At 61.5% G+C, this 57,671-nt stretch carries 42 protein-coding genes and 1 pseudogene (1 of these 43 cut by a window edge); 32 read left to right on the forward strand and 11 right to left on the reverse strand.

The genetic code is table 11. The annotated features are described in order from the left end of the window. Together ACVWNW_RS05625 and ACVWNW_RS05630 are read left to right on the forward strand one after the other, a co-directional pair. Positions 1-171, forward strand: the 3' portion of a protein-coding gene (locus ACVWNW_RS05625; protein ID WP_110424761.1) for a TetR/AcrR family transcriptional regulator. Its footprint begins 651 nt before the window's first position; the window shows 171 of its 822 coding nt (coding positions 652-822); its start codon lies beyond the left edge, outside the window; the stop codon is at positions 169-171. A gap of 114 nt (positions 172-285) precedes the next feature. Further along, complete coding sequence (locus tag ACVWNW_RS05630) at positions 286-1,752, forward strand: glycoside hydrolase family 1 protein (RefSeq protein ID WP_454481589.1); 1,467 nt, start codon at positions 286-288, stop codon at positions 1,750-1,752. 65 nt (positions 1,753-1,817) lie between these two features. Here the strand turns inward: ACVWNW_RS05630 and ACVWNW_RS05635 are convergent, their stop codons facing one another. Continuing rightward, positions 1,818-3,374, reverse strand: coding sequence for a dolichyl-phosphate-mannose--protein mannosyltransferase (locus ACVWNW_RS05635; RefSeq protein WP_454483399.1), 1,557 nt, complete (start codon positions 3,372-3,374; stop codon positions 1,818-1,820). 250 nt (positions 3,375-3,624) lie between these two features. Here ACVWNW_RS05635 and rsmI point away from each other — a divergent pair, with 250 nt between their 5' ends. Next, positions 3,625-4,554: a 16S rRNA (cytidine(1402)-2'-O)-methyltransferase gene (gene rsmI / locus ACVWNW_RS05640; protein WP_454483401.1), complete on the forward strand. Its 930-nt coding sequence runs from the start codon at positions 3,625-3,627 to the stop codon at positions 4,552-4,554. Here the strand turns inward: rsmI and ACVWNW_RS05645 are convergent. Together ACVWNW_RS05645 and ACVWNW_RS05650 are read right to left on the reverse strand one after the other, a co-directional pair. Further along, positions 4,518-4,979 carry a variant leucine-rich repeat-containing protein gene (locus ACVWNW_RS05645; protein ID WP_454481591.1) on the reverse strand — a complete coding sequence of 154 codons (462 nt, stop codon included), beginning with the start codon at positions 4,977-4,979 and terminating at the stop codon, positions 4,518-4,520. The two genes, rsmI and ACVWNW_RS05645, sit on opposite strands and share 37 nt — an antisense overlap. Then, entirely contained in the window at positions 4,976-5,452 is a 477-nt protein-coding gene (locus ACVWNW_RS05650; protein ID WP_052733234.1) for a hypothetical protein, read from the reverse strand. The genes ACVWNW_RS05645 and ACVWNW_RS05650 overlap by 4 nt, the downstream gene beginning before the upstream one ends. 429 nt (positions 5,453-5,881) lie before the next feature. On the opposite strand from ACVWNW_RS05650, the gene metG reads away from it, so the two are divergent. The 5 genes from metG to ACVWNW_RS05675 all read left to right on the forward strand — a co-directional run bounded on the left by metG (position 5,882) and on the right by ACVWNW_RS05675 (position 14,844). Further along, positions 5,882-7,768 (forward strand): methionine--tRNA ligase, encoded by a 1,887-nt coding sequence (metG, locus tag ACVWNW_RS05655; RefSeq protein ID WP_198191587.1) that lies wholly within the window; start codon positions 5,882-5,884, stop codon positions 7,766-7,768. Between the two features lie 540 nt (positions 7,769-8,308). Next, positions 8,309-9,691, forward strand: a complete 1,383-nt coding sequence (locus ACVWNW_RS05660) for an ABC transporter substrate-binding protein (RefSeq protein ID WP_454481594.1) — start codon at positions 8,309-8,311, stop codon at positions 9,689-9,691. A gap of 148 nt (positions 9,692-9,839) precedes the next feature. After that, positions 9,840-10,826 (forward strand): carbohydrate ABC transporter permease, encoded by a 987-nt coding sequence (locus ACVWNW_RS05665; RefSeq protein ID WP_110424766.1) that lies wholly within the window; start codon positions 9,840-9,842, stop codon positions 10,824-10,826. Next, the gene (locus ACVWNW_RS05670) at positions 10,823-11,716 is read left to right on the forward strand and encodes a carbohydrate ABC transporter permease (protein ID WP_046322293.1); all 894 of its coding nucleotides are present in this window, start codon (positions 10,823-10,825) and stop codon (positions 11,714-11,716) included. The genes ACVWNW_RS05665 and ACVWNW_RS05670 overlap by 4 nt, the downstream gene beginning before the upstream one ends. 65 nt (positions 11,717-11,781) lie before the next feature. Continuing rightward, positions 11,782-14,844 carry an HAD-IA family hydrolase gene (locus tag ACVWNW_RS05675; RefSeq protein WP_454481597.1) on the forward strand — a complete coding sequence of 1,021 codons (3,063 nt, stop codon included), beginning with the start codon at positions 11,782-11,784 and terminating at the stop codon, positions 14,842-14,844. 41 nt (positions 14,845-14,885) lie between these two features. Here the strand turns inward: ACVWNW_RS05675 and ACVWNW_RS05680 are convergent, their stop codons facing one another. Then, positions 14,886-15,908: a LacI family DNA-binding transcriptional regulator gene (locus ACVWNW_RS05680; protein ID WP_454481599.1), complete on the reverse strand. Its 1,023-nt coding sequence runs from the start codon at positions 15,906-15,908 to the stop codon at positions 14,886-14,888. A 306-nt stretch (positions 15,909-16,214) separates the two neighbouring features. On the opposite strand from ACVWNW_RS05680, the gene ACVWNW_RS05685 reads away from it, so the two are divergent. From ACVWNW_RS05685 to ACVWNW_RS05700, 4 genes are all read left to right on the forward strand, one after another. Then, positions 16,215-18,053: an ABC transporter ATP-binding protein gene (locus ACVWNW_RS05685; RefSeq protein ID WP_144178224.1), complete on the forward strand. Its 1,839-nt coding sequence runs from the start codon at positions 16,215-16,217 to the stop codon at positions 18,051-18,053. Positions 18,054-18,082: 29 nt separating this feature from the next. Beyond that, entirely contained in the window at positions 18,083-19,990 is a 1,908-nt protein-coding gene (locus tag ACVWNW_RS05690) for an ABC transporter ATP-binding protein (RefSeq protein ID WP_454481601.1), read from the forward strand. Positions 19,991-20,105: 115 nt separating this feature from the next. Next, the gene (locus tag ACVWNW_RS05695; protein WP_454481603.1) at positions 20,106-21,164 is read left to right on the forward strand and encodes a glycoside hydrolase family 43 protein; all 1,059 of its coding nucleotides are present in this window, start codon (positions 20,106-20,108) and stop codon (positions 21,162-21,164) included. A 61-nt stretch (positions 21,165-21,225) separates the two neighbouring features. Continuing rightward, positions 21,226-22,584 (forward strand): glycoside hydrolase family 27 protein, encoded by a 1,359-nt coding sequence (locus ACVWNW_RS05700; RefSeq protein WP_454483403.1) that lies wholly within the window; start codon positions 21,226-21,228, stop codon positions 22,582-22,584. A 6-nt stretch (positions 22,585-22,590) separates the two neighbouring features. On the opposite strand, the gene ACVWNW_RS05705 is transcribed toward ACVWNW_RS05700, so the two are convergent. Continuing rightward, positions 22,591-24,174 carry a glycoside hydrolase family 43 protein gene (locus ACVWNW_RS05705; RefSeq protein ID WP_454481605.1) on the reverse strand — a complete coding sequence of 528 codons (1,584 nt, stop codon included), beginning with the start codon at positions 24,172-24,174 and terminating at the stop codon, positions 22,591-22,593. Positions 24,175-24,385: 211 nt separating this feature from the next. Between ACVWNW_RS05705 and ACVWNW_RS05710 the strand changes: the two genes are divergently transcribed. From ACVWNW_RS05710 to ACVWNW_RS05745, 8 genes are all read left to right on the forward strand, one after another. Then, positions 24,386-26,557, forward strand: a complete 2,172-nt coding sequence (locus ACVWNW_RS05710) for a family 43 glycosylhydrolase (RefSeq protein WP_454481607.1) — start codon at positions 24,386-24,388, stop codon at positions 26,555-26,557. Beyond that, positions 26,554-27,636, forward strand: coding sequence for a LacI family DNA-binding transcriptional regulator (locus ACVWNW_RS05715; RefSeq protein ID WP_046322303.1), 1,083 nt, complete (start codon positions 26,554-26,556; stop codon positions 27,634-27,636). The genes ACVWNW_RS05710 and ACVWNW_RS05715 overlap by 4 nt, the downstream gene beginning before the upstream one ends. A 162-nt stretch (positions 27,637-27,798) precedes the next feature. Then, positions 27,799-30,633 (forward strand): family 43 glycosylhydrolase, encoded by a 2,835-nt coding sequence (locus ACVWNW_RS05720; protein WP_454481610.1) that lies wholly within the window; start codon positions 27,799-27,801, stop codon positions 30,631-30,633. 138 nt (positions 30,634-30,771) lie between these two features. Continuing rightward, positions 30,772-31,764 (forward strand): glycoside hydrolase family 43 protein, encoded by a 993-nt coding sequence (locus tag ACVWNW_RS05725; protein WP_454483405.1) that lies wholly within the window; start codon positions 30,772-30,774, stop codon positions 31,762-31,764. A 229-nt stretch (positions 31,765-31,993) separates the two neighbouring features. Continuing rightward, complete coding sequence (locus ACVWNW_RS05730) at positions 31,994-33,313, forward strand: ABC transporter substrate-binding protein (RefSeq protein ID WP_046322308.1); 1,320 nt, start codon at positions 31,994-31,996, stop codon at positions 33,311-33,313. A gap of 115 nt (positions 33,314-33,428) precedes the next feature. Further along, entirely contained in the window at positions 33,429-34,379 is a 951-nt protein-coding gene (locus ACVWNW_RS05735; RefSeq protein WP_198191578.1) for a carbohydrate ABC transporter permease, read from the forward strand. Then, positions 34,376-35,257, forward strand: a complete 882-nt coding sequence (locus ACVWNW_RS05740; protein WP_454481613.1) for a carbohydrate ABC transporter permease — start codon at positions 34,376-34,378, stop codon at positions 35,255-35,257. The genes ACVWNW_RS05735 and ACVWNW_RS05740 overlap by 4 nt, the downstream gene beginning before the upstream one ends. Positions 35,258-35,420: 163 nt before the next feature. Then, a complete protein-coding gene (locus tag ACVWNW_RS05745; protein WP_046322312.1) occupies positions 35,421-36,152 on the forward strand; it encodes a hypothetical protein in 732 nt (243 codons plus the stop codon). Here the strand turns inward: ACVWNW_RS05745 and ACVWNW_RS05750 are convergent. Continuing rightward, positions 36,134-37,228, reverse strand: a complete 1,095-nt coding sequence (locus ACVWNW_RS05750; protein WP_454481615.1) for a LacI family DNA-binding transcriptional regulator — start codon at positions 37,226-37,228, stop codon at positions 36,134-36,136. The genes ACVWNW_RS05745 and ACVWNW_RS05750 overlap by 19 nt on opposite strands. A 289-nt stretch (positions 37,229-37,517) precedes the next feature. On the opposite strand from ACVWNW_RS05750, the gene ACVWNW_RS05755 reads away from it, so the two are divergent. From ACVWNW_RS05755 to ACVWNW_RS05775, 5 genes are all read left to right on the forward strand, one after another. Further along, positions 37,518-39,161, forward strand: a complete 1,644-nt coding sequence (locus tag ACVWNW_RS05755) for a type 2 periplasmic-binding domain-containing protein (RefSeq protein WP_454481617.1) — start codon at positions 37,518-37,520, stop codon at positions 39,159-39,161. 127 nt (positions 39,162-39,288) lie between these two features. Further along, complete coding sequence (locus tag ACVWNW_RS05760; protein WP_255297782.1) at positions 39,289-40,218, forward strand: ABC transporter permease; 930 nt, start codon at positions 39,289-39,291, stop codon at positions 40,216-40,218. A 24-nt stretch (positions 40,219-40,242) separates the two neighbouring features. Then, complete coding sequence (locus tag ACVWNW_RS05765; RefSeq protein WP_144178213.1) at positions 40,243-41,202, forward strand: carbohydrate ABC transporter permease; 960 nt, start codon at positions 40,243-40,245, stop codon at positions 41,200-41,202. Between the two features lie 4 nt (positions 41,203-41,206). Then, the gene (locus ACVWNW_RS05770) at positions 41,207-42,121 is read left to right on the forward strand and encodes a family 43 glycosylhydrolase (protein WP_454481620.1); all 915 of its coding nucleotides are present in this window, start codon (positions 41,207-41,209) and stop codon (positions 42,119-42,121) included. Continuing rightward, positions 42,118-42,819, forward strand: a complete 702-nt coding sequence (locus tag ACVWNW_RS05775; protein ID WP_454481622.1) for a YesL family protein — start codon at positions 42,118-42,120, stop codon at positions 42,817-42,819. The genes ACVWNW_RS05770 and ACVWNW_RS05775 overlap by 4 nt, the downstream gene beginning before the upstream one ends. Here the strand turns inward: ACVWNW_RS05775 and ACVWNW_RS05780 are convergent. Next, on the reverse strand, positions 42,773-43,837 hold the full coding sequence (locus ACVWNW_RS05780; RefSeq protein ID WP_454481624.1) for an alpha-arabinofuranosidase: 1,065 nt from the start codon (positions 43,835-43,837) through the stop codon (positions 42,773-42,775). The genes ACVWNW_RS05775 and ACVWNW_RS05780 overlap by 47 nt on opposite strands. 198 nt (positions 43,838-44,035) lie before the next feature. Between ACVWNW_RS05780 and ACVWNW_RS05785 the strand changes: the two genes are divergently transcribed. The 3 genes from ACVWNW_RS05785 to gndA all read left to right on the forward strand — a co-directional run bounded on the left by ACVWNW_RS05785 (position 44,036) and on the right by gndA (position 49,068). Next, positions 44,036-44,992, forward strand: a complete 957-nt coding sequence (locus ACVWNW_RS05785; RefSeq protein WP_454481626.1) for a TatD family hydrolase — start codon at positions 44,036-44,038, stop codon at positions 44,990-44,992. A 175-nt stretch (positions 44,993-45,167) separates the two neighbouring features. Then, entirely contained in the window at positions 45,168-47,489 is a 2,322-nt protein-coding gene (locus ACVWNW_RS05790) for a KUP/HAK/KT family potassium transporter (protein ID WP_454481628.1), read from the forward strand. Between the two features lie 112 nt (positions 47,490-47,601). After that, a complete protein-coding gene (gndA, locus tag ACVWNW_RS05795) occupies positions 47,602-49,068 on the forward strand; it encodes an NADP-dependent phosphogluconate dehydrogenase (RefSeq protein ID WP_198191572.1) in 1,467 nt (488 codons plus the stop codon). A 67-nt stretch (positions 49,069-49,135) separates the two neighbouring features. On the opposite strand, the gene ACVWNW_RS05800 is transcribed toward gndA, so the two are convergent. Beyond that, positions 49,136-50,170, reverse strand: coding sequence for a LacI family DNA-binding transcriptional regulator (locus ACVWNW_RS05800; protein ID WP_198191571.1), 1,035 nt, complete (start codon positions 50,168-50,170; stop codon positions 49,136-49,138). Between the two features lie 185 nt (positions 50,171-50,355). Here ACVWNW_RS05800 and ACVWNW_RS05805 point away from each other — a divergent pair, with 185 nt between their 5' ends. The 4 genes from ACVWNW_RS05805 to ACVWNW_RS05820 are packed head-to-tail and all read left to right on the forward strand — an operon-like array spanning position 50,356 to position 54,418. Next, positions 50,356-51,609 (forward strand): ABC transporter substrate-binding protein, encoded by a 1,254-nt coding sequence (locus ACVWNW_RS05805; RefSeq protein WP_198191570.1) that lies wholly within the window; start codon positions 50,356-50,358, stop codon positions 51,607-51,609. A 12-nt stretch (positions 51,610-51,621) separates the two neighbouring features. Then, positions 51,622-52,551 carry a carbohydrate ABC transporter permease gene (locus tag ACVWNW_RS05810; protein WP_198191569.1) on the forward strand — a complete coding sequence of 310 codons (930 nt, stop codon included), beginning with the start codon at positions 51,622-51,624 and terminating at the stop codon, positions 52,549-52,551. Further along, positions 52,548-53,405: a carbohydrate ABC transporter permease gene (locus ACVWNW_RS05815; RefSeq protein ID WP_198191568.1), complete on the forward strand. Its 858-nt coding sequence runs from the start codon at positions 52,548-52,550 to the stop codon at positions 53,403-53,405. Before ACVWNW_RS05810 ends, ACVWNW_RS05815 begins: the two co-directional genes overlap by 4 nt. A 26-nt stretch (positions 53,406-53,431) precedes the next feature. Next, the gene (locus tag ACVWNW_RS05820; protein ID WP_461196339.1) at positions 53,432-54,418 is read left to right on the forward strand and encodes a family 43 glycosylhydrolase; all 987 of its coding nucleotides are present in this window, start codon (positions 53,432-53,434) and stop codon (positions 54,416-54,418) included. On the opposite strand, the pseudogene gnd reads toward ACVWNW_RS05820, so the two are convergent. From gnd to ACVWNW_RS05835, 3 genes and pseudogenes are all read right to left on the reverse strand, one after another. After that, a pseudogene (gene gnd / locus ACVWNW_RS05825) lies at positions 54,408-55,319 on the reverse strand (phosphogluconate dehydrogenase (NAD(+)-dependent, decarboxylating)); the annotation flags it as partial. The gene ACVWNW_RS05820 and the pseudogene gnd sit on opposite strands and share 11 nt — an antisense overlap. Before the next feature lie 54 nt (positions 55,320-55,373). Then, positions 55,374-56,051 (reverse strand): gluconokinase, encoded by a 678-nt coding sequence (locus ACVWNW_RS05830; RefSeq protein WP_454481635.1) that lies wholly within the window; start codon positions 56,049-56,051, stop codon positions 55,374-55,376. A gap of 36 nt (positions 56,052-56,087) precedes the next feature. Beyond that, the gene (locus ACVWNW_RS05835; RefSeq protein ID WP_144178202.1) at positions 56,088-57,533 is read right to left on the reverse strand and encodes a GntP family permease; all 1,446 of its coding nucleotides are present in this window, start codon (positions 57,531-57,533) and stop codon (positions 56,088-56,090) included. Positions 57,534-57,671: the final 138 nt, after the last annotated feature.

Consider the following 57,671-nt stretch of genomic DNA (forward strand, 5'->3'; position numbering starts at 1 on the left):
TGGCTGGCGGACGGGTCAGCCGACCTGGTGGCCGAGTGGCTCGCCTTCTCCGACGAGCTCTTCCCCCAGGAGAAATGGCATGGGTTCATGGACCCCAGTGACATCGACCCGGATTCTGAAGAATGCCTGGCTTCCTACGGCCTTATCACGGGTGGGGGGCAGACGGCTTAGGAACGGCAGCTTCGTTCAGACGGCGTCTGCGGTGGGACGGCGGCCGCCGGCCGCCAAGGGTATCCGCCGGCCGAAGGACAGCAAATTATCGCAAGCGGGTAAAGCGCTATGGATATGAAAGAAACGAAAGAGAGGATTGACATGGGCCAGGAGAGCAAGTTCATTTTCCCATCCGATTTCACTTGGGGAACGGCCACGGCTGCCTTCCAGGTGGAAGGGGCGGCACATGAGGACGGCAGGACGGATTCCATCTGGGACACATATTGCGCCCGACCGGGCGTAGTCGTCGACGGATCCAACGGTGATGTGGCCTGCGATCAGTATCACCGCTACCCGGAAGACATAGCCCTGATGAAGCAGATGGGTGTCGGCGCCTACCGCATGTCCATATCCTGGTCCCGTATTTTTCCTACAGCCGGTGGTCCGGTGAACCAAGCCGGGCTGGACCACTACCTGAAGGTCCTTGATATGCTGCGTGACAATGGAATCAGGCCCGTCGTCACCCTATACCACTGGGACCTTCCCCAGTACCTACAGGATGCCGGAGGTTGGCCCAGCAGGGACACAGCTCTCCGTTTTGGCGACTACGCCTCCGCCCTGGCCGCTTCCTTCGGCGATCGGGTGGACACCTGGACCACCCTGAACGAGCCTTGGTGCGCGGCTTACCTGGGTTATGGGAACGGGGCCCATGCCCCCGGGATCAAGGACTACGACCAGGCCTTGGCCGCCGTCCACCATTTGAACCTGGCCCATGGACTGGCCTGCCAGGCCATCAGGGCCCAGGTTGGGCAGGATGCCCGACTCTCGGTCACCCTCAACCTTCAGGTGACCCGGGCGGCCTCGGACAGCCCGGAGGACCTCGCCGCCAAGAAGAGGGCCGACCTCTTCGCCAACGAGGTCTTCCTGGCCCCCATGCTGGAGGGTGCCTATCCGGAAGGTGTCAGTCAGGCGGCGAGGGGGGACACCGACTGGCGCTTCGTGCAGGACGGTGACCTGGAAACCATCCACCAGCCCCTTGACGTTCTAGGACTGAACTACTATGCCACCACATATGTAAAGGCCAGGAAGGCTGATGGTGAATCCGCCGATGCCTCGGTCGGTCCCGAGGGCAAGCTGGTCGATCGCCATGCCAACGCCATGCCGGCCCAGGATAGCGTGGAGGGGCAGGCCCCGCAGGGAGAGCTGACGGGAATGGGCTGGAATCAGGAACCCCAGGGTCTGACCGATGTGCTGGTGGAGATGGGCCGACGTTTCCCCGACATGGAACTCATGGTGACCGAGAACGGCTCCGCCTGGGATGACCAGGTCAGTCAGGATCCGAACGCACCCGGCGGGAAGATCGTCCACGACCCCAAGCGGGTGGCCTATCTGGAAGAGCATGTCAAGGCTGTGGCCAAGGCCATTCAGGCCGGGTGTCGGGTGACCGGCTACTTTGCCTGGTCCCTGCTGGACAACTTTGAGTGGGCCCTGGGCTACACCAAGCGCTTTGGGCTGATCAGAGTCGACTATGACACCCAGGAGCGGATCTGGAAGGATTCCGGTCTGCGTTACGCGCAAATCATCCGTGATCGCGCAGTCTGAGCAAGACGGCATACAAAGGTTACTGCAAGGCGGTTGGGCATCGCTGTCCGACCGCCTTCTTTGTCTTAGATCCAGCTGGACAGCCACATGTGCATGCGCCAGAAGTCATAGGGGATGGGCATGGCGGTCCACAGCGGGTAGAAGAAGACTGAGGTCAGGCCCAGCAGGGTCAGGCCCATGATCATGGTCTGCCGGTAGAGGACGATGTCCGAGTTCTGCCGCAGCCAGTTGACCACGTAGCAGATGGCCAGGATCATCCAGGGCAGGATGACGATGGAATAGAAAGTGAAGGTGGTCCGGTTCATGTATTGGATCCAGGGTAGCCAGCCGGCCAGCATGCCTGCCAGGACCCCCCAGATCCGCCAATCTCCGTGCTTGATCACGACGGCGATGACGATGGCTAGGATCATGCAGATGCTGCCCAGCCACCAGGTCAGAGGATTGCCCAAGGATGTGACTGCGGCTACGCAGGGAGAGTCCTTGGCCAGTCCGCACAGGCCGGGGAAGCCCGTGAGCTTCTGCCAGTAGAAACTGGTGGGCCTGATCTGCAAGGGCCAAGTCAGGGGGTTGGCCATGTATGGGTGGCGGGTATGCAGGGTGGTGTGGAAGCGCCACATCTGCCGGTGGTATTCAGCCAGGGACCGCAGCCCTTCCGGCAGCCAGGTCAGGCCTTGGCCAGGGTGCTGGGCCGCCCAATTGTGCATGAAGGAATCGTCGTGCAGGAACCATCCCGTCCAGGAGGCCAAATAGGTGCCCGCCCAGATGGGGATCATAAGCAAGGCCGCTGGCAGCCCATCCCTGAAAACGGCGCTCTGCAGCCAGGATCCATACCCTGCTTGATGACGCTCCCAGCCATCCCAGAGCACCGAGATCAGGGCGAAGACGGCGAAGAAGTAGGCGCCCGACCACTTGGTACCGGTGGCTAGGCCCAGCAGCAGGGCGGCTCCGGTCCGCCACCAAGACCAGGCGATGAAAGGGCCGGTGGTGGCCACGGGCAGCTCGACACGGCTTTTCTGCCCTTGCTGTCCCTGTGACTGAATGACCTTAACCCGGTAGTGTAGGCGGAAATCAGCCTGGTCCTTGGCCCAGGATTGTCGTAGCCTGGCCCTGGCCCAGTCCCGATGGCCCATCAGACACAGCCAGGCTCCCAGAACGAAGATCATGACGAAGTTGTCCAGCAGGCCGGTACGGCTCATGACGATGCCCAGACCGTCAATGGCCATGAGGAAGCCGGCCGTCAGGGCGATGGGCAGGTTGTGGAAGAGGCGCAAAGCTACACGGCAGAGCAGCAGGATGGCGACGGTGCCGGCCAGAGCGGTGGCCACTCGCCAGGCGAAGGGATTGCCTGCTCCGCCGAACAGTTTGAGACCCAGGGCGATGCACCACTTGCCTACCGGCGGGTGAACCACGTATTCGGCCTGGGGCAACCAGTCGCTTGTCTGCCCCTGGGCGAAGATCTGGTCGATGGGTAGGTTCAGCGGGCCGGCTTTTTTGGGCCAGTTGCGTGGCTCGCCGGTCATCAGCATGGTCCAGGCGTCTTTGACGTAATATGTCTCGTCGAAGACGATGGCCCGGGGGCTGCCCAGCCGCACAAACCGCAAGAGCCCGCCTAAAAGAGCCATGAGTATGCAGGCCAACCAGCCGCTCTGCCGATGGGAGGGCCTGTGGATCCGGTTGACCCGACCCTTGGTGTGCTGACCCATGGGCGTGCTGAAGATAGATAGCATGACAGGGCGACCGGACCGGTGGGCGGCGTGCCTGCCGTGTCTGGAGGAGCGATGCTGCGAAGAAAGCCCTGCCAAAGATGTCATCACCCCTAGATTAGGCCATACTAAAGGCATGAGCAGCACGAATGGCCGGAGCGATGGACATATGCAGGGCAGAGAAAGTCATGAGAAGCCGATTCCACCTAGTGTTTCACGTGGAACGGTAGTGCTGGCGGCCACGCCTATTGGCAATGTCGCCGATGCCTCGAAACGTTTGGTGGAGCTCCTGCAGTCTGCGGACCTGGTTGCTGCGGAAGACACGCGGCGGCTCTACGACTTAGCCAACCGATTGGGCGTGCGTGTAAGCGGCAGGGTTATGGCCTATCACGATCATAATGAGCGACGGATGGCCGATCCCATTTTGGATCAGGTTCGTGACGGAGCCTGCGTGCTGGTGGTCTCGGATGCGGGTATGCCCACCATCAACGATCCGGGCATGGCCATCGTAAGGCGGGCCATCGAACGAGGCATACCGGTCACCTGCGCTCCCGGCCCCAGCGCTGTGCTGGACGCTCTGGCTCTCTCCGGTCTGCCGACTGACCGCTTCTGTTACGAAGGGTTTCTTCCCCGCCGACATCAGGAGCGGTTGCGGCATCTGCGCACTCTGCGCAGCGAGGAGCGGACCATGGTCTTCTACGAGACACCCCACCGCATTGATCAGGCTATGCAGGACCTTCAGGAGGTCTTCGGCTCCGACCGGCTCATGGCCCTCTGCAGGGAGCTGACCAAGGATCATGAGCAGATCCGGCGAGGTACCGTCGGCGACATTGTGCACTCCCTCCAGGAGGATCCCCCCAGGGGGGAGATGGTCCTGGTCGTGGCTGGTGCTTCTGCTTTGGAGGCCAGGCGCAACGACCCTGAGGCCATGGATGATCGGCAGTTGGCAGACCTAGCACGCGAACTGGCCAGATCCGAGGATCTGCGGCTCAAGGAGGCTATCGCCCGGGTGGCTGCCGAGCATCCCTTGGCCGATGGCAGCCTGCCTAATCGCAAGCGGATCTATGCCTTGGCCGTTGAAGAGGATAAGGAGGACTGATTCCCGTCCCCTTCATCCAGCAGCACCTCGAGTGCTCTGCGCACACCGGGCCCACCCAGCTGCGAGACAGTCTCCAGCAGTGCCGGCGAAGCGGCGGGATTGGCCACCAGCCACCGGCGCAGCCGGGGCTCTTCTCGGGCGATGGTCCAGAGGATGCTCGGGTCGGTCTCGGGGTCTGTGGCCATCAGTGCCGTTGGCACCAAGGGAGGCTCTGGAGGTGGGGCCCGCCCCTCGGCCATTGGTTCGAGGCTATTGGGTTCGTCTTGACTCCAATCGTCTTCCGTTGAGGGGTGCGACCGGCTGCTGGTGACAGTCATGAGCCGGGTCATGCGTTCAGTAGCGGAGGATTCACGACGGTGTCTGATCCTATCCTGGTGCCGATGATGGCCATGACTACGTCGGCCGTCCCTCATCGACTTATTCATAGGATCGCCTTGAGCCGTCTTATGGTATCCAGTCCTTGAGCGTGGCCAGGCCATCGGGGGTTGGAGGACAGAAGCGCCTCGCAGGATCCACAGCTGACATGATACCGCTCCATGAGCTCATGGAGAACCGCCATGATGTCCTCACCGTTGCATTGGCCCGTGGGCTCGCAGGCCAAATCACAGGCCGTCCAGAGCGGCGAAGTCACCCAGAGCCGCCCAAGCTTCATCAGATAACGGGCATCCAGCTGTCGCTGATGGGGGCGAAGGGGCCTGCCGTAAACCGGCGTGCGGAAGTGGGAGTTGGAGATGATGTCCAGAGCATCGGGGAAATGGCCGTTGATCCATACCCAGAGCGCCAGTCCGCCGCATGCTGCTGCACCGTAAGGGACCATGGACATGACGATCGAGGCGCGACCGTAGAGTCCCTCCGCCTGTTCGTTCAGGTAGCAACAGGATCGGTCCAAGCAGGTCACGACTCCCTCGTTCACCAGCAGGCTGAGGCTGAGCGGACCTGGCAGATCTCCGATCTGAATCAGACTGGGCAGCGGTTTGGGCTCAGGAACCGGGGTTCCGAATTCGGTCGTAGGCGGACGGCCACGGGTGCGCGTTGGGCCTGTTCCGTATCGTGGCCCGAAACACTGCTGAGCGGTGTCGACGAGCGGTGCCCGGCCTGGCGGCTTGGTTGTAGCTCTAAGGGTGCGGCTGGCGCCAAGGGTAGTGGCAGGCGCCCACGTCGCTCCCCCGAGGACGTGTTCTCGATTCATGGTTCGACTGTAAAGGGCCGTATCCGGGCTTGCCTGAAGGAGGGCTAAATTTGTGAACTTGTGGATAATCTGCTTGACAGCCGGCAGTCTTGTGGATGAGGCGGGGGATTGTAGGCCTAAGCCGATAATCTTGCTGGTATGAGTCATATCCTTGTTTCCGTCGCCTGGCCCTATGCAAATGGGCCCCGTCACATCGGCCACGTCGCTGGGTTCGGCGTCCCTTCGGATGTCTATGCACGCTACGAACGCATGAAGGGCAATGATGTCCTTATGGTTTCGGGGACCGACGAGCACGGCACTCCCATCCTGGTAGAGGCTGATGCCGAAGGAGTAGGTCCCCAAGAGATTGCCGACCGCTACAACCGGGTCATCGTCAAGGACCTGTGCGATCTGGGACTCAGCTATGACCTCTTCACCAGGACCACGACCGGCAATCACGAGAAGGTGGTGCAGGAGCTTTTCCGCCAGTGCCGGGCCAATGGCTACATCTATGAGGGTCAACAGAAGGTGGCTATCTCGCCTTCCACCGGACGAACCCTGCCGGACCGCTATATTGAGGGGACCTGCCCCATCTGCGGTGCCGATGGCGCTCGCGGTGACCAGTGCGACAACTGCGGCAACGAGCTGGATCCGGACGAGCTGATCAACCCTGTGTCCAAGATCAATGGGGAGACGCCCCGGTTTGAGGAGTCCAAGCACTTCTTCTTGGATCTTCCCGCCCTGGCCGAGGCCAATCTGGCCTGGTTGAAGACCCGCAAGGGCTGGCGCAGCAACGTACTCAACTTCTCCCTGGGGCTCTTCAAGGAGGTCAAGCCACGGGCCATCACCCGCGACATCGACTGGGGCATTCCCGTGCCTGTGGACGGGTGGGTCGACGACCCCAACAAGAAACTCTACGTCTGGTTCGACGCCGTCATCGGCTACCTGTCGGCATCCATCGAATGGGCCCGCCGTCAGGGCGACCCCGAGGCATGGCGCAAGTGGTGGAATGATCCCAAGGCCCTGGGCTACTACTTCATGGGCAAGGACAACATCACCTTCCACTCGCAGATCTGGCCCTCGGAGATTCTGGCTTACAACGGCAAGGGATCCAAGGGAGGAGAGCCGGGGCCCTACGGCGAGCTCAACCTGCCTGAGCAGGTGGTGGCCAGCGAGTTCATGACCATGGAGGGCAAGAAGTTCAGCTCCTCCCGAGGCATCGTCATCTACGTCAAGGACATCCTGGCACGTTACCCGGTCGATGCAGTTCGCTACTACATTTCCATTGCCGGGCCGGAGACTTCGGACTCGGACTTCACCTGGGCGGAGTTCGTCCGGCACAACAACGAGGAGCTGGCCGCCTCCTGGGGCAACCTGGTCAATCGCGTTGCCAACTTGCTCAACAAGGATTTCGGTCAGATCCCTCACATTGAAGAAGGCTGGCTGACTGAAGAGGACCGGACTCTCCTGGAGGAGTCCCGGTCGGCCTTCGACACTGTGGGATCCCTGATCGAGCGCCAGCGCCAGAAGGCCGCTCTGGGTGAGGCTATGGCCCTGGTCAGCGATATCAACAAGTACCTATCGGCACAGGAACCATGGAAAATCAAGGAGGACCAGGATCGCCTGGCCACCGTCCTCCACACCGCTGCCCAGGCTGTCTGCGACGCCAACACCCTTCTGGCCCCCTTCCTGCCACACTCGGCCCAGAAGGTCTACGAAACCATGGGAGGTGAGGGGACCTTCTCCCCTTTGCCCCATCTGGAGGAGGTCCAGGACCTGGACAAGCCCGGCTTCTCTTACCCAATCATCACTGGCACCTACCAGCTGGGCGTCAATGTGCACCCCTGGAGGAGCGAACCTGTAAAGGAGGGGGCCCTGATCGCCAGACCCGCCCCCATCTTCGCCAAAATCCCCAAGGAGGCCGTGCAGGAGGAGCTGGATCGGTTCCAGGCCCAATCGGACGAGCGCAAGGCTAAGGAGAAGGCACGCTTCGAGGCCGAGCAGACCAAATTGAAGACTGCGGAAAACGGATCTGAGGAAGGCTGACCCCCCCCCCTCCACTGTGTCTTTCCGGATTCCTGGTCGCCTTTCCCGGGCCCTGACCGGACCTACGGGAGGAAGACCAGGTGCATACAGGGGCACAGGATTCACAGGGAACTTTGAGCTTATCCTACCCGGACTTACAGAAAGCCATGGTTGTATAAATCGTGCCGGTTGAAGTGATGACCGGCGGGGCTCCTCCCTGGGCCTCATAACTGAATCCCTTCTTCTCTCTCAACCCGACGGTTCCTTGCCGTCGGGTTTCTCTTTATCCTGACCTTGCCATTGCGCTCATGGTTGCGAGGTTCCCGGCTGTTCCCGCCCTACCGTAATCCGGTGCGTTTCCAATGAACAGAACAGAGTAAGCGCTTGCAATGACCTATATTTGTACTTATACTGAGAGATGCGCATGGAAGCGTCCGCCGGGGTCGCGAACCCGTACGGAAATAATGTGCAAAGACGCTGAAGGAACTGTCATACGGATGGTGGGTCCTGAATATAGGAGCTGTCTGTATACGGTCACGAACACAACGTAGTGGGAGAAGTATGAGAAGGACAACGTTAATGAAGGGGCTGGCCCTGGTGGTTAGTTCAGCTACCTTATTCGGCATGGCCGGCTGCGGCTCAGGCAACAGCTCCGGCGATGGTTCGAAGAAGGCCGATTCGGCCAGTTGCACTGCCTACAAGAAGTATGGTGACCTGAGCGGCAAGAAGATCTCCACCTACACCCCCTGGATCGACCAGGAGGGGGATGCTACGGTCAAGGCTTTCAACGAATTCGCCAACTGTACCGGAGCTAAGGTGGAGCACGAAGGTTCGCGTGACATGGCCGCACAGCTCCCAGTCCGCGTCAAGGCTGGTTCCGCGCCGGATGTGGCCATCATGCCACAGCTGGGAATGATCAAGAACATGGTGGCCACGGGCAAGGTCAAGGATGTCCCCGCCAAGGCTGCTGCGAATGTGAAGAAGTACTACTCCAAGGATTGGCAGGATTACTCCACCCTGAATGGCAAGCTGGTCTCCATCCCGGTGGATGCCAATGCCAAGTCCTTCATCTGGTACTCGCCCAAGGCCTTCAAGGAAAAGGGCTACAAGGTCCCGACCACCTGGGACGAGATGATGGACCTGACCAAGAAGATCGCCGATGACAACAAGGGGGATACATCGGTCAAGCCCTGGTCCGTGGGTCTGGAGGGCGGAGCCGACTCCGGTTGGCCCGGCACCGATTGGCTGGAGGATGCCGTTTTGCGGTTTACCGATGCCGACACCTACAACAAGTGGGTCGACCACACAATCCCCTTCAACGATCCCAAGATTCTGGCCGCTTTCAAGGAGATCGGCAAGATCCTGAAGGATCCGGCCTACGTCAACGGTGGTTTCGGCGACATCCAGTCCATAGCCTCTACCGCGTGGCAGGATGCCGGCACCCCCTTGGTGGATGGCAAGGGCTACCTCATGCACATGGCTCTTTTCTATCAGAGCAATTACCAGACAGCCAACCCCGATATCAAGATCGCCAAGGACGGGGATGTCTGGGCCTTCCCCATGCCCAGCAAGGATGCCCAGCATAAGAGCATGATTGGCGGGGGTGACTTCGCCATCGCCTTCTCCGACAAGCCCGAGGTGCAGAAGTTCGAAGAGTTCCTCTCATCGCCCGAATACGCCAACGCACGCGCCAAGGCCATGACGGGCTGGATTACGGCCAACACCGGACTGGACGAGAAGAATCTCAAGCCCATCGACAAGCTGGCTTATGAGTCTCTGACTGCCGAGGGGACCACCTTCCGTTTCGACGCCTCAGACATGATGCCTGCCGAGGTGGGTACGGGCTCCTTCTGGAAGCAGATGATAGCCTACTTCGCCCAGAACAAGTCCGAGCAGCAGGTGCTCGACGCAGTCGAGGAATCCTGGCCCAGCGACGTCAAGTGAGTTCGTGTTCCCCCGGGGCGCCCCAAGGCCCACAGCTCCATAAGTCATAGTCAGGCCCTGTGCCACCCCGACGCACGGTAAAGAGTGCACACCCCCTCCGCCAGCCCCGGCTGTGGAGGGGGTGGCCTGAGAAAGGCATCTTACAACCATGGATTTCATTCTGCATCCGGATAGCAACCTGTCCAAACTCCTGGCCATGCTTCTGGCCATCCTCATCTTCGTCGGCGTCATGGCGTTGATCCTCTTCCTGACCAACCTGCCCAAGCGGATGCCTTCCTGGGGGGTGGCGGTCATGTTCCTCCTGCCCTCGGTGGCCCTGGTCTGTTTCGGCCTGCTCTACCCTACAATCGTCACCTTCCGTGACTCCTTCTACGGGCGTGACGGCAACGAGGCGGTGGGGTTCGCCAATTACGTGAAGATATTCTCCGAGCCTCAGTTCGTCCAGGTTCTGATCAACACGATCCTGTGGACTGTTCTGGTTCCCTTGTGCTCTACGGCCATCGGCCTGCTCTACGCTGTCCTGGTGGACAGGACCCGGTTCGAGAAGCTGGCCAAGTCCCTAATCTTCCTGCCCATGGCCATATCCATGGTAGGGGCCTCCATCATCTGGAAGTTCGTCTATGACCAGCGCGTGGGACTCCTGTCCGCCGTCTATACCGGTCTGGCCCACCTATTCGGCAACAAGACGGCCTCGGCCCCGCAGTGGCTGATGTCCTCACCGCTGAACACCTTCCTCCTCATATTCGTCATGATCTGGATTGAGGCCGGGTATGCCATGACCGTCCTGTCGGCGGCCATCAAGGCCATTCCTGACGACTTGACCGAGGCAGCCCGTCTGGACGGGGTCGATGCCCGTCAGCAGTTCTTCTATGTGACCGTCCCCATGATCAGGCCCTCCATAGTGGTCGTTCTGACCACCGTGGCCATGGCCGGGCTCAAGGCCTTCGACGTGGTCAGGACCATGACGGCCGGCAACTACGGGACCTCGGTGATAGCCAACGAGTTCTACACACAGTCCTTCCAGTACCAGAACACAGGTCTGGGGGCCGCCCTGGCGGTGATCATGTTCATCGTCGTCATCCCCCTGATAGTGTTCAACGTCCACCAAATGAGAAAGTCGCAGGATGTGAGATGAGCAGGAAACTGACCCGCCATGAAAAGGCGCTGATCCGCACCAGGAACAAGCTGTCCTCTCCCTGGAGCTCGGCCATCTCCATTATCATCGCCGTCTTGTGGACCATCCCCACCGTCGGCCTTCTGGTGACCAGTTTCCGTGACAACAGGATGGCCATATCCACCTCCGGCTGGTGGACCAGCCTGAGCCCCTCCCACTGGAAGGATTTCGGCCTGGGCAACTACAAGTCGGTGCTGGGTGGTGGCTACAACCTGGGCGCCTACTTCGTCAACTCCTTCGTCATCACCATCCCCGGTGTCCTCATCCCCATCACCCTGGCACTCCTGGCGGCCTATGCCTTCGCATGGTGCGAGTTCCCCGGCAAAAACATCCTCTTCGTTGCCGTCTTCGCCCTCCAGGTGGTCCCCATCCAGGTGACCATGATTCCCCTGCTCTCCCAGTATGTGAAATGGGGACTCAACAACACCTTCTGGGTCCTATGGCTGTCGCACACCATGTTCGGACTTCCGCTGGCCATCTTCCTCCTGCACAACTTCATGCTGGATATACCCAAGGAGCTGATCGAGGCGGCCAAGGTCGACGGAGCCAGCCATGTGCAGATCTTCCTCAAGGTGGTTCTGCCCCTCATGGTCCCTGCCATAGCATCCTTCGCTATTTTCCAGTTCCTCTGGGTCTGGAACGACCTGCTGGTGGCGCTGGCCTTCGCTGGAAACACCCCGGCGACAGCCCCGCTGACCTCCCGCCTGTCCGACATGGTCGGTTCCCGCGGGTCGGCCTGGTACCTTCTGGCACCCGGTGCCTTCATAGCCATGGTCGTCCCGGTGGCCGTCTTCCTATTCCTGCAACGCTATTTCGTCCGAGGTATGCTGGCTGGGGCGGTCAAGGGCTGAAAAACCTGTTCGGAGTCCGGCAGATTCATCTGATCCGCAAGAACAAGTGAGTAGGATACGCAACCATGAAAATTGTCCAAAGTCTGGCTGTCCTCTTCGATTTGGACGGGGTCCTGGTTCCCACGGTTCGCCTGCACAAGGCCGCCTGGAAAGAGCTGTTCGACCAGGTCCTGCCGGAGGACGTCAGCCCCTATGGGGACCAGGACTATTTTGATTATGTCGATGGCAAGCCCCGCTATGACGGGGTTTCCGCGGTCCTGGCCAGCAGGGGGGTGGACCTGCCGCAAGGGAACCCTGCTGACGGACCTACGGTCCGCAGCATCTGCGGGCTGGGCAACCGCAAGAACACCATATTCGAGCGTCTTCTGAATGAGGAGGGGATCGAGCCCTACCCCGACACTGTGGATGTCCTGCGTCACCTGATGGGGACAGGCAAGCGCCTGGCGGTGGTATCCAGCTCCCGCAATGCCAATACCGTGCTCAGTGCGGCCGGCATCAGGAACTTCTTCGACATCATCGTGGACGGGAACGTAAGGGCCAGGGAGGGGCTCAAGGGGAAGCCGGCCCCCGACACCTATGCCTTTGCTGCACACCTCTTGGGGGTTCGGCCGGAGGAGGCCGTGGTGGTCGAGGATGCCCTTTCCGGGGTGACGGCCGGCCGGGCTGGGGGATTCGGCATGGTTGTCGGTGTGGATCGGGGGGCCGGTCGGCAGGCCCTCTTGGACTCCGGTGCCGACCATGTGGTCGACCAGCTGATCGAGATGATTCAGGACGGATCCGCCCGCGCCGATCTGGCAAGGCCGGCCGACCTGGATCCGACCACCTACCCTGTGGACCCCTGGGCATTGATTGAGAACAAGGAGGGGGATTCCAACAGTGCGACCCTCTTTTCCGTGTCGAACGGGAACATCGGGGTTAGAGGGGCCGGGGACCCCAGTCGGGACCTGGGCAGCGGGACCTTCATGAGCGGTTTCCATGACACCTTCACCATCAAGCACCCTGAGACCGCTTATGGGTTCGCCCGTGTCGGCCAGGTGATCCAGGGGGTACCCGATGCCTCCGATTTCTCCCTGAGCCTGGAGGGCTACCCCCTGGGCAGCCCGGTCTCTGCCAGCCAAAAGGTCGATTTCAGACGGGGGATATCATCCTACGTCCGGCGTTACCGTACCGACGATGGGGCCGACCTGTTCGTGACGGTGGAGCGTATGGTCTGCCTCTTCGACCCCCATCTGGCCCTCTATACTCTGATTATCGAATCACCTGACAGGACAATGACGGTGGATGTGGATGCCAGGATCAACGGCAACGCACCCCGTCGACAGGTTTCTAACGATCCACGGAAGTCCAACCTGGTCGACGGCTGCGGCATACACGAGGTCCTGGAAGACGCAGACGGGGACCAGGAGGGCCCCGTCTGCCATGTCTACCGTTGCAACAACTCGCAGATGACCGCAGTCCTGGCCGTCCGCCAGTATGCCGAAAGTACAGACGGCGATCCAGGTGCGAGGTCCATGGTGACCTCCGCCCTCCCGGAGGATGTCTGGCACCTACGTGTGCCTGCAGGCGGAAGGATCTCAGTCCGTCGCTACGCCGCCTACCGGAGCCCATCTATCCTCCCGGTCGGGGTTGATTGCGGCTTGGTCGTGCGCACACGGGAGGGGTCGGATGCCAGGAGCATGGTCCTGGCTTGCCTGGAGGATCTCGACAGCGCCTGTCATAGGGGGGCAGGCGGTCTTGAGGGGGCGCAACGTTCCTGGCTGGAGGACTTCTGGCGAAGGGGGGACGTGCAGGTGGCTGCCGGGGACGGTGGCCGTATCCAGCAGGTGAGCCGGTGGGAGATTTTCCAGCTGGCCCAGGCCACGGCCCAGGTCAGGAACGGAGTGGGGGCCAAGGGATTGAGTGGTTCGGGATATGATGGTCACTACTTCTGGGACACAGAGATTTACATCCTTCCCTTTCTGACCTACACCGACCCCGCACGAGCCAGGGCCATCCTCCACTATCGGCATGAGATGCTCCCGGCTGCGCGCAGGCGCGCTGCCATCATGAATCTGGACGGGGCCCTTTTCCCCTGGAGGACCATCAACGGCGAAGAGGGGTCGGCCTACTTCCCCACCGGCACCGCCCAATACCACATCGACGCCGACATAGCCTATGCCCTCATGCAATACGTCCTAGTCAGCGGGGATGATGATTACCTGGGCCGGGAGGGGATTGACATACTGGTCGAGACCGCACGTATGTGGGCATCCCTGGGCAGCTACCAGTCGGACGGACGCTTTCATATACACAGCGTGACCGGGCCGGACGAGTACACGGCTTTGGTGGATGACAATCTCTATACCAACCAGATGGCCCGGTTCAACCTCATGGCCGTCATACAGGCCGTCCACAGGCTTGATGAGGCCGACGAGACAGGGGAGATCCTGGCCCAGGCCCGTCAACGCCTGGGATTCGGTGATGAGGACCTGAAGATCTGGAAGGGGATGGCCGAGGCTATGTTCATGCCTTACGCCAATCAGGAGGGGGTTCATGCCCAGGACGCCCAATTCATGAACAGGCCCAAGTGGGACTTCGAACACTGTCCGGCCCGCCCCCTGCTCCTCTACTACCACCCCCTGGCCATCTATGGTCACAAGGTCCTTAAGCAGACGGACGTGGTTCTGGCCCTCTTCCTGCTTAGCTCCTGGTTTACCCCCGAGCAGAAGTTGGCCGACTTCGATTATTACGACCCGCTGACCACTGGAGATTCCACTCTTTCGGCCGCCTCCCAGTCGATTCTCGCTGCCGAGGTGGGGCGTAAGGAGCTGGCCATGGACTACTTCAGGCAGTCCCTCTTCGCCGATGTGTTCAATCTTCATGACAATACCGAGGATGGCATCCACCTGGCGGCCGCTGGTGGGGTCTGGTCGACCTTGGTCTGCGGCTTCGGTGGAATGAGGGATACGGGGGGAACGGCCATAGGGATCGATCCCCGTCTGCCGGACGGGTGGACCTCTTTGGAATACACCCTTCTGATCAGGGGGACGTCGATCAGGGTGACGGTGACGCCGGAAGGTGTGGGATTGCAGCGCATGTCAGGACCGGCTATGGTCCTCAACGTCAATGGTCATCCCCGTCAGGTGTGAACGAGGGCCTCTGGATACAGCTCTCCATGGAGGTTCACCGGTCAGCGGATCCTACCGGCGGGCGGGGGGCCGACGGTGGCCCGCTCTATCAGTGTGGTGGGGAAGATGATCGTCTTCAGTGCCAGGTCGCCCTCGATGGCCTTCAGCGCGACCTCGGCCGCTGTCACCCCCTGCTTGCGTACCGGTTGGGCCACCGTAGTCAGTCCGAATGGTCGGCCCAGGTCGTGCCCGTCGATGCCGATGACCGAGATGTCTCGACCCACTGCCAGGCCGCGCTCGCGGATGGCTTGGATGGCCCCCATGGCCATCTCATCCGAGGACGCCATGATGGCAGTGATATCGGGACGCCTGTCCAGGAGGCGTTTGGTGGCCAGGTAGCCGTTGGAGGCCGTCATGATGGTCACGGCTTCGTCCAAGCTGTCGGAGCACTCGAGGTTGAAGCGCGTCAGGGTCTGCTTCCAGCCATCCCGTCTGCGCTGGGAGGGAGCGAAGGGGCAGAGGTCATTGGTTTGACCTGACAGGTGGCCTATGGTCTTGTGGCCCAGCGTAATCAAGTGACGGCAGGCCTGTGCCGCAGCTTGCCCGTCGTTGATTCCTACATGACTGTAGCCCTTCTGGCGAACGGAAACGAAGACGGCCGGCACACCCAAGGATCGCAGTTCGGCCTCCTCCTGCTTGTCGAAGAAGAGTGAGAGGACCAGGACCGCGTCCACCTTTCCCACCAGGTCCCGTGCCTTGAACCGTTGACGTTTGGGACCAAGGTAGTCGGGCAGGGAGTAGACAAGGGCGTCATAGCCCGCCTTGCGGAAGGTCTGTTCGGCGCATTCGAGGATAGTGCTGAAGAACCACCGCGACATGTCCGGCTGGATCAATCCGATGGAATGGGTCCGCCCGCTCGCCAGAGAGGAGGCGGTGGGGGAGGGGGTGTATCCCAGGGTCTTGGCGGCCTGGAGGACTAGTTCCCGGGTTCGCCCGCCCACCCCGGGCAGTCCCCGTAGGGCCCGTGAGACCGTGGCCGTTGAGACGCCGGACAAGCGGGCCACGTCTTCGATTCTTACGGTCATACCGTCATTATGCCAGCGTGAAGTCACAAGGGAATCCGCGATCCTCGAGGTGGCTGGATGCCTTTGTACTGCTGGTCAGGTGACTCTTAACTAATGCAGACACGCCCGGATTATCGGGGTTGCATCTGGGTCAGGCTCCAATAAAATAGGCAACGCTTGACGAATCCAGGGCGGACACGCGCGGCGTTGCAGAGGCGAGGAACATAGCCGGGCGTCACCATCGGTCAGTCACTCTCCCGGACGGTCACGGCAATGAGAAGAGACCAGATTAGAGAAGTTCAACAGGGAACGTGAGGGTGTCCTCCAATGTACGTCGATTCTGCGAAGAATCAGCACAGCAGCAACCTTCGATGGATTCTCCCCTACTGCAGGCCGGACGCCGGTAGAATCGCCGCCGCCCTCCTGCTCTTTGCGGCGGATAAGGTCCTGGTCATGCTTATGCCCATTTTAGCGGGCATGATCGTGGACCAGGTCATTGGCCAGGGGCATGAGGACCGGCTGCCCAAGCTTTGTTTCGCCATGATAGCCGTCACCCTTGGGCGCAGCGTCTGCCGCTATGGCTACCAGATGTTCATGGAGCGATTCGGCCAGAACACCATCTATCGGCTGGTCAGCGACGAGTATGAGAAGCTCCACGACATGGACTTCACCTACTTCAACCACACCCGCAACGGCGACATCATGAGCCGGATGACCTCGGACACCGATGCCATCCGCCATTTCGTCTCCTGGGTCTCCTACAACATCCTGGAGGCTGTCTGTCTCTTCGTCGGGTCGCTGGCCGTCATGTTCACCATCGAATGGCGACTGGCCCTGGCCTTGCTGGCCGTAACGCCATTCCTCTTCTACTTCACCTGGCAGCTTTCCAAGCACGCCCACCCGCTCTTCTACGCCATCCGCAACTCGCTGGCATCCCTCAATTCCATGGTCGAGGAGAACATCGAGGGCAACCGGGTGGTCAAGGCCTTCGTCCGCGAGCCCTATGAGACCGAGAAGTTCGATCGGCACAATGATGACTACATGGAACGCAACATGGACTCCGCCCGCAACAGCCGCACCTATATGCCCTGGCTGGACGGCTGCTCCTACATGCTCCAGCTGATCACTTTGATTCTGGGCGGTTGGCTGGTCATCCGCCAGCAGATGACCCTGGGCGCCCTGGTCTCCTTCAACAGTTTCCTGTGGATGATCGACGGCCCGGTGCGCCAGTCCGGCTGGCTGATCAACGATGTGGAGCGATTCAACGCCTCCTGCGTCAAGATCCGTCGGCTGCTGACGGCCGAGCCCAGGATCGTCGAGCGCAAGAACGCCCAGGCCGGCGTGGTCCAGGCGGCCACGGTCCGCGCCAAGGTCAACGGCGAGCAGACCGAGGACCCGGTCAGAATCCGTGGGGACATCCGCTTCGACCACGTCAGTTTCGCCTTCCCTGACGATCCGGAGACCCCCATTCTCAAGGACATCGACTTCCACGTGGCGGCCGGCACCCGGCTGGGCATATTGGGGGAGACAGGATCGGGCAAGTCCACCCTGGTCAGCCTGGTGGCCCGCTTCTACGACCCCACCGTGGGCCATGTGCTCATCGACGGGATTGACGCCAGGCAGTGGCCTCTGGACCTGCTGCGGCGGCAGGTCAACATCGTGGCACAGGACACCTTCCTCTTCTCGGACACCATCGGCGACAACATCGCCTTCGGAGCCCACCGCGACGACGAGCAGTACGTCAGGACCATGGCCTCCATGGCTGGCGCCGACTCCTTCATCAACCGGATGCCTGAGGGCTATGACACCGTGGTGGGCGAGCGCGGCGTGGGCCTGTCAGGCGGCCAGAAGCAACGGCTCAGCCTGGCGCGGGCCCTGGCCGACGACCCGGCCATCCTGATCATGGACGACACCACATCGGCTGTCGACATGGAGACCGAGGCCACTATCCAGCGGCATCTGCAGGAGATGGAGGGCACCAGGACCATGGTGACCATCGCCCACAGGATCTCCTCCATCAAGGATTCCGACCTGATCCTGGTCCTGGACCACGGCAGGATCGTAGAACGCGGGTCCCATGAGGATCTGGTCCACGCCCACGGCCGCTACTACCGGATCTACCGCAAGCAGCTGGGGCTGCAATCCGGGCAGTCGGCAGGGTTCTGACACATCAGCATGCATGGCAAGGTGAGACGATGAAGCAGCAAAAGCAACGTTCGGCGGGCACCGCGCGCAGGAACACCTTCCGGGAGGACGAGGACCTGGAGGAGCAGATCGACTTCGGTGACATCAAGCGCATAGGGGCCTATCTGAAGCCCTACCTGCGCCAGGGGGCGATCATCCTTGCGGCGGTCCTATCCATGAGCGCCATCGCCGTGGCCATTCCCTACATGACCAAGACCATGATCGACACGGTCATCCCCTCCAAGGATCCGGTCCGGCTCTTCGCCCTGGGTGCGGTCTTTCTGCTGGCCATCGTGGTCTACGAGCTCCTTCTACGGTACCGGACCGTGGCCATCACCCAGGTGGGCCAGCTCATGCTCAAGGACATGCGTCGGGACCTCTTCACACACATCCAGACCCTGCCCTTCTCCTACTTCGACTCCCGGCCTCACGGCAAGATCCTGATCAGGGTGGTCAACTACGTCAACACCCTCTCGGACACCCTGAGCTCGGGTCTGATCAATGTGATCGCGGACATCTTCACCTTCCTGCTGACCCTGGTGGTCATGTTCGTCATCGACTGGAGGCTGACCCTCTGGTCCCTGGTTCTCATGCCCCTGCTGGTGCTCTATGTGTTGGTCCTCCAGCGCTTCCAGCGGCGGGCCTACCAGCGTCTGTCCAACAAGCAGAGCAATCTGAACGCCTACATCCATGAGTCCATCGCAGGGGTCAAGACCACGCAGACCTTCGTCAGGGAGCGCGAGCAGTTCCGTACTTTCCAGGAGCAGCAGGGCCAGGTCCGCAGCTCCTGGATGCGGGCCGTGCACATCCAGTACCTTATGTGGCCAGGAGTGCAGAACATCTCCACCATCACCATCGCACTGATCTACTATCTGGGGATCACCGGCCTGGGCGGCGTGCAGGTGACCACGGGTATGCTGATCGCCTTCGTCGGCTATGCCAATAACTTCTGGAACCCCATCATCAACATCGGCAACTTCTACAACCAGCTGATCACCTGCTCGGCCTACCTGGAGCGCATCTTCGAGACCCTGGATGTCCACCCGGAGATCGAGGACCGCCCGGGGGCCATAGAGCTGCCTCCGGTCAAGGGCAGGGTGGACTTCAACGACGTGGTATTCAAGTACGAGCCCGGAGGCCGCAACATCCTCAACCTGGTGGACTTCCATGTGCCGGCAGGCAGCACGGTCGCCCTGGTGGGGCCCACGGGTGCCGGCAAGACCACCATCGTCAACCTTCTTTCGCGTTTCTACGACGTGACCGAGGGCAGCGTTTGCGTGGATGGGCATGACGTGCGCGACGTGACCCTGGCCTCCCTGCGCCGGCAGATGGGGGTCATGCTTCAGGACACCTTCATCTTCACCGGCAACGTGCGCGAGAACATCCGCTACGGACGCCTGGATGCCACCGACCAGCAGATCGAGGAGGCCGCCAAGGCCGTCCATGCCCACGAGTTCATCATGGAGCTGCCCGACGGCTACGATACCAAGGTCGAGGAGCGCGGATCCACCCTCTCCGCAGGTCAGCGGCAGCTGATCGCCTTTGCCAGGGTTCTGCTGGCCGACCCCCGCATCCTGATCCTGGACGAGGCGACCAGCAGCATCGACACCCGCACTGAGGAGGCCCTCCAGGCCGGACTGGCCCACCTGCTCAAGGGGCGGACCTCCTTCGTCATCGCCCACCGGCTGTCCACCATCGAAAATGCGGACCAGATCTTCTACATCGATCACGGGCAGATCGTGGAGCATGGCACCCACCAGGAGCTTCTGGCCAAGAGAGGTGCCTACTACCGGCTGCACGAGTCCCAGTACGCCATGATCCGCACGGCCAACGACGACCAGGCGCAATCGACACAGCCGGACGATGATGCTGGACAGGGCAGCCAGGTTCGGCAGGATTCGGTCGTCTCTGCGCAATAGCAGGCTGGCCTATGCATCGCAATTGGTTCTCGACTAGCAGGATTACATCGTTGTAAAATAAGCGACGACAAGTCAACAGCCGACAGGTTCGGCAGTCAGGGCAAAGGAGCAGACGTTGAGCAATACGGTTCACAAGGACGCCGAAGGAGCCGACCCCTACGGGTATCTGATGGTGCACTTCATTGAAGACCCCCAGGGGTACGCCGAACGCCTCTACTTTGACCTGTCCCGGGGCGACGACCCTCTGAGCTGGGATCCGCTGTACGGGGGCAGGCCGCTGCTGACCTCGCACCTGGGCACCACCGGTCTGCGGGATCCCTACATGGTGCGTGACCCGCGCAACGGACGGGTCTATGTCATGGCCACCGATCTTCGGGTGTTCGGCGGCGATCAGTCACAGGGCAGCGGCTGGGAGCACTGGTCCCATCACGGCAGCACCAAGCTGATGATCTGGTCCACTGACGACCTGATTCATTGGTCTGGCCCCTGGCCGCTGGATGTGTCCTTGCAGCAGGACGGCAGCAGGGTCCAGTTGGGCATGGCCTGGGCTCCGGAGTGCCTGTGGGTGCCCGACTATGAGGGGCCGGAGCAGGGGGCCTTCGTCCTCTACTGGTCATCCAAGCTCTTTGACCAGGATGATCCCGACCATGCCGACCCGTCGGTATATGACCGGGTGCTCTGGGGGTCGACCACCGATTTCACCCAGGAGCACTTCCGTTACGGGGGAGTCCTTATCGATACCGGTCGCAATGCCATCGACACCACCATGGTCCAGCGCCCCCTGCCTGGCGGCGGCCTGCGCACCTACCGGGCCACCAAGGACAACGGCTTTGGTCGGGGCATCTGGCTGGACAGCACCGACGATCCCCGCTGGTGGCTGCCACAGGCCCGGTGGACCACCATCCAGGAGCGCATTGGCGCCGGCTGGTGCGCTGATGGCAACCCCTCGGGCGTGGAGGGTCCGGCTCTCTATGCCGACCATGCCCGTAACCGCTGGTACCTGCTGGTAGACGTGATCCCTTCAGTGGGCTACAGGCCCATGGTCAGCGATGATCCGGACGCTGGGTTCGACTACGCCCGGGAGCAGGATTTCCACCTGCGCCCCCATACCAAGCACGGCGGGGTCCTGTCCCTGACCCGGCAGGAATACGAACGTCTGCGCCCTTTGGCGTAACAGAACTGAAACAAAAGGACCGAGAAAGGAGCAAGACATGGACAAGGCCTGGAGACCGCCTATGGGGTGGAACAGCTGGGACAGCTACGGGACCACCGTCACCGAGCAGGAGGTTCTGGACAACGCGCAGATTATGCGCGACAGGCTGCTCCCGGTGGGCTGGGACACGGTCGTTATAGACATCGCCTGGTACGACCCGACCGCCAGGGCCCATGGCTACAACGCCAAGGCGCCACTGGTCCTGGATGACTATGGTCGGCAGCTGCCCGACCCGGTCCGGTTTCCGTCGGCGGCCGACGGCCAGGGGTTCGCTCCGCTGGCCGCTCGGATCCACAATCTGGGGTTGCGCTTCGGCATCCACGTCATGCGGGGCATCCCCCGGTTGGCGGTTGAGCGGAACCTGCCCGTCCTCGGCACCTCCTACACCGCCGCCCAGGTGGCTGATACCGCCCATGTATGTGCGTGGAATCCCGACAATTACGGTCTGGACCAGTCCCATCCGGGAGCCCAGGCCTGGTATGACGCCCAGGTTGACCAGTTCGCCCGTTGGGGGGTGGATTACCTGAAGGTGGACGATATGCAGGTCCCTTTCATGGATCGTGAGATTGACGCCTACGCCCGGGCCATCCGCAAGGCTGAGCAGGCCCATGGCCATTCCATGACCCTCTCCCTGTCCCCGGGAACCCGGGTGCCGACCACCCATCTCGGCTTCCTGCGGAATCACGCCCAGCTCTGGCGGATTTCGGACGACCTCTGGGATCGTTGGCAGGACCTTTACGCCCAGTTCGCCCGTCTTGCCCGCTGGGCACCTTTGCAGAGCACGGGCCACTGGGCCGATGCGGACATGCTGCCTCTGGGGCATATCGGGCTGCGGGCCGAGCGGGGCGGGGACCGGTCAAGCCTCCTGACAGCCGACGAGCAGCGCGCCATGTTGACTCTTTGGGCCATGGGGCGCTCGCCGCTGATGGTGGGCGGCGACCTTCCCAGCAGCGATGAGGCCACCTTGTCGCTTCTGGAGAACCCGGCCCTGGAGGAGGTCACCGCCGGATCGGCCGACAATGGCGAGATCATCCGGGAGCCGGTCGAGGGCGGGGATGACCAAAGCAAGGAGATCTCAGGCGAGGAAATCGTCTGGAGGGCCCTGGCCAGCGACTGGGCCGACGGAACCCCCTCGGCCCATGCCAGCGGGGTCTATGCGGCCGTCTTCTGGACCGGGGATCGCCCGCGGCAGGTCAGGACGGCCCTGTCCTCACTGGTGGGCCTGGATAGGGCGGACGGGGCCTGGACCCCGGTCGACCTGTGGCGGGGCCGGACCTCGGAGCCCGCCCAGATCAGCCTGGAAGGACACGGTGCCGACCGTGAGCTGGTGACTCTTGTGCCTGCACACGGTGTGGTCTGGGTGGCTCTGGATCCCCACTGAGGCTGATCAGCGCTTGGAGCCCCAGATGCAGAGGTTGTTGCCCAGGGCGCTGAAGGTCATGACCATGCGGTGATCCTTGTCCCTGGGCAGCCGGGCGAAGACTCCCTGGTAGGTTACGGTCCCGTCTTCCTCCTTGAGGTCCATGGATAGCCGTCCCTGGTCGTCGACCTGCCAGTGGCCCTGGCGCGCTCCGGTCACCTGGCCGGCGGGCTCCAGGCGAATGTCCACGGCCTTGACCACGCCCCGGTATCGGGTGCTGTGAGTGTCGGTCACCTTGCGCGGTCCCTTGAAGAAGATGGTCGGATCATGCTCCACCAGCTCATAGGTGCCGGCCTCGTCCTTGGCGCTGTACGGGCCGCCGGCCTTGGTGCCCAGATACTCATAGGGGGCGGCTACCAGCCACCCGTCTGTTGTGGGCATCAACTGCCTGACACGGATTTGATGCTCCTCCTTGCGGTCGGAGAATCTGGTGTGGTAGACCACGTAGTCCCGTCCGTCCTTGTCGTGTAGAGCCGTGTTCCCGCCCTGCGAGACCTCGATGTCGCCCTTCTTGTCCCCGCTCCACTGGTAGGAGCCCATCAGGCGGATGCCTGTCTTGCTGGTCCAGTTGTCGGCCTCGCCGCTGGTGGCAATGGCCGGGTTGCCCTGCTGGTCCAGGTAGGGGCCGGTGATGGAGTCCGAGCGGAACATCCGCATTTGGTAGCCTCCGGTCTGCACCAGCTTGCCGTAGGAGAGGAAGAGGTACCAGTGGCCGTTGGTGTGCAGCAGTGCCGATCCTTCGCCTGAGTTGCCGAATCCTCCGGCGAGTTTGTGCCCGTAGTAGGCGTCGGACTGGTTGGCCTGGGTGGGATAGGTGGTGGAGTAGTCGCGCAGCCCGGTCTTGGGGTCCAGGCGGATCATCCAGATGCCCCCGAACCAGGAGCCGAAGCTCATCCACAGGCCTCCCTGCCCGTCATCCTTGACACAGGCGTCAATCGCATTGATACCCGTATCCGTGTAGGACTGATAGCGGTCCAGCTTCGGGTCCGAGCCCAGCACCTTGGGAACATCGGTGCGCATGTAATTGGCCCGGGTGAAGCCGGAGTAGACCACCGGTCCCACATAAGTCCAGTCGCCGTCCACCCGGTCGGCAGTCAGCAGGACGATGACCGAACGATGTTCGGCCCCGTTCAGGCTAAGGTACATGCACCACTTCTCCATGGTGGCGTTGTAGTAGACGTCTGGCGCCCACATGTTGCCGGTCACGTCCGGATTGGAGGACTGCTTGGGCCAGTCCTTCCAAATCTTGGCAAAGATCTTCTTGTAATCGTGGCTCAGGTTGTTGGTGAAGGGGGTCCAGTTGACCAGATCCGTGCTCCGGGCATAGGCCCGGTGCGAGCCGAAGACGTAGTAGCTCTTGCCGGAGCGAACCACGGAGGGGTCGTGGACCGAGACACGCTTGGGTTCCTGGGTGGTGGCGGTTTTTGTGCCGTTGGCTGACGGCTGCTGGTTCGAGCAGGCGCCCAGTGCCCCTGTCAGCAGCACCGCCAGACCCGCCGTCAGGGCAGTCAGGGCCTTCATGGCCCGTCCGGTGCGTTTGGGTCTTCTCATGGTTCCTCGCTTTCCGTGAAGACAGCCCGATCGACATCGATGACGACCCGCGGCGCATGACTGGCCTTGTGGCTCGGTTCGGATGAGCGAACAGCCCGGCCTCATCCATGCGGGCATCGGGCGTCGGGGACTGATCTCCATGTATAATTTCTATCGTTAGAAACGATAGTCGTCGGCGTTGAAGCCGGCAAGCCGAACGGAAGGAATCGTCATGGGTGAGGATGCTCTGGACGGTAGACGAGAATCTGGGGATGGGGTTGCACTCATGTGCTACACCCGGCATCCCACTGATCGGCAGGAGGCCAACAACGAGGATGTCGCCCTGAGCATGCACCTGGCCCTGCGTTCGCGGGCGACTGGCCATTGGGAGCCCCTGAACGGCGACTACGGCATCTTCTTCGCTGCGGCTGTGCCCACCAAGGCAGTGCCGGATAGTGCCCGCGGGGCCTGCACGGCCGGGGCCGCCCTGCCAGGCGAGGAGGCGCCGCAAGAGGGTGAGCACAACCCTGGACTGGACGCTCACCAGGCATCTCAGGCGGCCCAGGAACTTGCGGTGGTCCCAGGGCAGGATCTGATCCTTAAGAGTCTGATTGACCCCTTCCTGCTGCCGCTGAAGGACGGCACCTTCGTAATTTTGGCCACTAGAGTGGCCAGGGGCGGCCAGCCGGACGGCTCCCAGGCTGACTCCTTCCTAATGGCTCTTTCACCTGATCTGCTGACCTATCGACGGCTGCCGCAGGTCCATATCCTGGGCGCTCATGGTGTCCACCGGCCCAGGGCGCGGCTTCTGGACGATGGCCAGGGCTGCCGGCTCTACTGGGACGACGACCTCGGGCGGCTGTGCACGGCCAGGGTGGACGACCCCATGCGGATGGGCATGGTGGCCGATATGAAGATCCTGGAGGATGGCGATCCCCTGGCCCAGGGTGACCCCCTGCCCCTGGATCGGCGGCGCGCCTTGGAGGAGGACTGCGGCATGAAGGGCATTCTGGCAGGCAATGTGGTGTTTGTCAGCGTCGATTGCGAGCGTGGCCTGCTGGAACGCTTCGGCCGCATCTACAACACCGGCGTGAAGGTGGATCCGATTCACGTGTCCCGAGGTGACGGCCTGGAGTCTGTCCGACAAGCCCAGGCACGGCTCCTCTACAGCGACGGGTCCACCGCCCTGCGCGGGGTGGATTGGGACCAGAGTCAATTAGATCGCCTGGCCAATGATCTGGCCCAGGGTCGTCTTAATTCTGGAGAGACCAGGCTGATCGGCGGACGGGTCCGGCAGACGGCTTATCCGGTCCCCTTCGCCCGGCAGCGGGCCGATCCATCCATTTTCCGCTGGTCCTGGAGGGGTCAGCGCCTGTTCATGTTCATCGCCACCGAGGATGCGGATGGCAACTGCATCGACCCCTTGAACGGGCACACACACATGCCCCTGCGGGTGGCCGACACCATCGAGGGCCTGAGCGATCAGGCCGGCGGTCATGAAAATGAGGTGGATCTGCTGCGCAGGGGTGATCGCAACAGCGAAGGCCGAGTCATGACCGGCTGCTTCTGGGCCCCGGAGATTCACCTGATCGGCGGCAGACTCTCCATCCTCTTCATGCCCTGCTTCGATGGTCCGCAGACCAATCCGGATGGGACCGCCAACGATCGAGCCGGAAAGCCGGACATGTGGACGGGCTGCTGCCATATCATGCAGCTGCGCCGCGACGACCAGGGCCGGGATCTGGACCCTCGCCGACCTGAGAATTGGGACAAGCCCCGACCCATCCTGCGTGCTGAAGGCACCCCTCTCAACCCCATCCAGCGCATCAGCCTTGACATGACGGTCCTGCACGATACCGGCCGCTGGTATTACGCCTGGCAGCAGTTGGGCTCGGTCTGGATCGCCGCCTTCGACCCGGCCCGCCCCGACCGTCTGACCAGCACGCCACGCCAGATCATTGTCCCCGAGTTCGCCTGGGACAACATGATTGCCGAGGGGCCCAACGCCGTGGTCCATGACGGCCGGATCTTTTTGATCTATTCCGGCTCCCTGGTGGGCATCGACTACACCACCGGACTGGTGACTGCACCGGCCGGAGTCGGCGCCGATCTATGCGATCCCGGCGTGTGGAAGAAGCTGGACTACCCATTGCAGAAGTCCGGGAAGTACAATGGCCATTGGCAGCTGGGCACCGGCCACGGCATGTGGTCCCAGGACGAGGACGGCACCATGATCTACGTCTTCCACAATGCCGAGCATGACCAGGACCGCTACCTTGGCCGCGACAGTCAGGTACGGCGGGTACATTGGTCTGCTAAGGGGATGCCCGTATTGGATATGCAAACGGATGAGGAGCTCGACCCCACCCGCGCCACGGTAACCTTGGAGGTCAGGGTCTTATGAGTTTAGCCGCTTCCCCCGGCACAGGACGTGGTTCCACCCCGACTATGAAGGACGTGGCCCAGGCTGCAGGAGTGTCGGTCAAGACGGTCTCCAATGTAGTCAATGACTACGAATTTGTCTCCGAGGCCACCAGAGGCAAGGTCAACAAGGCCATAGAGGAGCTGGGCTACCGGGTCAACGTACCGGCCAGAAATCTGCGGCTGGGCTACACGGGAATGATCTCCCTGGCCATACCTGATTTGACCATGCCCTACTTCGCCCAGCTCTCCTCCCTGGTTATCGAAGAGGCAAAAAAACTTGGTATGCGGGTGTTGGTAGAGCCCACCCTCTACTCGCGTGAGGGTGAAATTGAGGCCCTGCACGGCTCCCAGCGATCCATGATCGACGGCCTCATCTACAGCCCGCTGGAGCTGGGCATGGACGACCTGGACCAGTTGCGGGTGGACTATCCCCTGGTGGTTGTGGGCGAGCGCATCTTCAGCGATCAATTTGATCATGTCGCGACGGAGAACGTTGAGGGTGCCAAGCACGCCACCGCTTATCTGATCAACACCGGCTGCCGTCGGGTGGCGGTCATCGGCACCCACCCCGGCGAGAAGCTGGGTTCGGCTGCCCTTCGCTTGGAGGGGTACAGACAAGGTCTGGAGGAGGCCGGCCTGGACTATGACCCCCGGCTGGTGGCCCCATCGCGCATGTGGCACCGCATCGACGGGGTCAACGCTATGAACTCTCTGTTGGACCAGGGCATCGTCCCCGACGGGGTGGTGGCCTTGAACGACATGCTGGCGGCAGGGGTTCTGCATTCCATACAAATGCACGGCATGTCGGTGCCGGACGACATCTCGGTCATCGGCTTCGACAATTCAGACGATTCCCAGTATCTGTCGCCTTCGTTGACCAGCATCTCGCCCGGGCTCAAGGCCGTGGCCAGGCTCTCGGTCCGTGTTCTCAAGGACAGGATCAACGGGGTGCAGCCGCTGAACACCAAAGAAAGCCAGCACGTCTTCCGCAAGGTGTCCTCCTCGCTTGTAGTCCGCAATTCAACCCGTGCCCTGCCCGGAAACGAAATCGCCGTCTGATTGTTGATGTTCTTTTCTTTTCAGGGTGTCCCGGGTTCCTTGATTTCTAACGTTGTAATATACTGAAGACGTTCTCGAATGATTTGAGGCGGTATCGGCGGACCATGGAGGCCGGCCGGTCGGAGCGCGGTCGCTCCGATGCCGATATGGAAAGGTGTGAACATGCGTCATCAATCGTCATCGGACGCAGGACGACGGAGCCGGGGAGGAGTTGCAGCGGCTGCCCTCGTGGGCATGATACTGGCGGGCGGCACAGTCGCTTCTCCAGCCTGGGCGGATCAGACCCAAGCGGGCGGCAGCGCCTCAACGGGGATGTCAGCCAGTCAGCCGCAGCCCCTGCTCGGTTATGATTTTTCAGCCCTTGCTCCAGGAGCCAAGGAGGCAAAAAATACTGTCTCAGGCTCATCCTTTGGCCCGGCCCGCATCATGGACGCCGATGGCCGGCCGGCCGGGGCGGTCAAGACCGACGATGCGCTCTTGTTCGATGGATCCGCCTATGTCAGGCTTCCCGATGACATACTGAGCGGACACGCCAGCGCCACGGTGTCCATCCGCGTGCGCAACGATCGGTTCAATGCCTCAGGTCCCTGGACCTACCTCTGGTCGCTAGGGGGGACCGGTCAGCAGGCCGTCGGCTCCTGGACAGCCTCCACCCACACATCCCTGTACACCTCCATCACTTCCAAGGCCAATGGCGAGGGCGAGACCTATCTGCCGGCATCCAAGAACCTGCCCGACGACCGCTTCTCCACGCTGACGGCCACCATCGACGGCAAGGACAACATGGTTCGCCTCTATATCAACGGTCTGCAGGTGGCTGAGGGCAAAGCCACGGTCAACCCTGCCGCCTTTGGCGACCACCATCACAACGTAATCGGCCAGTCCCGATATCCCGGCATAGGTGACGCACTCTTCCATGGCGCAGTGCAGTCATTCGCTGTCTATCCGCAGGCCCTGAATGCCGATCAGATCGCTGCCACCCTGCCCTCGGAAGACCTGGTCGATCTGATCGACCAGCAGGCCACATCACTGGCGGTCCCAGCCGCTGTGGAAGGTGATTTCAACCTGCCGGTCTCTACCACTGTCGCCTCAGTGAGCTGGACCTCTTCGGCTCCCGAAACAGTCAGTGTCAATGCAGCCACCGGCAGGGCCCATGTGGTCCCTGGCAAGCGAGATGTCCACGTTACGCTGACGGCCCGGTTGCAAGCGACCAAGGCCTCGAAGTCCTCCCTGGACGCTAAAGCCATCCAGCATGACTACCGTCTTATTGTCAGGGGCACCTCCAAAGACGGTCAGAACGCCTACTCGCGCGTCTCTGTGCATGATCCTTCCGTGGTCAAGGCCGGAGGGCGCTACTACATCTTCGGCTCCCACCGGGCCTGGGCCCGCAGCACCGACCTCAAGCATTGGGAGCCCTTCACCAACAATCTGAGCCGGGATTACCAGCGTATCCTGGATCCCATCTGGAAGGCATGGCCCAAGCAGGCTTCCAATCCTGATGTGACCGGCAACATGTGGGCGCCCGAGGTCTACTACAACGCCACCATGAAGAAGTGGTGCATGTACCTTAGCCTGAACGGGGGAGGGTTCCCCTTCCAGAAGTCGGTCATCGTCCTGCTGACCGCCGACGACATCGAGGGGGACTGGAGCCTGGTGGGCCCGGTGGTCTACTCCGGTTTCCAGAAGTCCAACGTGGCGGCCACCGACGTGCCCAAGGTGCTAGGCCCCAATGCCGATTTGTCACGCTACGCCAGCCTCACGGATACGGGTATCAATGCGATTGATGCTTGTGTCAAGGATGATGGGCAGGGGGGCCTGTGGATGAGTTTCGGCTCCTGGTTCGGGGGCATCTGGATGATCCGCCTGGATCCCAAGACCGGGCTGCGTGACTACTCCACCACCTATCCCACCCAGGCCAACCAGTCCGACGCCTACTACGGGCACAAACTCGCCGGAGGCTTCGGCAACTCAGGCGAAGGCACCGCCTTGGTCCATCAGGGCGACTGGTGGTATCTGATGCTTTCTTACGGCGGACTCGGGCAGACCGGAGGCTACCAGATGCGTGAATTCCGTTCCCGTTCCATCACCGGCCCCTACCTGGATCAGAATGGCAAGCCGGCAGTCTATGGGCGTGCAATGAATGATCTGGATGTCAATCGGGGTCTGCGGATCGACTCCTCCTTCGCCCAGCCTGGACAGGACCAGGTGCTGACCTCCCAGGGAGGCAACGCACTGTTGATTGACGAAGATCGCGTCTTCAACGTCTACCACACTCGCTTCGTGCGCGCTGACGGCAACCTGGAAGAGCATCAGGTCCGGGTCAAGCAGATGGTGCAGACCCCTGACGGCTGGTTGGTCATGACACCCTTCGAATACCGGGATTCGGTAGGTAGGGTCGCCTCCAGCCAAGTGGTCGGGGACTACCAGGTGGTGGTCCATGACCCGGTCCATTACTATGCGGGTTCTGGCTTGTCCAGCCCGGCCATCTATCGGTCGGTGTCAGTGAGCCTGCTGGCCGGCGGTCGGCTGGGCGGCCAGGTGCAGGGTTCCTGGACGGCGACCGGCGGCGACCTGACCATAAAGGTGGACTCGGCGGATCCGGGCACTTTGTTGCACGGCGTCTATCGGGCCAGGCTGGGCCGACAGCTTGATGAGCAAGGTCATCCGGTCGCCTTCTTCTCAGGGCTGGGCGGCGATGTCTTCACCGATGCAGGCGCCGATGTCTCCAAGGCAGCAGGTGCCGCAGCCGTCTGGGGTACGCGTCCCTTGACCGATGCCAAGGTTCATGAGGATGCCGATGGTGGTAACGGTCATGTGACTGTTCCTGCCGCGGACTTCACTCCTGCACCTGAAGGTCGGTCCGACAGGGAAGGCAAGACCGGTCGTCTGCCCTCTACTGGATCGGCCTTGTCGGCTCCCGTCGCAGCTGCGTCTGCGGCTCTTGTCTTGGGTCTGGGCGCACTGGTGTTCACTGCCATTCGCAAGGCCCGAGGCTGAACCCGAACGAATCCGCTACCGAAACCGCCCTCCGACTTTGACTTGATCGCCCAGCGGAGGGCGAGCAGTCCAATAATATTCAACGTTGTATATTGGTCGTACAGACCAGTATCTTCGTCTTCGTGATAGGAACACATGATGAGCGCATACCACAATCCTCTGGTACTCCAGCGGGCCGATCCTTGGGTCATCAGGCACAGGGACCTCTACTATTTCACTGCATCCTACCCGGCCTATGACAGGATCATTCTGCGTGCCGCCGCCAGGCTGAATGACCTGCAGGCCGCACCTGAGCGCACCATCTGGCGCAAGCACGAGTCCGGCCCCATGAGCAGGTACATCTGGGCGCCTGAACTCCACCAGATCAACGGGGCCTGGTACATCTACTTCGCGGCCGCCGAGGAGGACTTCGGTTCTGCCGATCTGCCCACCCACCGCATGTATGTGCTGGAGAATACCAGCGAAGACCCCATGGATGGCGAGTGGACCGATAAGGGGCAGATCCACACCCCGATCGATTCCTTCTCCCTGGATGCCACCACAACGGTGATCGGGGGCAGTCAGTACCTGATCTGGGCCCAGAAGGATCCGGCCATCGCGGGCAATTCCAATCTCTACATCGCCCGCATGGCCAACCCTTGGACGCTGGCCACTGATCCTGTCATGCTCTCCAAGCCCGAATACGACTGGGAATGCATTGATTTCAAGGTCAACGAGGGGCCAGCCGTCCTGCTTCACCAGGGCATGATCTACCTGACCTACTCGGCCTCGGGAACCGGGGTCCCTTACGCAGTGGGCATGTTGACCGCCCGTGAGGATGCCGATCTGCTGGACCCGGCCTCCTGGACCAAGAGCGATCATCCTGTCTTCAAAACGGCAGAGGAGAACCATCAGTATGGCCCCGGCCACAACTGCTTCACGGTCAGCGAGGACGGCAGCCAGGATCTGATTGTCTATCATGCCCGCAACTACACGCATATCGAAGGGGACCCCCTCTTCGATCCCAACCGGCATGCCAGGGTGGGACTGGTCACTTGGACCGACCACGGCCCGGACTTCGGACGGCCTCTGCCGGATGATCGGTGGACCCCGACAAGCCGTCAGATCCTGCCTCCCGACGGCAGTCATTGAGCGGCATTGCCGGGCCATGCCCGACACGCTTGTACATCGTTGGAGAAGCGAGTATTATATAATTTGCAACGTTAGAAAGATGTCGGTTTACAAAGGCGTGGGCTACGTTCACGTATCTGGGAGCGTGACCAAGCGATGCAAGCCATTGGACCAGATGGGCAGGACATGGTTGTTCCGGCCGTCATCGGTTCCTTTGTAACCGTTGCTTGATGTCGAAAGGACAGAGACAATGAAGGCAATCAGAAAGGCTGCGGTAGCCGCGATCGCGCTCGCCACGCTCAGCACCGTGGGGCTCTCGGCCTGCGGTTCTGGCAGTGGAGGCAAGGATGCCAAGGGCAAGGACGGCGTTACCAACATCGTCATGTGGCACGGATTCTCCGAGGCCGATGGCAAGACTTTGAAGAAGATCGTCGAGAACTTCAACAAGTCCCAGAAGAAGTACCACATCGACGCCCAGCTGCAGCCCTGGAGCACCATCGGCGAGACCATGGTCACCAAGGTCACCTCGGGCGATGGCCCCGACTTCGTCACCACCGGCGCCGACAATGGCCAGGGCTGGTCCATTGACGGCACCTTCCAGTGCGTGCAGGACTTCTATGACGATCCCTCCAACGAGACCAAGAACTATCTGCCCAACGTGACCAAGCAGACCGAGTTCACCATTGACGGCAAGAAGCAGCAGTGCGCGGTCCCCATGGGCTACGCGCCCACCACCGTCTGGTACAACACCGATATGTGGAAGGCCGCCGGCCTGACCGATCAGGACTATCCCAAGACCTGGGACCAGCTCCTGGATGTGGCCAAGAAGCTGACCAAGGGTGACGGTTCCCAGTACGGCATGGCCCTGTCCGACTCCGGATGGGCGGCCTTTATGAAGGGCAACGGCACTGGTCTATACGACACCAAGGGCAAGGTCACTATCAACTCCGAGCAGAACAAGGCCTTCCTGCAGAAGATGCGCGAGTTCTACAAGGGTGGTTACTCCAAGACCGGCATGGATGACACCGCTGCACGCGAGTCCTTCGAGTCCGGCCAGTCGGCCATGGTCATCGTCGGCCCCTGGGAGGATCAGGCAGCCACCGACAAGGGCATCAAGCATGATCTGTTCCCCGTGCCCAACGGAGACGGCACCTATGTCTACCCCGACGGCAGGAAGGGCTCCAACACCGGTTCCACCGGCCTGTATTGGTGGGTCACCTCGCAGGTCAAGGACGAAGCCAAGAAGAAGGGCATTTACGCCTTCTTCAAGTACTACAACAACCATGACAATCAGGTCATGTGGTCCCTGGGCTCCGCCTATCCGCCGAACAACAAGACCGTGACCACCGAAGAGCTCTCCAAGCGCCCCCTGATCGCCAAGGTCTCCGAGAATACGGACAACTCCTACATCGGCATTGCCGGCCTCAAGGGCGGCTTCGGTGATATCTCGGCCACCTTGGATTCGGTGACCCAGAACACCGCCCGTACCGACGATGACATTTCCGCCTCGCTGTCCAAAGCCTCCAACAAGATCCAGAAGTATCTGGACGAGTACAAGGCTGAGGACTGATTGACCATTTGCCCCTGAGGAACCGGTCTGGCGGCCAGTTGTAGTACCGCCGACCGGTCCCCTCATGGCTGACCGTTGCCCGGGCCCGGCGTCCGGGCGGCACTTTGGAGTACCTATGTCCACTACCACTGGGATCCCACCCGCGCAGGGCGCCGACGCGGCCATCAAGGATAACAAGAAAACCCTTTCCAGGCGCAATATCCGCATCGGGCTGAGCTTTATAGCCCCGGCCCTGATCGTCCTGTCGGTCTTCGTCTTTTACCCGACCATCAAGACCTTCTTCACCTCGCTGACTACAGACCGCATTAACCGCAAGGGCATTTTTGTCGGTCTGCACAACTACGCCGAGCTTTTCACCAATGCGGACTTCTGGACCGACTTCCGCAACACGGTCATCTATGCGGTCGCCTACGCACCACTGGTGGTCATCGTCGCCCTGGCCTTCGCCCTGTTGCTCAACCGCAAGGACATCAAGGGGGTCGGCTTCTTCCGCACCTGCCTGTTCATGCCCTACATCATTTCGCTGACTGTGGCCTCCATCGCCTGGAGCTTCATCCTCTCGCCCTCCCTGGGTCTTATACCCTACTGGGGCAAGGTGCTCTTCGGCATCCAGCACATGGATCTGCTGGGGACCAAGTCCACGGCCTTGGCTACCATCATCTTCATCACTGTTTGGAAGAACTTCGGCTATTTCATGGTCATCTTCCTGGCCGGCCTGCAGGGGATCAACCCGGACCTGTACGAGGCGGCCTCCCTGGATGGGGCCAACGCCTGGCAGCGTTTCCTGCACATCACCCTGCCCGGGCTGATGCCCACCTTCAACTACGTGGTCATCTTCGGACTGATCGGATCCTTCCAGGTCTTCGATCAGGTCTTCATTCTGACTTCCGGAGGCCCCGACCGCGCCACGGAGACCATCGTCTACCGTATCTATACCGAAGCCTTCGGCAACGGCAAGATGGGCTATGCATCGGCCCTGTCCTATGTCCTGCTGATCATGACGCTGATCATCGGCGTTATCCAGCTGGTCTGGAACAACAAGCATGAGAAGGAGGAAATCGGATGAGCCAGTCGACTCCTACCGTAATCGAGCACGATAAGCTGCTCAAGAGGGCCCATGCGCGACACATGGTGGCCAGGGTCCTGACCTACTTCCTGCTGATCCTGATGACGGTAATCATCATCTTCCCGCTGCTGATTGTGCTGATTACCTCCTTTACGCCCAACAAGCTGACCCAGACCTGGCCGCCCAAGGTGATTCCCTCCTCATTCACGCTGGACAACTACACCTCGCTCTTCCAGCGGATGCCCATCGGCAAGCAGCTGATGAACACAGTAATTTTCGCCGGAGCAGTGACGGTCTTCTCGGTCTTCTTCGACTCCCTGGCCGCCTACGGGCTTTCCAGGATCGACTTCAAGGGGCGTGGCTTCCTGCTGGGAATCCTGATCGCCACCATGATGATCCCCGGTATGGCCCTGCTGATCCCGGTCTACAAGCTGCTGGCAAGCATGGGCCTGGTCAACTCCTACTGGGGCATCATCATCCCCAGGCTGGCTGATGTGGGCGGCATCTTCCTGATGCGTCAGTTCTTCATCTCCTTGCCCAAGGATCTGGACAACGCAGCCCGCATTGACGGTGCCGGCGAGTTCCGCATCTTCTGGCAGATCATCCTGCCCAACGCCAAGTCCTCGGTGCTGGTGGTGACCATGTTCAACTTCATGGGCAACTGGAACGATCTGCTCTGGCCCTTGATTATGACCAGCCGCCCGGAGACCAGGACCATCACCGCCGGTCTGGCTATGCTGACCGGGCACGGCTCCTCGGTCACGCCCTATGGCGTGGTCATGGCGGGCGCCCTGATCTCGGCGCTGCCCCTGCTGATTATCTTCTTCTTCATTCAGAAGAGCTTCGTGCAGGGCATCGCTATGACAGGCATTAAGTGACCGACAAGGCCGACATCATCGGCACCAGGTACAGGGCCCGTTGAGGGGTGGGCCGCTGTGCCTGGTGCCCAAGGGGCCGACGGGGGATGACCACCTCCGTCGGCCCCTTGTTCATTCTGGATTTAGACTGGGCTGGTGAGCGTCGCGGATGGGGAGGTCAGGCATGGATGAGCGTCAGGGCGATCGGTATGGGCTTAGCTCCGACCAAAAGGATGCCCTGGGGGTTCTGGCATCGGCGGATCCCCACGCCGGACAGTCCAAATGGACCATCTTCAGGCAATTGCCGCCGGCCAAGCGCTGGCCCTACTTCGCCCAGCACTTCCTTCCTGGTGTTCTGGCCGCTGGTCTGGTACTGGCCCTGCTGATCGGCTTGGTCGTCACCAGACTGACCAGGCCGCCGGACCCGCTTATTTCAGTTCAGGGCTTCAACATGAGCGCCCATGAGGAGGGATTCGATCGCCTCAAACAGGGATTTATGCGCGACCAGGGAATCAAGGATGGGCGGCTGGTCGATATGGAGGCGACCTTGACGCTGAATGGTCAGGGCTACGACGATTCGGCCAAGGCCCTGACCCGGGTCACTGCGGGCCAGATCAACATGGTGATCGCCCCCGCGGGCCTCTTTCCGACTCTGTGCAAACGCGGGCTGGTGGCTAAGCCCTCGCAGGGGTTGAAGGGCGGCGACCTTCGGCGGTTGGCCAGCCAAGGCGTGCTGGTGGATTCCAAGGGCCGGCAGGTATCGAACCCGTCCCATGCCATGGGTCTGGATCTCTCACGATCATCGCGCTGGAAACAGGTGCCCGGTCTGCCCAAGCATGCCATCCTGGGACTGAGCAATATAGCCGACACCGTATCCTACGTCCGGGCCTTCGTTGACTATATGGATTTCGACTGAGTTTCCGGGTCCCTTTGAACCGTGCTTGCAGCATGGATTCCCAGGGTGGATTCTCGCTCCAGCAGATGGTAGCCCACGATCACTCTGCGAGGGGTTCGGGCTGAATCTTCCTGACCTTCCTGCTGACCAACATGATCCAGCATCATGGAGATGGCCATCCGCGCCATCTCAGTGAAATCCACTGCAACGGTGGTCAGGGTGGGAACAGAGTAGGCGCCCGGTTCAATCCCATCGAAGCCGGTGACCGCGACATCCTCAGGTACCCGCAGTCCGCATTCAGCCAAGCCGCGGATGACGCCAAGGGCTAAGGCGTCATTCATGCAACAGAGGGCATTATAGGGCATGCCTTGGCGAGCCAGGGCATGTGCCGTCCGTCGTCCGGCCGGGGTGGACCAGTCACAGCTGACCAGAGCCTGGGAGGTATCCATGCCCAGGTCCTGCATGGTGTCTAGAGCCTGCCGGTAGCGGTTCCGCCGCAAGGTCACGCTCAGGGCATGGCTGGCGCTCAGGGCTCCCTGATGGCCGCCCACCACGCCGATTCTCCGGCGCCCGCAGGCATGCAGATGGCGTATGGCGGCGGTCATCCCGTCCCTGCTGGGAGTCTCGATGGAGTCGTAGCAGGCCTGGTTCTGCACGCTCATATCGTCGAAGAGCAGGACCGGGAGCCCGTTGGCCACCTGCTGGATTTCCCGGGCGCTGTTGTGAGTGGAGCAGACGAAGAGCCCATCGCACATGGAGGAGCGTAGTTCCTGAATCTGGCGGAGTTCCTTGGCCTTGTCATACTGGCTGACCTGAATGATCAGCTTCAGGTTCCTGGCGAAGAGCCGGTTGGACAGGGAATTGGCCAGCCTGGCGTAGTAGCCGTTTTCCAAGTCCGGCACAATCAAGGTAAAGATGCCTGACCTGCCCGAGCGCAGGGCACGGGCGGATACGTTGGTGGAGTAGTGGAGCCGCTGGGCCTGTCTGATGACCTTGCGGCGTGTAAGCGGTTTGACGATGTCCATGCCGCGCAGGGCCGCCGAGGCTGTCGATGGGGATACGCCTGCGGCATCCGCCACATCCTTGAGTGTTACCACCGCTTCGCCTCCTTGCGAATGACCAGGAACCGACGGGTCAAGTCTGGTCCCATAGGTCGACCCGCATATCGAATCGTTGCAATAATTCTATGTCCATCACCTGCCGAACGCGCCCACAACAGTGATGATTTGACAAGGAGGCAGCGAGAAATGCATAATCAAATCGTTACGATTCCTATGGGATGACGACAGGTTTCACCCTCTGCAAGTATGCAAAGACGTATGCGTAGGCAAAGCAGCCGGGGTCCTGTAGACCCGATCCGCTTGCCAGGCCTTTCAAGGGCCGGGAATGGAGAAGGAGACTGATGATGACAACCAAGGCAACCATGTTGAAGGGCCTGGCCGCTCTGTCGGCACTGGCCATGGCGGGCACTCTCGCCGCCTGTGGCGGGGGGGGGGCTCCTCCACCGATGACAAGGGACGGCCCATAGTCAAGATACTGGTGGTGAAAAACTCCAACGAAACCAAGATGGCCGACATGACCTGGGCCAAGGAGCTGGCCGCCGACTGCGACTGCTCCATCCAGTGGCACGAAGTCAGCGATGACGCCTGGGGGCAGCAGAAGAATGCATCGCTGGCCGCTGGCGAGATCGACGATCTGAACATCAGGGCCTTCAATCCGGACGATGCCGTCCGCAACCCCACGGCCTTCGAGACCTTGGGAGATGACCTGGACAAGCTCCCCAATGTCAAGCGCTTCTTCAAGGAGCAGCCCACAGCCCGGAAGTTCGTCACTGTAGACGGCAAGGTTCGTGTTCTGCCATCCAGCCGCACCAAGGGGTTCCTGGCCTCGGGGCAGCATCTGATGATCAACCGCGCCTGGCTGGAGAAGCTGGGGCTCAAGGCCCCTACCACCTGGGACGAGATGCGTACGGTCATGGAGGCCTTCAAAACCCGCGATCCCAACGGCAACGGCAAGGCAGACGAGATCGCCTTCAACCCGCGGGAACTGGTCACCGGCAAGATCGGGGACTGGTGGAGCCCCTTCCTGATGATGAATTCGACCGGCATCGTCACCCATTTCAACTCCGGACCCTCGCAGCAGGGGATCTATCTGCGCGACGGCAAGGTCGGCAACTGGATGCAGACCGATCAGTTCCGTCAGGTCATCGCCTTCTACCGCGAGATGGTCGAGAAGGGATGGGCCCCCTCTGACTGGGTCACTGCCAAGGACGACAAGTACAACGCCCGCAACCAATCTGACGGGCAGACCGCCAAGGTAGGCATGGTCTTCGGTTGGGACGACTCTGCCTTCGGATCCTACGGGTCGGCCATGGCCCAGCAGTATGAGAGCATCCCCGTGCCTGCGGCCGACGGGGTCTCCGCCGACAAGGTGGTCTGGGACGGTTCACGCGAGGCCAACCGCTTCGAGGACTACCACATGGCCATGTCCGCCAATGCGACCAACAAGGATGCCGCATTGAAGGTCATCAACCTGCTTTATTCCGAAAAGTACTCCGTCCAGCAGCTCTACGGCTCCTTGACAGATAAGTACCTTGAGAAGACCGGCCCGCACGCCTACCGGGTCACCGACAAGTTCCACCAGGCCCAGGACGCGGCCAAGATTCCGGCCCTGGAAGACCGGCTGGCCGGCTGGATTCCTGATGCGGTCACCGTCGAGGGCGACCGGGGCATGGACCATGTGGCTGCCGTGGACAAGGCCTATGAGGAGCAGTATAAGCACTACGACCACGAGCGGGACATGATGCCTATTTATGTGCGTATCAGCGAGGCGGATCAGAACACCGTGGCCAACAACAACACCGCCCTGTTCAACTATGCCGTGCCCGTGGTCTCCAACTGGTTGGCCAAGGGAGGCGTCCAGGATGATGCCGCTTGGAAGGACTTCCAGAGCAATCTGAAGAAGTATCAGATCGAAAAGAACACCGCGATCTGGCAGAAGGCCTACGACAAGGCCTTCAAGGTCAAGTAAGCCGATTGGCGCGGATAGGGGTCCGGCGGTCGGCTCTGTATATCATGGCCGGTCGCCGGCTCCTCTGGCAAGGAGGTTGAAGGTGCGTGCGGACAAGGAAGCGATCGAGCGCGGTAGCAACGCGCAGGTGGTGGATAACGACAAGGTGCGGAAAACCTGGCCTCTGCATAGGCGGCTGGCCTGGCATTTCCGACGATACTGGCAGCTCTGGCTCATGGCTCTGCCGGCCCTGGGCTTCACCCTGCTCTTCGCCTATGTGCCCATGTATGGCATCCAGCTGGCCTTCAGGGACTTTGTTCCCGCCAAGGGGCTGACCGGTGGCCGATGGGTGGGGCTGCAGTACTTCAGGCAGTTCTTCCAGTCGCCCCTCTTTGCCTCCACCATGATCAACACCTTCAAGATCAGCCTGGGAACGCTGGTCCTGGGGTTCATAACCCCTATCATTCTGGCCCTGCTGATCAATCAGATCGGCTCGCAGCGGATCAAGGGATTCGCGCAGACCATCACCTACATGCCCCATTTCATCTCCACCGTGGTCATCGTCGCCATGCTCAACATCTTCCTGACGCCCAATACCGGGCTGATCGGTCGCTTCCTGGGCAAGGACAACGTCCTGGACAGCCCCGGTGCCGTGGCGCCCATCTACTGGATCAGCGAGGTCTGGCAGCACTGCGGATGGAACGCCATCATCTATCTGGCGGCCCTGAGCTCGGTGGACCTGTCCCTTTACGAGGCTGCCAAGATGGACGGGGCAGGCCGGCTGCAGCTGATCAGGTATGTGGACCTGCCCACCATCATGCCCACCTGCGTGGTCCTGCTGATCATGAACATGGGCTCGGTCCTGTCCGTGGGCTTCGAAAAGGTCTGGCTGATGCAGAACGCCATGAATCTGCCGGGTTCCGAGGTCATATCCACCTATACCTTCAAGATCGGCATCCAATCCTTCCAATTCAGCTACGGAACGGCCATAGGCCTGTTCAACACGGTCATCAACTTCATCTTCCTGGTCGCGGCCAACTGGATATCCAAGCGGGTCACCGACACCAGCATCTTCTGATTGTGCAGGATAAGGAGCGTCATCATGACTAGCGGCAACGTCGCGCAACCGGCACCCAAGGCGGACCCTGGGGCCATCCCATGGAACAAGCACACCAGACAGCAGCTGAAGCCGGGGGATATGGCCGTCGATATCGTCATCGCCCTGCTCCTGGCCGTCATTCTTCTGGCGGTCATCTACCCGCTCTGGTTCATCGTGGTCGCATCCCTGTCCGACCAGGGGGCGGTCTCCTCGGGGCGGGTCACGCTCTGGCCCGTGGGCTTCACGCTGGCCGGCTACCAGAGGGTTTTCCAGGATGCCCGCATCTGGACCGGCTATGGAAATACGGTCCTGTACGCCGTCCTGGGCACGGCTCTGAACCTGGTGGTCACCATGCCTGCGGCCTTCGCCCTGTCACGCCTGGAGTTCAAGCCCCGCAGGGTGCTGCTCTTCCTGTTCACCTTCACCATGTACTTCGCCGGCGGGCTCATCCCCAACTACCTGCTCTACAAGCAACTGGGCCTGCTCAACAGCATGTGGGTCTTCATCCTGCCTGGCGCCCTGAGCGTCTGGAACCTGATCATCGCCCGTTCGTTCTTTGAGACCTCCATACCCGAGGACCTGCATGATGCGGCGCGGATCGACGGACTGGGCTACTTCGGCTACTTCATGAAGATCGTCATTCCCCTAAGCTCGGCCATCATCGCCGTCATCGGCCTCTACTACTTCGTGGGCCACTGGAACGACTACTTCACCGGTCTGATCTACATCCGCCAGGAGGCCAAGGAGCCTCTGCAGAACGTCCTCCAGTCCATTCTGCTGGCCAACCAGACCAACCAGATGGGCAGCGGCAACGGCGGCCAGAACGTCCTGCAGCAGCAGCAGCTGGCTGACCAGATCAAGTATGGCGTCATCATCGTATCCACCCTGCCCCTGCTGATCATCTACCCCTTCCTGCAAAAATACTTCAACAAGGGGGTCATGATCGGCGCGGTCAAGGGATGAGACCATGAGTCTCATACCGGGTGTGCAGCTAGTCAGGCGGGCGGATGGGTCTGTGGCCCAGTTGCACGCTCTGGGCATGCTGAAGGATGGCGGCCGCTGGCTGGCCTATGGCGAGATCAAGACCGGGGGCAGCCGGTTCGGGGGAATCTGCTGCTATGCCACCGAGGACTTCGTTCACTGGCGCGACCTGGGTTGTGCTCTGCCAGCGGGGGAGCCGGGCGGGATGACCTCTCCGGAGCGGATCGTGGAGCGCCCCCGGGTCCTGCGCTGTCCGGCCAACGGTCTCTATGTCATGTACCTGCATGTGGACGGCGAGGGGGATTACCGTTACGCCCATGTGGGCACAGCCGTCAGCGAACGGCCCGAGGGACCCTTCCAGCCTCTTTCAACTATGCGGTTTGGCATGAATGCCAGCCGTGACATCTTCGCCTTTCAGGACTGGGATGGCAGCGGGTATCTGGTCTCCGAGGACCGGGATCAGGGAACACACATCTACCGGCTCTCAAGGGACTACCTGTCTCTGGTGGAGGATCTGGTCTGTCGGCGTGGCCAGGACGGCCGCTTCGGCTATGAATCCCCCATCCTCCTGCACCGGGGCGACTGGTACTACTGGTTTGGTTCGCAGTTGACCGGCTGGGATTGCAATGACAACATGGTGTCTGTTTCGCGGGACCTGCGTGGGCCATGGAGCCCGTGGAAGCCTGTGGCGCCTCCCGGGACGCAGACCTACCAGTCGCAGTGCGACGCCATCGTGCCCCTGTCAGAGGATCCAGCCCTGCCCTGCCTGTATATCGGGGATCGGTGGCGGCCGGATCATCTGGGCGAATCCCCTTTGGTCACCCTGCCCATATTGATCGACGACGGTTGCGTTCGTCTGCTCTGGCGGGAACAATGGGATCCAGGAAAGGGGTGGCGATGAAGCGCTTCGCAGTGGGATACGAGTTCCTATGCCGAATCATCATGATGATATTCGTGGTCCATGTGGCCTTTCTGGCCCATACTCTGCTGGGACTTGTCCTAGTCGGATTCTTCCCCTCCATGGCGGCCACCTGCACCACGTACCGGACCTGGCTGCTGGATCTGAAGGACCGCTCATGGACGGTCAAGCAGACCTGGATGACCTTCCACCGGGCCTGGCGCTCAGAACTGGCCACGGCCAACAGTTTCGGATGGCCCCAGTTCCTGGTCTGGGCCCTCCTGATTTGGGAATACTGGCTGACCATGACCAATGACATGGGCGCCCTGACACCCGTGGTCTCCGGGCTGCTCCTCCTGCTCAACCTGCTCTACGGGCTCTTCGTCCTGCTCAGCTGGCCGGTGCGGTCCAACTTCGACGAGAGCCCACTCTGGGCGGCCCGGACAGCCCTGTCCATGGTGGTGGGGCGTCCCCTATGCTCGCTGATGGTCTTGGTCCTGCTTATGATCACAGGCTGGGCCTACTACACCTGGCCGGGTCTGGCCATGACCTTCGGTCTGGCCGTGCCGCTCTTTGCAGACATGGCCGCCGTTTATTCCTGGGGGCGGCTGCCGGGCATGGACGTCCATGTGCTCGAACCTGCCAAGAAGCGGGTCAGCGGGTCAGGGTCCGCTTCAAAATCCGATACTCGCTCTCGGTGATGGGCATAATGGATCCGTGGCGCTTGGTCAGTCGGCCGAAGTCCATGTCGTTGACCAAGGTCCAGTCCTGTTGCCGCCTGGATGACAAATCAGCCGAGCGGAAGGGCAGATAGCCCCGGCCCTCGAGGAATTGGTCGCAGATCAGACCGAAAGGCATGGCCCTGCCGTCGGGTCCAGCGGCATCGGCATCGTTGTAAAGGAAGAGCTCGGGGCCCTCCAGATAGCGCGAGGAGTAGCGCCCCTGGCCGAAGATGTCGGTCAGGTTGGATAGGTAGGACCAGGCCTGATCGTCGTCCGTGCGCACTAGCTCATGGGTGACCGCATAGGGGTTGCGCGTGCGCTCCAGGGTGATCTGGTCATCCTTGGAGGCCCGGTACCACCAGCCGTCGGGTGCCTTGAGCATGGTTGTGTCGATGATCCCGTTGCTGCGGTCGATCCACTTTACCGGGCGGGAGAAGGTGATCAGGTCAGTGCTGGTGGCGTAGTACATGTTGACGCCGTCACCCAGCTCGTTGGCCAGGTCGGCTGCAGCCGGGTCTTCGGAGCTGTCGGCCGCCGCCGTGGCCCAGAAGACTATCCATTGCTCCCTGTCGGCATCCCAGCAGGCCTCCGGTGCCCAGGCCATGCCGGCCTTGGGAATGGCCGAGGCCACATCCACCAGGCGGGGCCTGCCCCAGTGGGCCAGGTCAGGCGAATCCCAGATGACCAGGCCGGTGGATCCGTTCACGGTGGCCCTGCCTTCCTGCCAGCCGCCCCTGTGGTAGACGGACAGATCGGTGGCGATGATGTGGAAGAGGCCGTCCGGTCCCCGGACGACATAGGGGTCGCGCACGCCGCCCTCGCCCTCGTTCCAGGTCAGCACCGGGTCTGACTGGGCCCGCAGATCATGCCAGTGCAGGCCATCGCGGCTAAGGGCGAAGTAGAGCTGCTCGTCCGTCTCGGCCTGTTCGTGTCCGGTGAAGTGGACGAAGAGGTAGGCGCTGGTCGCCTCCGACGAGGGTTGACAATCCGTAGACATGTTCCACCTTTCCTGCTTACGGCAACGGTACCGTGGCGGCGGGGGACTGGCGGACGGACGGCGGGTGCTCCTTCGCTCTTCCGTTCCGGCCGTTCCAAGGCCGTCATAGGCGATTCTAGCTGCCGACCTTCCTTTTGACAGAGCCGGCCGTCCGGGCGGGTCGCACATTGGGCCGTATGGGTTCCTAGACTGTGGACCATGAGCAAGCATCATCGCGACCGTAGCTGGGCTCCCGACCCCGAGCCGCTGCCCGCAGGCACTGGAGTCATCGACGATCACACCCACATGGCCTCCGTGGTCCCCTTCGCCCAGGAGATGGACCGGCAGGCCAGGGAGCGCGGGCAGGATCCGGTCCCCGTCCGCACGGTCGACCAGCAGCTGGCAAGGGCTCGAGCCGTGGGCGTGGTCGGAGCCATCGACGTGGGCTGCGAACTGCCCCACCTGCAGACGGCTGTGGACCTGGCCCTGGCCCATCCTGGGGTGGTTCACGCGGCTCTGGCCATCCATCCCAATGAGGCTGTCCTGCACGGCCATCGAGGGGTGCCGGGACCGGACGGACTGCCACTGAAATATCAGCCCTGGCATGAGGTCCCCTTCGAGCAGGCGCTTGAGGAGGTCACCCGCCTGGCTCGCGCATATCCCGACCAGGTGGTGGCCATCGGGGAGACGGGCATGGACCTCTACCGGACCGGTCAGGGGGCTGAAGAGATCCAGCGGCAGGCCTTCCGGGACCACATCGCCCTAGCTAAGGAACTGGATCTGCCCATGCAGATCCACGACCGCGACGCCCACCGGCAGGTCATTGAGACCCTGCTGGAGGATGGCGCTCCCGAGCGCACGATCTTCCACTCCTATTCAGGGGATGCGCAGATGGCTCAGGTGGCCGCCGAACACGGCTGGTATCTGAGTTTCTCAGGGACGGTCTCATACAAGGGCAACGAGGGAATCCGCCAGGCCCTGTCCGTAGTCGGCATGGATCACATCATGGTGGAGACCGATGCGCCCTACCTGAGTCCCATGCCCTACCGGGGGCGTACCAACTCCCCCTACATGATTCCCTACATCCTGCGAGCCATGGCCGATGCCTTGGACTGCCCTCTGGCCCAGGTGGCCAAAGCGACGGCAGCCACCACGCGCCGTGTTTATGGCCTGTAAGGGATGTCCGACGGACGGTGCCAGGCCGGGATTAAGCTTATGGTGTGTCGCGGTCTGAATCGCCCCTGCCGAGTGTGGGGGGACAGTGCTACGGTTGTCGTCGCACGTGTGCGCAAACAGCAACATACGGCACCCGGAAGTAGATGAGTGAAGGCATTGGCCGATGGAGGGCTCTATGGCGGATGAGCGGCATGAGTTAGCGGCTCAGGATGATGGCAGGGGCGCTGACGAACCACCCCGGTTATCCGGCGAAAAAGCGGCGAAGCCGACGGCGGCCTCTCGTAAGGGTCGGCTGACGAAAGAATCGATTCTCCCTCCGGAGAGTTTCACCAAGGCTCCTAAGATTTCGGCCAAATCCCGCACCCGGGAAGAGGAGAACGAGCTCAAGCGGGTCCGGCGCGAGGCCCAGCGGGCGGCCCAGCGTCGTCGCACCCCGCCAAAGGGTCCTCTGGGCCGCTGGTGGCGGCGGGTACAGTCCTCACCTGACAGGATCAGCTTGGGCATGTGCATCGTGGCCCTGGGCGTGGTCTACGGCGACATCGGCACCTCGCCCCTGTACACCATGCAGGCCTTCGTGGCCGGGCAAGGCGGTATGGCCCGTGTGGACAGGGCGGCTGTGCTGGGCATGCTCTCCCTGGTCTTCTGGTCCATCACGCTGATTACCACGGTCAAATACGTCCTGGTGGCCATGCGCATTGATAACAAGGGCGAGGGCGGCATCTTCGCCCTGTACACCCTGGTCCGCCACTATGGCAAATGGCTGGCCATTCCTGCCATGGTCGGCGGCGCCGCCTTCCTGGCTGACTCGGTGCTGACTCCGGCGGTCTCCATATCCTCAGCAGTCGAAGGCCTCAAGACCATCCCCGTTCTGACTCCGATCTTCCGTGAGAACGGGAACCTGACCATGGTCATCACCTTCGTGATCATCCTGATCCTGTTTGCGGTCCAGTCGCGCGGAACCGAGCGGATCGGCAAGGTCTTCGGCAGCGTGGTCATGGTCTGGTTCGCCTTCCTTGCCCTGATCGGCATCTACTGCATCGGCAACGATTGGTCCATCTTCGAGGCCCTGAACCCGGTCTACGGAATTCGCTTCCTCTTCAGCCCGCAGAACCCTGTGGGTCTGACCATCATGGGCACGGTCTTCCTGTCGACCACGGGAGCCGAGGCACTCTATTCCGACATGGGTCACGTGGGCCGCGGCAACATCTACGCCACCTGGCCCTTCATCAACATCGCCCTGGTCTTCAATTACTTCGGCCAGGGGGCCTGGATCCTGCGCAACAGCGACAATAAGGCCCTACAGGGCGTAGACGGGCTCAACCCCTTCTTCCAGATGATGCCCACCACCGTGCGCTACGTGGCGGTGCTTCTGTCGGTGACGGCTGGTGTCATCGCCTCGCAGGCCCTGATAACGGGCGCCTTCACCATGGTCTCGGAGGCCACTGGCCTCAACTGGATGCCTCACCTGCAGGTGCGCTACCCGGCGCGGACCCGCGGCCAGCTCTATATCCCCACCATCAACTGGGTCCTGTGCGCGGCCACGCTGACTGTGCTGGCCATCTTCAAGGATTCCGAGCACATCTCGGCCGCCTACGGGCTGGCTCTGACGGTGACCATGATCACCACTACCGTCCTGCTGGCCGACTACATCTGGCACGACGGTAAGCGGGCGCTCTCCCTGCTCTTCGCCCTGGTCTTCCTGGCCATCCAGATCCTCTTCTTCATGGCCTCCATGGCCAAGTTCATGCACGGCGGCTGGTTCACCATGCTGCTGACCGCGGCCATCCTCTACATCATGTACACCTGGGATGTGGGCACCAAGGTGGAGCGCTCGCAACGGCGGCATATGACAGCCAAGGAGTGCCTGCCCGCCCTGGAGATGCTCCATAACGACTTCCGTGTCCCCTACTATGCAGACAACCTGGTCTATCTGACCTCGGACGCGGAGATGCGGCGGCTGGACACCGACATCTTCTTCTCCATCTTCGCCAACCGGCCCAAGCGTGCCCGGGCCTGGTGGGCGGTCTCGGTCCAGACCACGGACGCTCCCTACACCCGCAAGTATTCGGTGGAGAACTTCGGCACCAACTACCTCTTCCGCGTGCGCATGAGGCTGGGCTTCAAGGTGGACCAGAATGTGGCCACCTATCTGCACCAGATCATGCACGAGCTGATCGATAGCGGCGAACTGCCCAAGCAGCCCTCCATCTACCCCAAGGTGGACGAGGATCCGCAGATCGGCACAGTCACCTATGTGCTGGTCCACAAGGCCCTGATGCCCGAGTCCAAGATTGATTCCCGGGGTGCCTTCTCGCTGAAGGTCAAGTACGCCATTCGCAAGGTGGCTGGCTCGCCGATCAAGTGGTTCGGTCTGGCTCCCTACAACCCCATCGTGGAGGTGCAGCCCCTGTTCGTCTCCACCCGGGCGGTTCCCAAGCTGACGCGAGTGGTTCTGCCTTCCCGCAAGATGAAGGGCGGCAAGCACCACAAGGACTGAGTGAGTGGAATCTCACCCTGTGGATCCTGGCCCAAATCGGGTCCGGGCCATAGAATTGACGGCATGGAACCTGGTGCCCGGCCTTTCCGGGCTACCGTCGAAAGGTGATGTGATGACACAAGCTCAAGCCAATATCGGAGTCGTGGGTCTGGCCGCCATGGGTGCCAGTCTGTCCAGGAACCTGGCACGGCACGGCAATACCGTAGCGGTCTATAACCGCCACTATTCGCGCACTGAGACCCTGATTCACGATCATGGCCAGGAGGGCCAGTTTGTCCCGGCAAAGACGCTGCAGGAGTTCGTGGCCTCGCTGACTAAACCCCGCACGGCCATCATCATGGTCAAGGCCGGGGATCCCACCGACCAGATGATCAATGACCTGGCCGACCTGATGGAGCCGGGAGACATCATCGTCGACGCCGGCAATGCCTACTTCAAGGACACCATCCGCCGGGAGAAGGCCATCCGGGCCCGTGGGCTGCACTTCGTAGGCTGCGGCGTCTCCGGCGGCGAGCAGGGCGCCCTCTTGGGGCCCTCCATGATGCCTGGTGGGACCGATGAGTCCTGGAAGACCCTGGGGCCCATCCTGGAGTCCATTGCCGCCAAGGTCGATGGCGAACCCTGCGTCACTCACATCGGCACCGATGGGGCGGGCCACTTCGTCAAGATGGTCCACAACGGCATCGAATACTCGGACATGCAGGTGATCGCCGAGTCCTATGACCTGATGCGCAGGGGTCTGGGCATGGAACCCGAGGCCATCGCCCAGGTCTTCGAAGAGTGGAACCAGGGAGATCTGAACTCCTACCTGGTGCAGATTACAGCCGAGGTGCTCCATCACACCGACGCCACCACCGGCAAGCCTTTCATCGACATCGTCACCGACCAGGCCGGCATGAAGGGCACCGGCACCTGGACCGTGCAGACCGCGCTGGACCTTGCCGTGCCCGTGACCGGCATCGGCGAGGCCGTCTTCGCCCGGGGACTTTCTTCCTCGCCCGAGCTGCGCAGCCAGGCGGCCCAGGAGGGCCTGAAGGGTCCGCAGCCCAAGGCCGTCATGGCTGATCTGGCCGCCGACCCCGAGGCCCGAAAGTCCTTCATTGAGGACATTCGCCAGGCCCTCTATGCTTCCAAGATTGTGGCTTACGCCCAGGGATTCAACGAGATGCAGGAGGGAGCTCGAGTCTATGGCTGGAAGCTGGATATGGGTGCCATCGCCCGCATCTGGCGTGGCGGCTGCATCATTCGAGCCAAGTTCCTGAACAGGATTTCCGATGCTTACGCCTCTGGCCGTGAGCCGGGCTCCCTGCTCTTCGATCCATTCTTCAAGCAGGCTGTCGAGCAGGCCCAGGACTCCTGGCGGCGTGTTGTGGCCCGTGCCACCCAGGCCGGCATCCCCATCCCCGTCTTCGCCAGCTCTCTGTCCTACTACGACGGGCTGCGTTCCGATAGGCTCCCCGCCGCCCTGATCCAGGGCCAGCGTGACCTCTTCGGTGCTCATACCTATGGGCGCGTAGATCAGCCAGGCGTCTTCCACACCCTCTGGGCCGAGGACAAGTCCGAAATCAAGCAGGACTGAGCTTCGCCGGGATCGCAAGGGTCCGCGCAGCCGCTAAGACGGCAGCGCGGACCCTTTTGTCAATCTGTTATCGGATCTTGGCTGTGGATTCCCGGACCACCAGCCGGCAGGCGGCAGTCGTCCGGGTGGCAGGACGATTATCGTCGTCGCCCTGCAGGCGGGCCAGGAGGGCATCAACCGCCTTGCGGGCCAGGTCCTCCTTGTCGGTGCTGATGGTGGTCAGCGAAGGTATATAGGACTCTCCCTCCTGGATGCCGTCGAATCCCATGACGGCCAGGTCCCGGGGGACCTCCACGCCGCATTCGTGCAGTCCTCGGATCAGGCCCAGGGCCAGGGAGTCGGTCATGCAGAAGATGCCGTCAAAGGGCAGGTCGGACCTGTCTGCCAGATGATGACCCAAGTCGCGGGCCAATTCCCCGTCCCAGCGGTCCAGGGTCAGGAAGTCTTTGGAGCGGGCCTTGATTCCGGCGTCTTTCAGAGCCTTCAAGCAGCCGGCCACCCTGCGGCCGCGGACCGAGTACCGTTGGACCGGATCGGTGCTGGCCGTCATGTCGGCGCCCACCACACCTATTCTTTGGCATCCGCAGTCCAGTAGGTGCCGCACGGCCATGGCGGCTCCCTCGAATCCGGCCGTCATGACTGAATCAAAGACCGGCTCGGCTGAGGGGTCGTCCAGCAGGACCAGAGGCTTGCCATCGGCCAGCTCCTGCATCTCCTCATTGGTGATGCTGCCCGGGCTGAAGATTGTGCCGTCGCAGAGCTGGCTGGTCACATGCCGCAGGATGGAGACCTCATCCTGTTTGGAGTTGGATGTCTGCTGGATGATGGCCTGCATGCCATGGGCGTTGATCTGCCGGGAGATGGCTGCGCTCATCTGCGCTGGGTAGGGCTTGTCCAGCTCGAAGATGGCCACGCCGATGATGCCGCTCTTGCCTGAGCGCAGGCTTCTGGCCGACAGATTGGCTGAGTAGCGGAGCTTGTGGGCTGCAAGCAGGACCCTGCGCCTGGTGTCATCCGCTATGCGTGTATCGCCTCGAAGGGCATAGGAAGCAGTGGCCCGAGAGACCTGCGCCTCCTTGGCCACGTCGCTCATCGTCACCATTTCGCACCTTTCCCGGGGTTCAGCCATTATCTTAGGCACGTGGGTGGCCTTGTCGTCATGTGATTGACACGATTCAACCAACGTGCTATACCATATCTTGATAGCAGTTGAATCGTGTCAATTCCCGGGTCTCGACGTTGAACAGCCCGGAAGGATGTTCAGAGGATTGATTGCAAGGAGGAGTCATGAAGCTGAAGCGAGCATGGAAGGGCATAGCTGCGGCGCTGGGGGTCGGTATGTTGGTGTCGGCCATGGGAGCCTGTGGAGCCGGTGGCGGTGCTGATGGGTCCAAGACCACGCTGACCTTCCTGTCATGGAGCAACGAACAGACGATGAGGCCATACATCGACCAATTCGAGCAGGAGAACCCAGAAATCAAGGTGGACTTCAGCTACTCGCCGCCGACCACCGAGTACGTCCAGACCCTGCAGACCCGCCTGGTCGGCAACCAGGCCCCGGATGTGTTCATCATGACCTCCGAGAACAAGGCTGACCTGATCAAGAACGGCTACGCGCGGGATCTGACCAACGAGCCCTTCATGCGCAACATCTCCCAGGCCAATAAGGACTTCGTAAGCCACCAGGGTAAGGTCTATGGCATGTCCGTGTCCTCCTGGGCCGCCGGTATCGTCTACAACAAGGACCTGCTGGCCAAGGCGGGTGCCAAGGAGGTTCCGGAGACCTGGGACGGGTTCCTACAGCTGTGCAAGAAGCTCAAGGCCGCCGGGGTCACGCCTTTCCTCGAAGCCATTGGTGAAGGTCCCAGTCAGATTCCTGACGCTTTCATGGGTTCGCAGCTGGCCAGAGACAAGGTGGACGTGAACAGCCTGATTGACCGCCGTCCACAACGACCAGGCAGTGACCAGCGCGAGGTAGTTGCGGCCTGGATGAAGCTCTATGACCAGGGTCTGGCCACACGTGACACGGTCGGCATCAGCGGTGACGACAGGAAGACCCAATTCATCAACGGCCAGGTAGCCATGATCTGTACCGGCCCCTGGGACCTGCCATCCATCGCCCAGGCTGGGTTCAAGTATGGCATGGCCCCCATGCCGCTCATGGAGAAGGGCATGGTCAACTACGCCCAGGGATCGCCATCGCCCGCCTATGCTATCTATTCCCATCTCAAGGGCAACAAGCTCAAGGCGGCCAGAAAGTTCCTGACCTTCATGGACGGCCGCTGGGCCCTGCAGCGTTCGGCCGACAACGGGGATGCCATCACCGTCCAGGGGTTCAAAGCCAAGGTCAAACCCGAATACGAGCAGGTCTACCGGGCCAACGTGCGGACGGGTCGCTACTTCTTGGTTGCGAATTTCTACGCCAAGCCGGATGTGCTGACCACGGTTCGTCAGTCCGAAACCCAGCAGCTGGTGCAGGGGTCCATCAATGTAGATCAGTGGGCCAAGGCCATCGACGACAAGATGGCCTCGGTCAAGTAGGAAGGGTGGAACATGGCTTCCCAATCCTCGGCAGAGCGTGCCAACGCCCATCGACGGCGCATGGTCGGTCTGCGGCAGGATCTGACATCTTTCTGGTTCCTCCTGCCCATACTGGCCGTCTTCGTCATCCTCTTCGCGGTGCCGCTGGTGCAGACCATCATCTACTCGGTGACAGACTTCAACGGCTACAGCCTGAACATGCATTATGTGGGCTGGAAGAACTACCACAGTGTGTTCACCGATTCCTCGACCATGCAAGGCCTGATGTTCACCATTCTGTATGCCGTGGCTCAGACGGTCCTGGTGACCATCTTCGCCATCCCTCTGGCCGTCACCCTGAACCGGAAGTTCTGGGGCCGCAACTTCGCCCGCTCCCTGTTCTTCTTCTTCAGCGTGCCTTCGCTGGCCATCTTGGGCATGGTCTGGAAGTACATCTTCTCACCCATGAAGTCAGGCGTCTTCAACACCATCCTGGGTGTCTTCGGCCTGGGACCAGTGCCCTGGCTGTCCAACTCGACCCTGGCCCGGTGCTGCGTCATCTTCATCGCCGTCTGGGCGCAGATCGGCTGGCATGCCACCCTCTACTTGGCCTTTTTGCAGTCCATTCCCGGAGACCTTTATGAGCAGGCCACAGTGGACGGGGCCAGCAGCCGCCAGCAATTCGTCCACATCACCCTGCCCCAGCTGATCCCAGGCATCGTCACCTCCAGCTTCCTGCTCATGTCGGGCGGCCTCAAGGTCTACGACCTGCCCTACACCATGACCAAGGGCGGCCCCGGGTACTCCACCTATACGGTGACCCAGTCCATCATTCAGCAGGGCATCGGCCAGTCCCAGTATGGGCTGGGTTCGGCCCTGGCGGTCCTGTTCACCGTGGCCACGGCACTCGTGGTCTTCGCTCAGATGGGCGCCGCCAGCCTGATTTCCAGGAGGTTCCAATGAGCAGCAGCAAGAGCTCGACCCTGACCCTGAGTCAGCGGGAACGGCGGCGTTCGGTGGTCAGAAGCGTGGTGGTGCTGATCATTGCCCTGATCTGCGCTGTGCCCCTCTGGTACATCCTGATCAACACCTTCAAGACCATCCCTGACATGGCCACCAATCCGCTGGGCCTGCCAAAGCAGTGGACGCTGCGCAACTACACGCGGGCCTTCGCCACGGTGCCCATCGTCCGCAGCCTAATCAACACCCTGATCGTCACCTTCTTCGGTGTCCTCTTCCAGGTGCTTATCGGAGCTCTGGCTGCCTACGGGATGATTTTGCGCAAGTCGATATTCACTTCGGTCATCGGAGTGATCCTCATGATCGCCTTCGTCATTCCCACCCAGTCCACACTGATTCCCCTCTATCGGATGGAGTCCAGCGTGGGGCTGGTCAACACGCTCTTGGGCCTGATTGTCATGTACCTGGGCGGGGCGGTCTTCTGCTACTTCCTGATCGTGGGCTACATGCAGTCCCTGCCCTTTGATGTCATTGAGGCCGCCAGGATCGACGGGGCCGGACCCTTGAGGATCTTCTGGAGCATCGTCCTGCCGCTGATCAGACCCATACTGACTACGGTGGTGGTCTTCCAGACCATGTCGACCTGGAATGACTTCATGACGGCCAACGTCTTCATCAGCAGTTCCAACCTGCGCACCATCGTTCTGCAGGTTTACAACGCAGTCGGCCAGTTCACGACTGATTGGCCCAGCTTCATGACCATTACGGTCCTGGCCCTGATCCCGGTCTTCATCTTCTTCATCTTCTGTCAGAAGTGGATCGTCTCCGGACTGGTTGCCGGAGCGGTCAAGGGGTAAGGCGACCAGTCAGGAGGTCGTGGTCAATGGCGGCGGTCGGAGGTTCCGGCCGCCGCACTCATGAAGGATCGGAGTCACAGTTCATGGAGGAATTCGCAAGCGCACATCAAGGGTCGAAGGGGACAGGATTGGCAAGCAACCCCCTGCATCGCTACTGCGCGGACCCGGATCTGGTCATGATCGGGGACCGCTGGTACCTCTATTGCACCGAGGACGGGCTGCCTGATTGGTCCTCGCACGCTTTCTACGTCTATGAATCCAGGGACCTGTGCCACTGGACCCGCAGAAAAATCCTGGATCTGGAACAGATCCCCTGGTGGCATGGGGGACAGGGTGCCTGGGCGCCCTGCCTGCTGGTGCGCCGGGGACGCTGCATCCTGTATTTTGTGGCCGATGGACAGATCGGCCAAGCTGTCGCTCCCGGCCCGACCGGTCCCTTCCGAGCGGCCAGGGAGCCATTCATCGCCCGGGGGGACTACGACTGCCTGCCCATCGATCCCTCGATCTTCGTGGATGACGGCGATGTGCCCTATCTGCTGTGGGGCAATGGCCGTGCCTACATGGCGCGGCTGAGCCCTGATGGCCTGCGTCTGGAGAATGACTCAGTACGCTCCGCTGTGCCTGACAACTTCCGCGAAGCCATCACTGTCTGTCGGCGGGGAGACATCTACTATGCCTCCTGGTCGGAAAATGACACCAGGGATCCGAACTATCAGATCCGCTGGTCCAGCGCGCCATCGCTGGACGGCCCTTGGACCGCGCCCCAGGTCCTGATCAAGGCTGACCATGCCAAGGGGATTCTGGCCACGGGGCATCACTGCATTACCTGTGTGCCGGGCCGGGACGACTGGATCGTCGCCTATCACAGGTTCGCCAGGGACGGCCAGGGCGACGGCTGTCATCGCGAAATCGTCTTTGCCCCCTTGGATTTCGCTGATGACGGCGCCATGGTCCAGGTCCGCCCGCAGGTGGGATCCTACTGGTACCCGGCCCAGGACCTGGTTACTCCCTGACGATGGGGTGGCCACCGAAGGCGCTGCGCAGTGCGGAGACCACCTTCATGGTCATGGGGTCCTCGATCTTGGAGGACTGGCGGGCGTAGAGTGCCGAGGTGATGGCTGGTGTGGGCACCCCCAGCTCCAGGGCGTCCGCAATCATCCACTTGGTCTCGCCGGTCTCATCGGCCTTGCCGGCGATTCCACTCAGGTGCGGGTCTTCCTTCAGGGCTTGGGCCAGCAAATCCAGCAGCCAGGACTGGATGACCGAGCCCTTTCGCCAGGACTCCACCACTTCGCTTGGTTCCTTGATCAGGTTGGAGGCCTCCAGGACTGCGTACCCTTCGGCCAGGGCCTGCATCATCCCGTATTCGATGCCGTTATGGACCATCTTGGCATAGTGGCCAGCGCCGGTTCCTCCCGCGTGGACCAGACCGTAGTCGCCCTCAGGTTTCAAGGTGTCCAGGATGGGCTGGATCCGGGCCACGTCTTGATCCGATCCTCCGACCATCAAGGCGTAGCCCTTCTCCTTGCCCCAGATGCCGTTGGAGGTGCCCACATCCACCAGGCCTATGCCCTTGGCGGCCAGGGCTTGGGCGTGCTCCTGGTCCTGGGTGAAGCGGGTGTTGCCCCCATCCACGACCAGGTCGCCGCGCTCCATCAGCTCGCCAAGCTGATCGAGAGTGGACTCAATGGGCTTGCCGGCCGGGACCATGACCCAAATCACTCGTGGGGCCTCCAGCGCCTGAACCAGGGCTTGCAGGCTGTCCACATCCCTGCCCGAGTCCGGCGCGATGTCGTAGCCGACCACCTGGTGGCCACCGGTACGCAGACGGTCCGCCATGTTCTTGCCCATGCGTCCCAGGCCAATCATGCCGATCTTCATAGTGTCAGTTCCTCTCCCTTGACTGCAACAGTGTGAAGTTGACCGCGATGGTTGGTGGTCGGCCGCGGTCGGGCCGCTTTGCCGGTGCTACTGGCGGGCTGCCTGCCGGGCGCGCTCGGCCTGAACCTGGGCGGTGTGCGCTTTGACATCACACTGCAGACCCAGGGTGTCGATGACCTCTTCGGCCTCGATCTCGGGAGACATGCGCAGACCCACGTCGATGGTCAGGTGAACCTCGTCCGGTCCCAGGGGTTCCAAGTCATCGAACTGGGAGCGGAGCATCTGCGGCTTCATGAAATGCCCCTTCCGCTTGGAGAGCCGTTCCATGATGGAGTCGTAGTCCCCGCTCAGGTGGATGAAGACCACCCCAGGCATTCGCAACCGGTCACGATAGATCCGCTTCAGGGCGGAGCAGGTGACGGTTCCGGGCACTCCTCGCCGCATGTGGTCCTCGATCCAATCATGGATGCTGTCCAGCCAGGGCCAACGGTCCTGGTCGTTCAGGGGGATGCCGCGGGCCATCTTGTCGATGTTGGCCTGGGGGTGGAAGTCGTCGGCCTCGGCCATGTCCCAGCCCAGTTTGCTGCCCAGGTGCTCGTTCATGGTGGTCTTGCCGCAGCCGGCGACCCCCATGATGACCAGAACGGGTGTGCGGCCTTGGAAGTAGTCCGGGGGAACCGTGTTGTCCACTGCCGAGGGGACTTGGGGCTCCGGGTGATCTTCTGCGCTCAGCGCGTTGGAATTCTTCAACGATGTGTCGACCATATGCAACCTTTCTGAAAAGTAATCTGACAATGACGCTCAGGCGGTAATGGGCACAAAGATGCTGGCGATCATGACCAGGACCAGAACCACTACCGACAGCAGGCATTCCAGAACCGACCAGGTCTTCAGGGTCTCGCCAACGCTCAGGCCGAAGTACTCCTTGATCAGCCAGAAGCCTGCGTCGTTGAGGTGGGAGAGGAAGATGGAGCCGGCGCCGATGGCGATGACCAGAAGTGTAGTGGCCGTGGAGCCCGCATGCATCATGGTCATGGCGTTGCTGAGAATGCCGGCCGTGGTCAGGATGGAGACGGTGGCCGAACCTGTGGCGATGCGTACGAAGACGGCGATGACCCAGCCCAGCAGGAAGATGGAGATGTTGGAGTTCTCCACAAAGGTGCCGATGATCTTGCCGATGCCGGTGGAGACCAGGACGCCCTTGAAGCCACCGCCTGCGCCCACAATCAGCAGGATGCCCGCTACAGCGGGAAGCGACGCTCCCAGGGAGTCATTGACGGTCTTCCAGGAGATGCCCGAGGCGGCCTTGAGGACCAGCATGGAAACAATCAGTGCTATGGCCAGGGCCATGACCGGGTTGCCGATGAAGTTGATGGTCTGTGCCAGGCCGTCCGTGCGATCCTTGAACCCGGGAATGGCTATCTCGAAGATGGAGGTCAGCAGCATGAGGACTGCCGGCAGCAGGATGCAGCAGACCGAGAGGGCGAAGGATGGAAGCCGGGTCTCCTCCTTGCCGGCCTGCTCGCTCTTGGCCACAAAATCGGCCGGGGCTTCGATGGGCACCCAGCGGGAGGCCAGACGGGAAAAGGCCGGGCCCACGACGACCAGGGTAATCAGGGCGAAGGGGATGCCGAACATCATGGTCAGGCCCACGTTTCCGGTCTGCTTGAACTGGCTCAGGGCTGCCAGGGGGCCGGGGTGAGGAGGCACACAGGCGTGCATGATGGACAGGCCTGCCAGGGTGGGGATGGCCACACGCATCAGGGGAAGCTTGGTGCGGCGGGCCACCAGAATGATGACCGGGACCAGAATGACCAGGCCGACTTCGAAGAACATGGGCAGGCCGATCAGGGCGCCGATCAGGGCCATGATCCAGGGGATGGTGGCGGGCTTGGACTTGGCGACCAGGGTGTTGACCACCTGGTCAGTGGCTCCGGTGTCCATGAGGACCTTGCCGATCATGGCTCCCAGGCCGATCAGAATGCCTACGGAGCCCATGGTGGAGCCGAACTCGCCGGTAAAGCTGGTCAGGGTGGCCACGGGTCCGTAGCCAGAACCGATGCCGACCACCAGGGCGGCACCCAGCAGTGAGACAAAGGGATGAAGTTTGACGACAGTGACTAGGAAGATGAGCACCGCCAGGCTGAGCACCAGGCTGATGCCCAATTGGGTGGTGTTCAGGGAAACGGCCTGACTCGCCGCCAGGGTTAGGTACCCGTCGGCTGTCGGCTGCGACGCTAAAAGCATGGCTGCCTCTTCTCTGAGGATACGAACCGTTCGGCCTGAGCAGCTTCCCGGCTCTTATTTTTGCATTACGTAATATCGACAGTGTGATATTACGTATGCCTTAACAGACAGTATTTTACACGAATCTGGGACGGATTG

This window comes from Bifidobacterium sp. JNUCC 75 (genome assembly GCF_054819865.1).

Coding starts and splice junctions, on each gene's coding strand:
- ACVWNW_RS05670 (WP_046322293.1), top strand. CDS start 10,823: ATGAGCAGGAAACTGACCCGCCATGAAAAGGCGCTGATCCGCACCAGG.
- gndA (WP_198191572.1), top strand. CDS start 47,602: ATGACACAAGCTCAAGCCAATATCGGAGTCGTGGGTCTGGCCGCCATG.
- ACVWNW_RS05835 (WP_144178202.1), bottom strand. CDS start 57,533: ATGCTTTTAGCGTCGCAGCCGACAGCCGACGGGTACCTAACCCTGGCG.
- ACVWNW_RS05710 (WP_454481607.1), top strand. CDS start 24,386: ATGGGTGAGGATGCTCTGGACGGTAGACGAGAATCTGGGGATGGGGTT.
- ACVWNW_RS05645 (WP_454481591.1), bottom strand. CDS start 4,979: ATGAATAAGTCGATGAGGGACGGCCGACGTAGTCATGGCCATCATCGG.
- ACVWNW_RS05805 (WP_198191570.1), top strand. CDS start 50,356: ATGAAGCTGAAGCGAGCATGGAAGGGCATAGCTGCGGCGCTGGGGGTC.
- rsmI (WP_454483401.1), top strand. CDS start 3,625: ATGCAGGGCAGAGAAAGTCATGAGAAGCCGATTCCACCTAGTGTTTCA.
- ACVWNW_RS05830 (WP_454481635.1), bottom strand. CDS start 56,051: ATGGTCGACACATCGTTGAAGAATTCCAACGCGCTGAGCGCAGAAGAT.
- ACVWNW_RS05735 (WP_198191578.1), top strand. CDS start 33,429: ATGTCCACTACCACTGGGATCCCACCCGCGCAGGGCGCCGACGCGGCC.
- ACVWNW_RS05720 (WP_454481610.1), top strand. CDS start 27,799: ATGCGTCATCAATCGTCATCGGACGCAGGACGACGGAGCCGGGGAGGA.
- ACVWNW_RS05785 (WP_454481626.1), top strand. CDS start 44,036: ATGAGCAAGCATCATCGCGACCGTAGCTGGGCTCCCGACCCCGAGCCG.
- ACVWNW_RS05630 (WP_454481589.1), top strand. CDS start 286: ATGAAAGAAACGAAAGAGAGGATTGACATGGGCCAGGAGAGCAAGTTC.
- ACVWNW_RS05675 (WP_454481597.1), top strand. CDS start 11,782: ATGAAAATTGTCCAAAGTCTGGCTGTCCTCTTCGATTTGGACGGGGTC.
- ACVWNW_RS05810 (WP_198191569.1), top strand. CDS start 51,622: ATGGCTTCCCAATCCTCGGCAGAGCGTGCCAACGCCCATCGACGGCGC.
- ACVWNW_RS05745 (WP_046322312.1), top strand. CDS start 35,421: ATGGATGAGCGTCAGGGCGATCGGTATGGGCTTAGCTCCGACCAAAAG.
- ACVWNW_RS05790 (WP_454481628.1), top strand. CDS start 45,168: ATGGCGGATGAGCGGCATGAGTTAGCGGCTCAGGATGATGGCAGGGGC.
- ACVWNW_RS05755 (WP_454481617.1), top strand. CDS start 37,518: ATGGAGAAGGAGACTGATGATGACAACCAAGGCAACCATGTTGAAGGG.
- ACVWNW_RS05725 (WP_454483405.1), top strand. CDS start 30,772: ATGAGCGCATACCACAATCCTCTGGTACTCCAGCGGGCCGATCCTTGG.
- ACVWNW_RS05665 (WP_110424766.1), top strand. CDS start 9,840: ATGGATTTCATTCTGCATCCGGATAGCAACCTGTCCAAACTCCTGGCC.
- ACVWNW_RS05780 (WP_454481624.1), bottom strand. CDS start 43,837: ATGTCTACGGATTGTCAACCCTCGTCGGAGGCGACCAGCGCCTACCTC.
- ACVWNW_RS05775 (WP_454481622.1), top strand. CDS start 42,118: ATGAAGCGCTTCGCAGTGGGATACGAGTTCCTATGCCGAATCATCATG.
- ACVWNW_RS05770 (WP_454481620.1), top strand. CDS start 41,207: ATGAGTCTCATACCGGGTGTGCAGCTAGTCAGGCGGGCGGATGGGTCT.
- ACVWNW_RS05700 (WP_454483403.1), top strand. CDS start 21,226: ATGGGGTGGAACAGCTGGGACAGCTACGGGACCACCGTCACCGAGCAG.
- ACVWNW_RS05730 (WP_046322308.1), top strand. CDS start 31,994: ATGAAGGCAATCAGAAAGGCTGCGGTAGCCGCGATCGCGCTCGCCACG.
- ACVWNW_RS05765 (WP_144178213.1), top strand. CDS start 40,243: ATGACTAGCGGCAACGTCGCGCAACCGGCACCCAAGGCGGACCCTGGG.
- ACVWNW_RS05715 (WP_046322303.1), top strand. CDS start 26,554: ATGAGTTTAGCCGCTTCCCCCGGCACAGGACGTGGTTCCACCCCGACT.
- ACVWNW_RS05680 (WP_454481599.1), bottom strand. CDS start 15,908: ATGACCGTAAGAATCGAAGACGTGGCCCGCTTGTCCGGCGTCTCAACG.
- ACVWNW_RS05815 (WP_198191568.1), top strand. CDS start 52,548: ATGAGCAGCAGCAAGAGCTCGACCCTGACCCTGAGTCAGCGGGAACGG.
- ACVWNW_RS05660 (WP_454481594.1), top strand. CDS start 8,309: ATGAGAAGGACAACGTTAATGAAGGGGCTGGCCCTGGTGGTTAGTTCA.
- metG (WP_198191587.1), top strand. CDS start 5,882: ATGAGTCATATCCTTGTTTCCGTCGCCTGGCCCTATGCAAATGGGCCC.
- ACVWNW_RS05690 (WP_454481601.1), top strand. CDS start 18,083: ATGAAGCAGCAAAAGCAACGTTCGGCGGGCACCGCGCGCAGGAACACC.
- ACVWNW_RS05740 (WP_454481613.1), top strand. CDS start 34,376: ATGAGCCAGTCGACTCCTACCGTAATCGAGCACGATAAGCTGCTCAAG.
- ACVWNW_RS05685 (WP_144178224.1), top strand. CDS start 16,215: ATGTACGTCGATTCTGCGAAGAATCAGCACAGCAGCAACCTTCGATGG.
- ACVWNW_RS05820 (WP_461196339.1), top strand. CDS start 53,432: ATGGCGGCGGTCGGAGGTTCCGGCCGCCGCACTCATGAAGGATCGGAG.
- ACVWNW_RS05800 (WP_198191571.1), bottom strand. CDS start 50,170: ATGGTGACGATGAGCGACGTGGCCAAGGAGGCGCAGGTCTCTCGGGCC.
- ACVWNW_RS05635 (WP_454483399.1), bottom strand. CDS start 3,374: ATGGCTCTTTTAGGCGGGCTCTTGCGGTTTGTGCGGCTGGGCAGCCCC.
- ACVWNW_RS05705 (WP_454481605.1), bottom strand. CDS start 24,174: ATGAGAAGACCCAAACGCACCGGACGGGCCATGAAGGCCCTGACTGCC.